Here is a 56,844-nt window from a genome sequence, read left to right as displayed (position 1 = left end):
CTCAGCGAGCCGAAGCCGGCGTCGCCCGCGCTGCCGAGCGTCATGGCCCCCGAGTTCGGCGACTGGGTGTAGAACGAGCCGCCGGCCTTCTGCAGACCTCCGGGGTTCGTGAAGTTCGCGATCGAGATGCGCGCGATGGCCTGCATGGCGCCGTTGCTGTACGAGCCCGTGATGGTGCCGTCGTTGCCGATCGAGTAGCCGGTGAGCGTGCCGGCGCCGTGGCCGTTCTGGCCGTCGAGCGCGAGCGTCGACAGGTCGCTGTAGCCGGTGACCTTCGAGACGTCGAGCGTGATGGGGCCGTCGGCCAGCGTCGCGCCGCTCGTGAGCGTTCCGTTCGAGAACGTCAGCGTGCCGAGGTCGGCGGCGCCGCTCTTCACATCCCAGTTGCCTGCGCCGTCGCTCGTGAAGGTCAGGCTCTGCGTCGTCTTGTGGCCGGCCGCGTCGTAGACGTCGAGGTCGCGGCTGACGACCGTGCCCGCCGCGGCGTTCGAGGGCAGGTTGCCCGAGAACTGCGCCTTCGTGGTGGTCGCGGCGGGGGCGACCGAGTTGGTCGGAAGGACGATGTTTCCGATCGCGCCGCCCGTGTTGATGTTGCCGGCCGCGTCGGCCGTCCAGCCCTGCACGAGGCCGCCCGAGAGCGAGACCAGCTGGCCGCTCGAGTCGAAGTCGAAGTCGCCCGCGCGGGTGTACTCGTTCGTGCCGCCGACGTTGACGACGAAGAACCCGTCGCCGTTGAGCATCAGGTCGGTGGGCTTGCCGGTGGACTCGGCCGACCCTTGCGTGAAGTTGGTCGAGATGCCCGCGACCTTGACACCGAGGCCGATCTGCGCGGGGTTCGAGCCGCCGAGCTGCGCGCCGGGCGCGGTCGCGCCGCCGACGACCTGCGAGAGCGTGTCCTCGAATTCGACCGCGGAGGACTTGAAGCCGACCGTGTTGACGTTGGCGATGTTGTTGCCGGTGACGTCGAGCATGGTCTGGTGGGCCTGCAGGCCCGAGATGCCGGAGTAGAGCGAACGCAGCATGATGTCGTCCTTTCGGTGGGTTAAGCGGTGGGCTGAGCGACGCCGGTGAGGTCGTCGAGCGAGATGTGATCGGAGCCGACCGTCACGGTCGGGATCTGGCCGGCGAAGCTGACCGAGCCGACGGTGCCGGAAACCGTGTCGCCTGCGGAGTTCGTGTACGAGACCTGCTTGCCGATGAGCTCTGAGGCGGCGGCGCGCATCTGCAGCGCGAATCCCTCGGTCGTCGTCGACGAGAGCGTCGTGAGCTGCTCCATCATGGCGAGCTGGGTGGTCTGGCTGATCATCTGATCGGTGTCCATGGGGCTCGACGGGTCCTGGTTCTGCAGCTGGGTCACGAGAAGCTGCAGGAACATCGAGCCGTCCATGGCCTGGCTGGGCGTGCTCGTCGCGGCCGGCGAGTAGATCGACGGCGTGGTGGCGGCTGCCGCTGCGCCGCTCGTCGCGGAGATGGGGTCTGTCACGGTGCTCCTTATGCCAGGACGTCGAGAAGGGAGTCGGGGGAGAGGGCGGCGGCACGGGCCTGGGTCGCAGACACGGCGGCCGCCTGCGTCACCGGCCGGCCCGAGCGGTTCTCCTCGAGCAGCTCGAAGAGCGCCTGCTGCGCACCGGCCTGCGCCTGCCCGTCGCCCGCGGTGCCGGTCTGGGTCTCGCCGAGCGAGAGGCTCGCGCTGATGCCGCCGGCGGCGAGGTCGCGGCGCAGGTCGCCGAGCACGCCGTTCAGCGCGTCGCGGCCCGCGTCAGTGGGCGCCGAGAGCTCGATGCGCAGGCCGTGCTCTGTCAGGTGCGCGTCGACCGTGACCGGGCCGAGCTGCTCGGGGACGACCCGCACGACGACGGTGTGGCTGCCGTCGGGCTGGGTCACGAGCTGCGTGATCGGGCCGGTGAGCTGGCTCGAGTAGTCGGCGGGAGGGGGCACCGGCGCTGTAGACGCGGCGGGCGCGGCGGCACTCGCAGCGGCTGCCGCAGCTGAGGCATCCCCGGCCCCCGGCATGCCGGGAAGCAGGGCGGCCGCGAGCGACGCGACTGCCGATGCAGACGACGAGGTCGCGGTGACGGATGCCGCCGCGGCGCCCCCTTCGCCCGCGTCGGTGCCGAGCGCCGCGCTCAACGCGGTGGCCTGTGCCACGACCGGTGCGAGCAGGGCAGCCAGCTGCGCGCCCGCATCGGCGGCGCCGGGCTGTGCGGACTGCGCGGCCTGCGCCTTCTGCGCAGGCTGCGCCACACGGCGGATCGTGCCGATCTGGTCGGCGCTCAGCCATTCCTTGCGCTTGACGACGTTCTCACCGGGGCGTGGGGCCTCGATGATCATGCCGTCGCCCGCATAGATCTGGATGTGGCCGTTGCCCTTCTCGACGATCAGGTCGCCGGGCTGGGCGTCGGCGAGCGAGGCGACCGGCGTGCCGATCTTCGCCTGGTCCTGCACGACGCGCGGGGCCGAGATGCCGAGGTCGCCGAGCACGGTCTGCACGAGGCCCGAGCAGTCCATGCCGCTCGTCGACTCGCCGCCGAAGACGTACGGCACGCCGAGGTACTTCTCGGCGTCCTGCACGATCTGCTGGCCGGTGACCGAGCCGCCGGCCTGGCCGGAAGCGGTGCTCTGCGCGGCGGTTGCGGGCGACGCATCCGTCGCCTGCCCGAGCAGCGCGGCGAACGCGCTCGCGCCCGCGCTCTGCGTGCTCTGGCTGCTCTGCGCTCCTGCGCCGCGCAGAGCGGCGATCTCGCTCTGCAGCTGAGCGACCCGCGCGACGGCATCGACCACGCTCATGCGCCCGCCCCCGTTCGGCGCTGCGCGATCTCGTCGAGCACGGCCTGCTCGCGGGCGAGCTCTGCCTCACGGGCTTCGGCGGCGGCGCGGTCGTGCAGCTTCTCGACGGCGCGCAGGCGCATGCTCGCGCTGGTATATGTCGCGGATGCCTCGTCCAGAGCGCCCTGGGCGGCAGCCTCTTGCGCCCCGAGCTCGTCGAGCATGTTGGCGGCGGCGAGGCGCGCCGCGGCGATCGCGCGCAGCTGGTGCACGTCGGCGGCGGCCGGGGCGAGGTGATCGAGCGCCGCGCGGGTGCGCGCGGTGACGGCCTCGGTGTCACGCTGCCGCTGCGAGGCGGTGGCGAGATCTGCTGCGGCTTGGTCGTGCTCGGTGCGCCGAAGCGTGAGCAGGGCCGCGAGGCGGGCGCGGGGACTCATGCGGGCTCCTTCACTGCGGTGGCGGGCGAGGTCTTCTCGAGTGCCTCGACGAGGTCGTGCAGCTGACGCCACGAGCGCTCGGCGGGGACGGTCTCGCCGAGGTCCTGCCCGAGGAACGCCGAGATCTCGGCCTCGTGGGCGAGCGCGCGGTCGACGAGTGCGTTGGCTCCCGGGCGGTAGGCGCCGACGTCGACGAGGTCGCGGGCCTGCTCGCGGGCGGCGAGCACTGCGCGCAGCGCGGCGGCCGCGGCTCGGTCGTGGCTGTTCGACACCTTGCCGGCGAGACGGCTGATCGAGGCGAGTGCGTCGACGGCGGGGTAGCGACCGGCGATCGCGATCTCGCGGCGCAGCACCACGTGCCCGTCGAGCAGCGAGCGGGCGGAGTCGGCGATCGGCTCGTTGTGGTCGTCGCCGTCGACGAGCACGGTGTAGATGCCGGTGATCGTGCCGTGGTCGTCGGCGCCGGCGCGCTCGAGCAGCTCGGCGAGCACCGCGAAGGTCGACGGCGGGTAGCCGCGGGTGGCCGGCGGCTCGCCCGCCGACAGGCCGATCTCGCGCTGGGCCATCGCGACGCGGGTGAGCGAGTCCATCATCAGCACGACGTGGCGGTCCGCCGCGCGCTCGGCCTCGGCGATGCGGGTGGCGAGGAACGCGGCGCGGCGGCGCATGAGCGCGGGCTCGTCGGCGGTCGCGACGACGACGATCGAGCGGGCGAGCCCGTCGTCGCCGAGGTCGTCCTCGAGGAACTCGCGCACCTCGCGGCCGCGTTCGCCGACGAGGGCGATGACCGTGACATCGGCATCGGTGCCGTGCGCGATCATCGACAGCAGGCTCGACTTGCCGACGCCGGATCCCGCGAAGAGGCCCATGCGCTGGCCGCGCGCGAGCGTGGTGAGCGTGTCGAGCACGCGCACGCCGGTCTGCAGCGGCTCGGTGACGCGGGCGCGCAGCATGGCGGACGGGCTGGGGTTCGCGAGCGGCACCCGGGCGGATGCCGCGAGCGGGCCCTTCCCGTCGATGGGCCGCCCGAGTCCGTCGAGCACCCGGCCGCGCAGGCCGGGGCCGACCGGCACGGCGGCGGGGCGCAGAGCGGTGGTCGCCGCGGCACCCGCCTGTACCCCGGCCACGCGGGTGAGCGGCATGAGCGTCAGGCGCCCTTCGGCGAGGGCAACGACCTCGGCTGCCACGGGGCCGGCGGGGCCGGCGATCTCGATCACGTCGCCGACGGCGGCACGCAGACCCACGACCTCGAGGCCGAGGCCACGCACCGCGGTCACGCGGCCGACCACCTCCGGTGCGGCGGGGGCGAGCAGCTCGGCGGGGAAACTCACAGCGCACCGTCCTCGGCGAGCGCGCGCCGCACACGTGCGATGGCAGTCGTGATGCGCGCGTCGAGCAGGCCGTCGGGCAGCTCGGCGATCGCGTCGCCGCGGGCGAGCTCGGGGTCGCCGACGACGTCGACCGAGCGGCCGGTGAGCATGAGGGCGACGTCGGATGCCTCGGCGGGGTTCACCCGCACCCGGGTCACCGCGCGCTCCGGGTCGGCGGCGATCACGCGCTGCGCGATCGCGCGGGCCGAGAGCTCGTCGTCGGCGAGCTCGCGCCCGAGCAGCGCCTCGGCCAGCTCGACGGCGCCGGCGAGCAGGGCGCCCCGCACCGACTCGATCGTCGGCTCGAGGCGCGCCTCGAGGGCGGCGATGACCTGCTCGAGGCGGGCGTCGCGGGCCCGCTGGGCCGCCGCGGCGGCCTCGCGCAGCTTCCGGTCGGCTGCCTCCATGGCGGCACGGCGCTCCTCAAGCATCCGCTCGGCCCTGCGCGCACCTGCGGCGTAGCCCGCCGCGTACCCGCGCAGCTCGGCGTCGCGGCGCACGGCGGCGGCGGCGCTTCCGCCCGCGGCCGTGGTGCTCACCGCATCGGCGAACGCGACCGAGGCGAACGACAGCTCTTCGACCTGCTCAGTCGACATAGACGTCCTCCTCCGTCGCGCGGTGCAGCGTGATGCCGCCGCTCGCCTCGAGCTCGCGGATCGCGCGCACGACGGTGGCGCGGGCCTCGTCGACCTGCGATGCGCGCACCGGCGGCAGCAGGCGGACCTCTTCGTCGAGCAGCGAGCGGTTGTGCTCCGAGAGGTTGCTGCGCACGGTCTGGGTGACCGCCTCGCTCGCGCCCTTGAGCGCGACGGCGAGAACGGCGGGGTCGGTGCCGCGCAGCACCTGCTGCACGTCGCGCGGGTCGAAGCGCACCAGGTCGGCGAAGGTGAGCATGCGCGAGCGCACCTCTTCGGCGAGCTCCGGGTCGCGCTCGTCGAGGCCGCTGAGCATGGCGCGCTCGGTCTTGGCATCCGAGCGGTTGATGATCTCGACGAGCGGCTGCACGCCCCCGATCGCGTCGGCTCCGGCGCGCGGGGCGACGACCGCCACCGAACGGGACTTGAGCGACGCGGCGACGATCGAGACCGCCTCGGGCAGCGCCGGTGACATGGTCGCGATGCGGCGCGCGATCTCGATGCGGTCCTCTTCGTCGAACAGCGCCAGCACGCGGGCCGCGGCGGCCGGCGCCAGGTGCGCGAGCACGAGCGCGACGGTCTGGGGCAGCTCGCCGTCGAGCAGCGTCACGATCTGCGAGGGGTCGACGTCGTCGAGGAACTCGAAGGCCTTGCCGGCCACCTGCGAGGTGACGCGCCCCATGAGCCCCGCGGCGCCGTCGTCGCCGAAGGCGGCGGTGAGCATGCCGGTCGCGACGTCGCGGCCGCCGCGCACCGCGAGCGGCCCGCTCGAGGAGATGCGGCGGAACTCGTCGAAGGCGCGCGCCACGGTGTCGGCGTCGACGCGGCGCAGGCGCACGATCTCGGCGGCAATGTCCTCGGCCTCCGCCTCGGTGAGCTGCTTGAGCACGGTGGCGGCCGTCTGCTCCGGCAGGTTCATGAGCACGACGGCGGCCTTCTGGGTGCCCGAGAGCGGGGGAGTCATCAGATCTGCACCTCCTGCTCCATGAGCGCGCGCAGCACAGAGGCGGTGTGGGCCGGGTCGGCGCCGGCGAGGGCGGTGACCTCGCGCTTGCGCGCCTCGAGCGACGCGGCCTCGACGGTCGGCATGACGAGGGTCTCCGGCAGCGCGCCCGGGCCCGGCGCCGGGTCGGGCAGCGGCGCGGTCTGCGGGCCGAGGCCCGGCAGCAGCTCGGCCATCTCGTCGGCGTCGAGCACCTCGTCGACGAGCACGGGCGAGCTCGCGGGCCGCCGACGGCGGGTGACGACCAGGGCGACGATCGCGGCGATCAGCACGAGCACGATGCCGCCGATGAGCCCGAGATTCATCATGAGCTTCTGCTGCGCCTGCGCCTTCTGCTGCGCGGCGGCGTCATCGAGGGCGTTCTGGGCGTTCGCGGCGGCGCTCGTCGAGAACGGCACGGCCTGCACGGTGACGATGTCGCCGCGCTGCGCGTTGTAGCCCGCCGCCGACTCGACGAGCTGCGTCAGGCCGTTCAGATCCACGTCCTTCGCGGCCTTCTGGCTGACCGCCACGGAGACGGTCTGGCGGGTGACGGCGCCGGGCGGCGTCGTCGTCTTGGTCGTGGTCTGGTTGAGCGCGTTGGTCTTCGACGAGCCGGTGTTCGTGTAGGAGCCGTTGCCCGAGGCATCCGTCGGCCCCGCGATGTTGTCGGGCCCGAGAACGCCGGCCGACGTCGCGCCCGCACCCGAGCCGCTGTACTGCTCGCTCTGCGCCGACTCGGTCGCCGCGGGCGACCCGGTGGGAACGCTGTACTCGGTCGAGGTCTGCTGCGCGGTGCTCGAGTTCACGTCGGTCGAGACGGCGACGGTCGAGTTGCCGGGGCCGACGATGGTGTCGAGCATCGCCTGCAGCGACTGCTGAGTCTTCGCCTCGTAGGCGGTCTGGCTCTTGCCCGCGGCGTCGGTCGTCGTGCCGCCGACCGCCGAGAGCACCTTTCCCGAGGCGTCGACCACGCTGACATCCGTTGGCTTCATGTCGGGAATCGACGCGCTCGTCAGGTGCACGATCGCGTCCACCTGGTCGTCGGTGAGGTCCTGCTTGCCGGTCGTCGCGACGAACACGGATGCCGTGGGGTCGCTCTTCTCGTCGGTGAAGACCGTCTGCTCGGGGATCGCGAGCTTCACCGACGCCGTCTTCACGCCGTCCATCGCCTGGATGGTCGACGCGAGCTCCTCCTCCATCGCCTGCTTGTAGGTGACGTCCTGCTGGAACTGGCTCGTCGTCACGCCCATGTTGTCGAGCAGCGCGTAGCCGCTCGTGGTGTCCGACGGCAGGCTGTTCGAGGCGGCCTTGAGACGCTCGGCGTAGACCTTGTCCTGCGGCACGAGCACGCTCGAGCCGCCGTCTTCGAGCTGGTACGGCACGCCGTCGCTCGTCAGCTGGTCGACGATCGCCGAGGCGTCAGAGGCCTGCAGGCCGGTGAACAGCGGTGCGTAGTCCGGCTTCCCGAGCCAGCTCGCGAGCGCGATGCCGCCGAGCACGACCGCCGCGACGCCGATGATCGCGACGGTGCGCTGCGCGGCGCTGAAGCCGCGGAAGTACGCGCCGAGACGGCGGAAGACGGAGGACAGGGCGGCGGGCATGCGATCAGGCCTGCATGTTCATGATCTGGTTGAACGCGTCGACGCCCTTGTTGCGCACGGTGCTCGCGAGCTCCATGGTCACCTGGGCGCGGGTCGCCGCGATGGTGGCGTCGGCGATGTCGTCGAGGTTGCCGGTGACCGCCTGCACGGCGAGCGTGTTCGCGGTCTCCTGCGTTCCCTGCACGGCGTCGACCGCGCTGGTGAGCGCGGTGGCGAAGTTCCCTGAGCCGCCTGCCGCGGGCGTGCCGGATGTCTCGGGGGTCTCCGTCGCAGAGAGGGGCGTCATCGCCGACAGGCCGGACAGACTCGACAGCCCCGACACCGCCCCGATGCCGCTCATCAGTTCGCCCCGATCTTGAGCGCGGCCTCATAGGCGTCCTGCGCCCGGTCGACGACCGCAGCATTCGCCTGGTAGCCGCGCTGGGCCATGATGAGGGCGCCCATCTGGCTGCCGAGGTCGATGTCAGGCATCCGCACGTACCCGTCCGCGTTGGCCTCGGGGTTCTCGGGGTCGTACGTGACGCGCCCCTCCGCCGAGCCGTACGCGGCGCCCGAGACATACACGCCCGACGTGCCCGGCCCGGCCTGCACGTCGACGTAGCGCGCCTGGAACGCCGGGCCGTTCATCGGCTCGGCGGTGTTGATGTTGGCGATGTTGTCCGAGATGGCGTCGAGCCACTTGCGGTGCACCGTGAGGCCGGTGCCGGCGATTCCGATCGCGTCGGCCATCAGACGGTCTTCATCGCGGCGGTCAGCGACTGGAACTGCTGGCTCATCGCCTGGGTCGCGAACTGATAGCGCAGCCCGGTCTCGACGTTGTCCAGCGTCTCCTCGTCGAGGTTGACGTTGTTGCCGTTGAGCTGCGTCGGCTCGAGCGAGACCTGCGTCTGCGGGGCCACCACCCCGCTGCCCTGCGCGACCGACTGCGCGAGCGCGTCCTCGAAGGTCACGCGCTGGGCCTGGTAGTTCGGGGTGTTGATGTTCGCGATGTTGTTCGCGATCGCGCGCTGCCGGGTCGAGAGGCCGGTGATGGCGCTCGAAAGCGCCGCCTGGGTCACGGATTCGATCATGCTGATCCCCACAAGGACGACTGACTGGTCGGTTGAAGTCCGGCCGATCCGTGGCCGCTCGCGGGAGCGAATCCGTGCTCTCCGCGAGTGCCTATCGGGGCGCAGTCGGGGCTCGTTAGCCCCTTGCCCCGTTGTGGGGGTCTTTGGGTTTTCTTGAGGTTCCTTACCCCACGGCGTCGAGGTAGACCGGCCCGCGCCCGCCGGCGGCCGCCGCGCGCCGTGTCCGCGCGAGGGCGCGCCTGATCTCGTCGCGCTGCGCCGTCACGGCTGCTCGGAGCTCGGCCTGCGCTTCGAGCAGCGCCAGGGCGCGAGTGAGCAGGGATGCCGGCAGCGGCGGCATCTGGGCAGGGGGCTGCCACGGCTCGAGCTGCTCGCCGGCGCGAGCCGTGCGCACCTCGGCCTCGAGGCTCGAGAGCAGCTCGCGCCAGGCCTGCTCGTCAGCCTCAGGCGACACCGAGCGCACCCTGCTGGTCGATGCCGTGCTGCGCGGACTGCTGCTGCCCCACCTGCTCCGCTGCGCCGCGCCAGGCGGCGGCCAGCGGCGCGATCAGCCGTGCGGCCTCGCGCGTGCGCTCGATGTCGTGGCTGACGTTCGCCGCGACCAAGGCGTTGCGCACATAGGTGTAGATCGCGAAGAGCTTCTCGGCGTCGTCCCACACGTCGAGGCGCAGCGAGAGCTGCAGCTCGGTGATGATGTCCTGCGCGTGGCGCAGCGGTGCGCTCGCGTCAGCCCAGCGTTCCTCGGCCTGGGCGAGCTCGGCCCGACGCAGGTCGAGCTCGAGGCGGTCGTAGAGCATCACGACGAGCTGCGCCGGCGTGGCATTGAGCACGGCGTCGCGGGCGTACGCGCTGCGCGCCTGGAAGGCGGTGGTGGTCATTTCTGCCTCCTGGTCACTTCGACTTCGACGACGACGAGCTCGTGAGCGCATCGATGTAGGACTGGACGTACGACCCCTGCGACTGGATCTGGCTCATCATCGTCTCCATGTAGGCGAACTGCTGCTGCAGCGTCGCCTGCTGCTGGTCGAGCAGGGTCTGCATGTCGTCGGATTTCTGCTGCATCGCCGTGATCGAGCTGTTGTCGCTCGTGATCTCGCTGGTCAGCGTGCCGCTGTAGGGGTCCGAGAGCTGCGTCGCGACGGCGTTCACGCGCGCGGCGATGGCGTTGTAGAGCTGGGTCGTGCCCTGCGGGTCATCAGCCATCGCCGCCTCGAACGTGTCCTGGTCGAAGCTGATCGTGCCGTCCTTGGCGAGGTTGAAGCCGATCGACGACGGCGAGACGCCGTTCACGTCGAGGGTCATGGCGTCGGTCAGGTCGCGGGCGGCGCCGCGCACGGTTCCGTCTGCGGTGAACGAGCCGAAGGTGACCGTGGTGTTGCCGCTCGCGTCGGTCGTCGAGGTGACCGCCGTGCCCTGGGCGATGCCGGAGAGGATGCTCTGCACCGACGACACGAGGGTCGACGCGGTCTGCGACTCTGCGTCGAGGTCCTGCCCGACGGTGAGCGTGACCGCGTCGGTGCTCGTCTGCGCCACGGTCACGTCGACGCCGGGCATCAGATCGGTGAACGCGTTGGTCGCGCTCGTCACCGTCTGCGCCGCGGCCGTGCCCGGCCACAGCGTGAGCTGCGCGTCCTGCGCGGTGCTGACGACGGCGCTTCCCGGCTGGCCCATGATGTCGGCACCCGTGCCGTCGAGCACCGTGAAGGCGGCGTTCGCCCCGGTCTGGCTGCTCGAGAGCTGCAGGCGATAGAGGGCGTTTCCCGAGGCATCCGTGCCCGCCTGCACTTTGAGCGCGGTGATGCCGGCGCTCGCCGCGTTGATCGCCTGGACGACGCTGTCGAGGCTGTTCGAGCTGGGGGTGATCGAGGTCTGTGTGCCGTCCGCCGCGACCAGCGTGAGCGTGGGCGGATTCGTCGGCCACGACGACAGCGCGCCGGTGACCTCGACCTGGCGCGTGGCGAGCTGGTCGACGGTGAAGCTGAGCTGGCCGGGTGCGGCTGTGGGTTCCGCCGTGCCGGTGGCGAGGGATGCCTGGCTCGACGACACGGAGAAGGCGGCGAGCTTCGTTCCGGTGAACTGGTCGGTCAGCTGGGCGAGGCTCGCGAGAGCGGAGTTGAGCTTCTGCAGGTCGCCGACCGTGGCCTGCTGCGTGGAGATCTGCTGGTCGAGAAGCGTCTTCGGCTGCGAGGCCGCCGCCATCATCGACTGGATCAGGCTCGTGGTGTCCAGGCCGGAGGACAGGCCCGTGAGCGGGGTAGTCATGTCACCTGTCCTTTCCTGGTTGTTGAAGAGCGGGGGCGCTCGCGCGCCCCCGCTCCGGTGGCTCTTAGCCGAGGAGCTTCAGGATGCCCTGGCTCGAGGCGTTGGCCTGGGCGAGCATCGAGACGCCCGCCTGCTGCAGGATCGACTGCTGCGAGTAGTTGACCATCTCGCTCGCCATGTCGGTGTCCTGGATGCGGCTGTTCGCGGCCGACAGGTTCTGGCCGGTCACGGCCAGGGTCTGCACTGCGTCCGCGAAGCGGTTCTCGGTCGCGCCGATGGTCGCCTGCGCGGTCGAAACCGACTTGATCTGAGCATCGACGGCCGCAATGGATGCACTGGCGTTGGCGGCGCTGTTGAAGGTGAGACCGGCGATCGCGGTGCCGACGGCGTTGACGTTGGCACCGGAGAGGTCGACGACAACCTGGTCGGAGGCGGGGTCCGAGCCGGCGCCCACCTGGAAGGTCAGGGCGGTGCCCGAACCGTCGAGGAGCTTGATCCCGTTGAAGTTGGTGTCGCCGCCCATACGGGTCAGCTCGCTGGCGAGTTGCGTCACCTCGGTCTGGATCGCCGTACGCGAGTCGTCGTTGTTCGAGTCGTTCGCGGCCTGCACGGCGAGGTCACGGACGCGGTGCAGGATCGACTGCACCTGGGTCAGCGCCCCGTCGGTGGTCTGGAGCAGCGAGATGCCGTCCTGGGCGTTGCGGCTCGCGACCTGGTTGCCGGAGATCTGCGCCTGCAGGCCCTCGGAGATCGACAGGCCGGCGGCGTCGTCGCCGGCGTTGTTGATGCGGTAGCCGCTCGACAGGCGCGAGAGCGAGGTCTGCAGTTTGTTCTGCGTGTTGTTCAGGTTGTTGTACGCCTGAAGTGCCGACACGTTCGTGTTGACGGAGAATCCCATGATCGTCTCTTCCTTGATGTGGGTGACCGCACCCATCCGTGGGTGCGGGGTGTTACGCCGACGACTATCGGCCGGCTCGTCGGATCCGTTACCGCGGTTACGCGATGTTCCCCGTTTTGGGGGCACGGCCCGCGCTCATGCGGAATGCATCCAGGTACGCGAGCGCACGGGGCGACGTCGGCATGGGGCGGGCGCCGCTCTCGTAGACGGAGTCGAGCGCGCCGCGCAGCAGAGCGATCGCGTGGCTGCGCTGCTGCGAGATGGCGCCGTGCGTCACCCCGAGCTCTGCGGCGACCTCGGTGACGGGGCGGTCCTTGAGATAGACCTCTTCGATGATCAGGCGCAACCGCTCGGGCAGCGCGTCGATCGCCTGGCGCAGCAGTTCGAGCCGCTCGCGCATGATCGCGACGTCGGCGGGGGAGAGCTGCGGGCTCACGACCTCGACCATGGTGTCTTCGAGGCTCGCGACGGTGCGGTGTGCAAAGCCGAGGCCCTGCGCCGCGGTCGCGTGGTCGACGCCGAGGGTGTCGGCGAGCTCGGCGGTGGTCGGGGTGCGGCCGAGGGCTGCGGTCAGCTGCTCCTCGGCGTGCAGGGTCTCGGTGATCTGGCGGCGGGCCGCGCGGCCGGCCCAGTCGGCTCGGCGCATCTCATCGCGCACGGCGCCGGCGATGCGCTCGCGGGCGTACGCACCGAACGGCACCCCGCGGCTCGCGTCGAATGCGCGCGCAGCCTCGACCAGCGCAACGGCGCCCGCGGCCGCCAGGTCGTCGCGGCTCAGGTGGTCGGCGCGTCCGGCGACGTCCGAGACGACGTACCCCACCAGCGGCAGGTGATCGACGATGAGCTTCTCGTCCTGCTGTCTAGCTGTCCCCACGGCGCCGAAACTATCGAGCCGTTCGGGCCCGGGAAAGGCCCCATCCGGGCTTGCGCCCGGTGGGGGATAGACGGACCTGTACCCGTCAAGTCCTGAGAGGAGAAATCGTCACTTTCGCGGGGGTGCCGCGTTGCCAGTCGCCGTCAGGGAAGTTGTGCCGTGCGACGCTGGCAACTTCGGTTGCTTTGTGCAACCCCTGGGCGTCAGTGGCGGCCGTGCCCCACTTGTGGTGCCCCCCGCGATTTCACTGCGGGTTTGCCTCACTCTGCGCCACGCATTGCCGCAAGACTGCCGCAGTTTTTCCGCAGGTTTCGCACCGACGCTCGGGTCTAGGCGTGCAGCGCCGAGTTCAGCTCGATGCCCTTGCCCTGCCGCTGGACGGCCTCGATCGCACCGGTCAGCGAGTTGCGCCGGAACAGCAGGTTCGGAACCCCCGACAGCTCCACGGCCTTGACCGACACGGGCTGCCCGTTCTCGTCGCGCTCGCCCACGAGCTGCACCTTCGACCCGGCCGTGACATACAGGCCGGCCTCGACCACCGAGTCGTCGCCGAGCGAGATGCCCACGCCGGCGTTCGCGCCGAGCAGCGCGCCCGACCCGATGACGACCCGCTGCGTTCCGCCGCCCGAGAGCGTGCCCATGATCGACGCACCGCCGCCGATGTCGGCCCCGTCACCGACGACCACGCCCTGCGAGATGCGGCCCTCGACCATCGACGTTCCGAGCGTTCCCGCGTTGAAGTTGACGAAGCCTTCGTGCATGACGACGGTCCCCGGCGCGAGATGCGCGCCGAGGCGCACACGCGAGGCATCCGCGATTCGCACGCGATCGGGCACGACATAGTCGAGCAGACGCGGGAACTTGTCGACCGCGTAGGCCTGGATGCCCGCCCGCTTGAGCGTCGGCAGCAGCGCCGGGTAGTCGGCGGCCGACACGGGCCCCGCCGAGGTGAACACCACGTTCGGCAGGTGCGCGAAGATGCCGTCGAGGTTCAGCGTGTTCGGCGCGGTCAGCAGGTGCGAGAGCAGGTGCAGGCGCAGATACGCGTCGGAGGTGCCGGCGACGGCGGCATCCAGATCGATCGCGACCACAACCGCCTCGAGGCGCACGTTGCGTCGCTCGTCCGGCCCGGCGAGTGCGGCGAGCTCCGCGGGGATCTCGGCATCCTCCGGCAGCGGTCCGAGCTGCGGCTCGGGGTACCAGGTGTCGAGCACGGTGTCGTCGACGGCAACGGTCGCGAGGCCGTAGCCCCAGGCAAGGCGGGAGTCAGTCACCCCTCTAGATTAGAGATCGTGGCCCCTCTCGATCTGTCCGCGTCCTCGATCGAACTGACCCGCCGGCTGTGCGATCTCGAGTCGGTCAGCGGCAACGAGAAGGCGATCGCCGACGAGATCGAGCAGGCATTGAATCGGATGCCTCACCTCGACGTCCTCCGCGACGGCGACCTCATCGTCGCGCGCACCCAGCTCGGTCGCGCGCGCCGGGTCGTCATCGCGGGCCACATCGACACCGTGCCGGTCAACGGCAACCTGCCGACCCGCTTCGAGACCGTCGACGGCGTCGAGTACCTCTGGGGCCGCGGCACCGTCGACATGAAGCCGGGGGTGGCCGTCGCTCTGAAGCTTGCCGCAGAGCTCAGCAGCCCGAGCGTCGACGTGACCTGGCTCTTCTACGACAACGAAGAGGTCACGAGCGACCTCAACGGGCTCGCCCGGCTCGCGCGCACCCGCCCCGAGCTCTTGGCCGGCGACTTCGCGATCCTGGGCGAACCGAGCAACGGGGCCGTCGAAGGCGGCTGCAACGGCACGATGCGCTTCGACGTCATCACGCGCGGCAAGCGCGCCCACAGCGCCCGCGCCTGGATGGGCGAGAACGCCATTCACAAGGCCGCGCCGATCCTGCAGCTGCTCGCCGATTTCGAGCCGGAGACGCTCACCGTCGACGGGCTGGACTACCGCGAAAGCCTCAACGCGGTGCTCGTGAGCGGGGGAGTGGCGGGCAACGTCATCCCTGACGAGTGCCGCGTCCATGTGAACTACCGGTTCGCGCCGTCGCGCAGCGCCGAGCAGGCCGAGGCGAAGATGCGCGCGCTGTTCGAGCCGCTCGGGGAGTTCGAGCTGAAGGACATGTCGCCCGGCGCCCGTCCGGGCCTCGACGACCCGCTCGCCCGCGAGTTCCTCGACGCCGTCGGCCTCGAGGCGAAGCCCAAGTACGGCTGGACGGACGTCGCGCGCTTCAGCGCCCTCGGCATCCCCGCGGTGAACTTCGGCCCCGGCGACCCGAGCCTCGCGCACGCCGATGACGAGCGGGTGCCCGTGGAGCAGATCACCGCCTGCGAAGAAGCCCTGCGCGCCTGGCTGAGCTGACCGCATGCGAGAGATGAGCTCGCTGAGCTGGCGCCGCCTGCCGTGGTGGTCGCGCGTCACGGTCGTCTTCATCCTGGGGCGCGCCCTCGACACGGTGCTGCTGCTGTGGCAGGCATCCATCGAGGGCCCCAATGCGTGGACGGGCGCCCGCCCGCGCTACCTCGACTTCGCGAACATCTGGGACGGCCGCTGGTACGAGATCATCGCCCAGGTCGGCTACCCGAGCACCCTGCAGGTCGACACGACCGGCCACCTCGCGCAGAACCAGTGGGCCTTCCTGCCGGTCTACCCCTACGTCGTGAAGGGGCTGATGCTCTTCACGGGGATGTCGTGGGAGGCATCCGCGGTGCTCGTCACGGTGCTGTGCGCCTGGGGCGCGACGCTCGTGTTCTACAAGCTGATGCGCGCGCGTCTGCGCCCGTCGACGGCGATGTACGCGACCGTGCTGTTCTCGGTCGCGCCCGTCGCCGCGCTGTTCCAGGTCGCGTATGCGGAGGCGATGTTCACGCTGCTGCTGGCGGGCATCCTCTATCTCTGGGTGAAACGCCGCTTCTGGTGGATGCTTCCCCTCATCGTCATCGCCGCGTTCACGCGCCCCGGCGAGGTCGCGCTCGCCCTGGCACTCGGCCTGTGGGTCGTGTGGCGGCTTTGGCGCGCCTGGCGGGGGGCTGAAGAGTTCCGGATGCCTGAGCTGGTGGCATCCGTCATCGCGACGCTCGTCGCCCTCGTCTCAGGCCTGGCCTGGCCCGTGATCGCCGACCACGTGACGGGCTACCCGGGGGCGTACACCGAGACGGAGCTGTCGTGGCGCGTCTCGTACACGGGGTGGCAGCCGCTCGTGCCGTTCACGCCGTGGATCCAGGGCGCGAAGTGGTGGTTCACGCTGTGGCTGCACCTGCCCGCGTGGGTCGGCTATCTCGCGCTCGCGGCGCTCGTGGCGCTCGGGGTGCTGTTCCTGGTCGTGCCGGCTGCGCGGCGCCTCGGCATGGAGCTGCGGTTGTGGATCGCGTCGTACGGCCTCTACGTTCTCGCGGTGTTCTTCCCCCAGTCGAGCACGTTCCGTATCCTGCTTCCGCTGTTCCCGGCGCTCGGCGTCGTGGCCGCCCCGAGGGCCAGGTGGCACCGCATCGGCATGGTCGTGGTGTTCATCGCGGCGCAGGTCGGCTGGTTGCTGCTCGCCTGGACGATCGGCGACTACGACTGGTCACCCCCCTAACGAGGCGGACGCTGTCGGGTGGTGCCTGGCGCAGCCGGGCGTGCGGGATAATGAGTACAAACCAGGAAAGGGGAGCTACATGGCGGCCATGAAGCCGAGAACCGGAGACGGACCCATGGAAGCTGTGAAGGAGGGGCGGCTCATCATCGTGCGCGTTCCTCTGGAAGGCGGCGGCCGGCTGGTCGTTTCTGTCAACGACGACGAGGCCAAGGAGCTTCACGACGCACTGGCGGCTGCCATCGGAGCCAACTGACCAACGCGTCCAAAAAATGCCGCCCCTCGGGGCGGCATTTTTGGTTTGACGAAGTGTTACGCGGCGAGTTTCGTGATCTGCAGCAGGCCGTCGCCGACGACGGACAGGGCGCTCACGACCGCGCCCGACTGCGAGATCTCGCCGATGAGGGTGCGGAAGGCGGTCGCGACATCGTCGCGGTTCGCCGGGTTGCCGACCTTGCCTTGCCAGAGCGCGTGCGGCACGAGCACGGTCCCGCCCGGGCGGGCGAGGCGCAGGCCGTGCTCGACGTATTCGATGACGTGGCCGGGGTCGGCGTCGACGAGCACCACGTCGTAGGCGTTCTCGTTCATGCGCGGCAGCACGTCGAGCGCGCGGCCGGCGATGAGGCGCAGCTTGGCGGGCAGCGCACCGGACTCGAGGAAGAACTGGCGGGCGTGCTGCTGGTGGTCGACCTCGGTGTCGATGCTGGTCAGCTCGGCATCCCTGGCGCCCCGCAGTAGCCACAGCCCCGAGACGCCGAGACCCGTGCCGATCTCGATCAGCTTGGTCGCGCCCGTCGCAGCGACGATGACGGATGCCTGCGCGCCCACGGCCGGCGAGAGGGGAGTCACCCCGAGCTCCAGCGAATGCTGGCGGGCGCGGGCGATGACCTCGCTCTCGACGACCACATCGTTCGCGAACTTCCAGTTGATGTCGTTGTCCGACATGGGCCTCCGTACTTCCTCGCTCAGAATATCGGCCCAGGCGGCTGAGAGCTGGTCAGACGCACGGCCGCGAGCGATTACGATGAGCGGGTGCTCAGTGGGATCTCGTTCGACAAGTTGCTGGTGCTCGCCGGCATCGCGGTCATCTTGATCGGTCCCACGCGCCTGCCCGGGTATGCAGAGAAGCTGGGGCAGTTCGTGCGCAGCCTGCGCCGCTTCGCCGACGACGCGCGCGACAAGGTGCGCGAAGAGGTCGGGTCGGATGTCTTCGATGAGATCGACTGGAAGAAGCTCGACCCCCGCCAGTACGACCCGCGCCGCATCATCGCCGATGCGCTGCTGTCGGACGACCCCGAGGAAGAGCCCGAGAAGGTCGTCGGCATCGCGTCGGTCGCGACGAAGGCCGCCACCCCGGCCCTCGCGGCAGGAGCCCTTCCCCCCTTCGACGCCGAGGCGACGTAGGCCCGATCCCAGCTCAGCGGGGGGCCACCCCGAGTCGGCGGCCCGCCAGGTTCCTCGGGCGTGACGCCATCTGCGCGGCGATGGCACCCATGACCTGCGCCGCGGGGTCGTCCGGGGCCGACAGCACGATGGGCGAGCCCTCGTCGCCCCCGACGCGCAGCGGCACCGACAGCGGCACGGATCCCAGCAGGGGCGCACCCAGCTCGGCCGAGACCTGAGCGCCGCCACCCGAGCCGAACAGCTCGCCCGACATGTTCTCGATCACTCCGTAGACCCGCTGCCCGGTCTGCGCGGCGAGCGCCCCCGAGCGCACCGCCACCTCGGCGGCCGCGGTCTGCGGGGTCGTGACGACGAGCACCTCGGCGTTCGGCAGCAGCTGCCCGACCGAGATCGCCACGTCGCCGGTGCCCGGGGGAAGGTCGAGCAGCAGCACGTCGAGGTCGCCGAAGTACACGTCGGTCAGGAACTGCTGGATGGTCCGGTGCAACATCGGGCCGCGCCACGCCACGGCCGACGACGGGCCCTGCCCGCGCGCGGGATCCAGGAACATGCCGATCGAGACCACTTTCACGCCGAACGCAACCGGCGGCAGGATCATCTCGCCGACCCTCGTGGGGCGCGCACCGGCGACTCCGAGGATGCCCGGGATGGAGAATCCGTGCACATCCGCATCGACCAGCCCCACGCGCAGGCCGCGCGCCGCGAGTGCGACCGCGAGGTTGGCGGTCAGCGTCGACTTGCCGACGCCGCCCTTTCCGGAGGTCACGGCGTAGACCCGCGTGAGCGAGTCGGGGCCGAACGGCATCGCCCGCTTCCCGCCGCGCAGCCGCTCGGTCAGCGCCTGGCGCTGCTCGGGCGTCATGACCGAGACGCTCACCTCGGCACCGGTGACGCCCGGCACGCCCATCACGGCGGCGCGCACGTCGCTTTCGATGCGGTCGGCAGCGGGGCATCCCACGATCGTCAATTTGATGGCGACGGATGCCTGCCCCGCGTCATCCACCGCCACGGAGTCGACCATGTCGAGTTCGGTGATCGGCTTGCGGATCTCAGGGTCGATGACGGATGCCAGCGCGGCCGTCACCTGGTCGGCGAGGCTCACGGCGCGGCATCCGCCACGGGCTCGTCGGCCGGGCCCAGCTCGTCGAGCAGCGCGCGCAGCTCCTGCCGGATGAAGTCCTTCGTCGGCACGTCGCGCAGCGCGAGCCGCAGGGCGACGACCTCGCGCGCGAGGTACTCGGTGTCGGCGAGGTTGCGCTCGGCCCGCTGCCGGTCCTGTTCGATCTGCACGCGGTCGCGGTCATCCTGGCGGTTCTGCGCGAGCAGGATCAGGGGCGCGGCGTACGAGGCCTGCAGCGAGAGCACGAGCGTGAGCGCCGTGAACCCGTTCTCGACAGAGTCGAAGTGCAGCCACGACGGCATGAGCGAGTTCCACGCGATCCACACGACGCAGAACGCCGTGAGGGCGAGCAGGAAGAACGGGGTGCCCATCGCGCGGGCGATCCACTCGGTGAACCGGCCGAAGCGGTCGGAGTCACGGCGTGTGCGACCCCTGCCAGAGAGGCCCTTCGGGGCGTCGAGCCCGAGGGACTTGTTGTCGACCCGTGCCATGGGTCACCTCCTTGCTGGACCGTTTCCGACAATTCCGATGCTTCCGGTGCGCGCCGCGGCCGTGCGTTTCAGCGCGGCGTCCTCGCCGTCGCGACGGCGCCAGTCGTCGGGCAGCAGATGGTCGAGGATGTCGTCGATCGTGACGACGCCGACGAGCCGGTCGGTCTCGTCGACGACGGGCACGGCGACGAGGTTGTAGCTCGCGAGCGTGCGCGAGACCTCGGCGATGCTCGCGTCGACGAGCACCGGCTCGAGGCCCTGGTCGACGAGGCCGCCGAGGCGCTCGTGGGGCGGGTGGCGCAGCATCCGCTGATAGTGCACGGTGCCGAGGAAGCGGCCGGTCGGCGGCTCATACGGCGGCAGGGTGAGGAAGACCGAAGCCGCGAGCGCGGGCGGCAGCTCTTCGCGGCGGATCGAGGCCAGCGCCTCGGCGACCGTCGCGTCGGCCGACATGATCACGGGCTCGGTGGTCATGAGACCGCCCGCCGAGTTCGGTGCGTAGTTCAGCAGGCGCCTGACGTCCTCGGCCTCTTCGGGCTCCATGAGCTCGAGCAGGTGCTCGCGCTCGGCCTTGGGCAGCTGGGCGAACAGGTCGGCCGCGTCGTCGGGCTGCATCTGGTCGAGCACGTCGGCGACGCGCTCGTCGTCGAGGGCCCGCAGCAGCTCGACCTGGTCCTGCTCGCCCATCTCTTCGAGGGCGTCGGCGAGGCGCTCGTCGGGCAGCTCTGAGGCCACTTCGACGCGGCGCTCTGCGGGCAGCTCGAGCAGGCTCGTCGCAAGGTCGGCGGGCTTCAGGTCCGTATAGGTCGCGATGAGCTGCTCGGCCGACTGAGGCGCGTCGGCCGGGGCATCCGGTTCGCGCATCTCGTCCCACGCGACGAACTGCGTCGCGCCCTTCGCGAAGGGAGAGGACGAGGTCTTGGGGCGGCGCACGAAGAGCTGCGTCACGTCCCACAGGCCGCTGGGCGCCTGGGTGATCGCGACGTCTTCGATGGTGGCGGTGCCGCTGCCGTCGCGGAATGCCATCTGGCGCCCGAGGATCTCGGCGATCACGCGCACCTCGCCGCCGCGCGGCTCGAAGCGGCGCACGTTGATGAGACCCGTGGTGATGACCTGGCCGGCGCCGATGGATGTCACGCGGGTGATCGACACGAAGACGCGGCGCTTGCCCGGAATCTCGACCACGAGGCCGACGACGCGCGGCGCCCCGTCGCTGCGGAAGACGACGACGACATCGCGCACCTTGCCGACCCGGTCGCCGACGGGGTCGAAGACGAGGCAACCGGCCAGGCGCGCGACGAAGACCCGCTGTGCACTCACGGAAACAGCCTAGTCGGCGGCCCCTTTCGCGACCCCGCGTGCCACTATGGGGGACATGACCAACGCAGGCCCCGTGGGTGGGCGTCGTGGACTTCCGCTTCCGAGCATCCCGAAGGGCGATGTCATCGCCTCGTACGAGACGTATGCCGAGGCGCAGCAGAGCGTCGACGTGCTCGCCAGGGCGGACTTCCCCGTCAACCTCGTGTCGATCGTCGGCAACGACCTCAAGTCGGTCGAGCACATCACCGGCCGGCTCAGCTGGGGCCGGGTCGCGCTCGCCGGCGCTGCGAGCGGTGCCTGGTTCGGCATCTTCCTGGCGATCGTGCTGCTGATCTTCTCGCAGCGCAACGACCTGAGCTTCGAGATCGCGGCGGTGCTGCTGGGCGCCGGCTTCGGCATGCTCTTCAGCCTGGTGTCCTACGCGCTGACGCGCAGCCGCCGCGACTTCACCTCGCAGAGCGCGGTGCTCGCCTCGTCCTACGCCGTCGTCGTCGACCCCGAGCAGGCCAACCGCGCCCGCAACGTGCTCGCGAACGCGGGCCGCGGCACCGGCACGGTGCTCTAGCGCGCACGAGAGCGCACCACGTCGAAGCCTGCTCGCAGGCATCCCGTGGCATGCTCGCGGTGTGACGTCATCGCCGAGCACACACCCCGGTCGCGCGCGAGCCATCGCGCACTTCCGGCTGCGGCTGCGCCGGCACCCGGCACTGCACCTCAGCTATCGCGTGGCGATCGCGATCGTCGGCACGGCGATCATCATCGGCGGCCTGATCCTCGTGCCGCTGCCGGGGCCCGGGTGGCTCATCGTTTTCATCGGCATCGCCGTGCTCGGCACGGAGTTCCGCTGGGCGCGCAGCGTCGGCCGGTGGGTGCGTGCCCAGCTGCAGCGGTTCTGGGCGTGGTGGCGCGCTCGGCGCCGCGGCACCGTGTGACGAACCCTACGAGCGCCTAGGCGCGCAGGCGCGCGATCCAGGCCTCGACCTCGTCGGCGGTGCGCGGGATGCCTGCCGAGAGGCTCTCGACGCCCGACTCGGTCACCACGACGTCGTCCTCGATGCGCACGCCGATGCCGCGCAGGTGCTCGGGCACCGTGAGATCGTCGGGCTGGAAGTAGAGGCCGGGCTCGATCGTGAAGACCATGCCGGGCTCGAGCACGCCGTCCTGGTACATCTCGCGGCGGGCTGCAGCGCAGTCGTGCACGTCGAGGCCGAGGTGGTGGCTCGTGCCGTGCACCATGTAGCGGCGGTGCTGCTGGCCGTCGGCCTCGAGGGCCTCTTCAGCCGTGACCGGAAGCAGACCCCACTCGGCGGTCCGCTTCGCGATCACGCCCATGGCCGCTGCGTGCACCTCGCGGAAGCGGATTCCCGGGCGCGCGACCGCGAACGCGGCATCCGCGGCCTCACGCACCGTCTCGTAGACGAGGCGCTGCGCGTCGGTGAAGGTGCCGCTCACGGGCAGCGTGCGGGTGATGTCGGCGGTGTACAGGCTCTCGCGCTCGACGCCCGCGTCGATCAGGATCAGATCGCCGGGCACGACGGGGCCGTCGTTGCGCGTCCAGTGCAGGATACAGGCGTGCGGGCCGGCCGCCGCGATGGTGTCGTAGCCGACGGCGTTGCCCTCGCCCCGTGCCCGCGTGTAGAAGACGCCCTCGACGACGCGCTCGCCGCGCTCGTGGGCGGTGATCTGCGGCAGGGCGCGAATGACGTCTTCGAAGCCGCGCTGCGTCGAGGCGACCGCGGCACGCAGCTCGGCGAGCTCGAACTCGTCCTTCACGAGGCGCAGCTCGGACAGATCGCGGGCGAGCTGGGCGTCTGCATCGAGATCGGATGCGTCGCCCCGCGCCGCGTCGACGGCGGCGGTCACCTCGGGATCCGCCTCGCGCAGCACGAGCGTGTTCGCGTCGGACGTCGCGACGACCTCAGCGGCCCCCGCAATGCCGGCGGTCGCGATGTCGAGGTCGGCGGCGACCTGCGCGAGAGAGGGTCGCGCGCCGATCCAGAACTCGCCGATCTGCGGGTTCGAGTAGAACTCGTCGGAGTCGCGGCCTGCGCGCTCCCGGAAGAACAGCGCGGCGTGGTGGCCGTCGTCGGTCGGCTCGAGCACGAGCACAGAGTCGGGCTCTGCGTCGGCGCCCCACCCGGTCAACCACGAGAACGCCGAGTGCGCGCGGAACGGGAAGTCGGTGTCGTTGCTGCGCACCTTGGCGCCGCCCGCCGGCACGATCAGCCGCTTGCCGGGGTAGAGCGCCGAGAGCTTCGCCCGGCGCGCGGCTGCATAGGCGGCCTGCTCGCGCGCGGGCGGCACGACGTCGGTGCGCTCGGCCCAGTTCGAGCCGATATACGCGGCGAACGAGGCCGCAGCCGGAAGCGTCGAGCGGTTGGAAGTCGCACGGGGGGTCTTGGTCGTGGTCAGCGCGTCGCTCGTGTCCATACTTCGATTGTCTAGCATTGTGACGTGCCGCACCGGGTTCCCATCGATCTGCACACGCATTCGAGCGTGTCCGACGGCACGGAGACGCCGGCCGAGCTCGTGCGCTCGGCCGCAGCGGCCGGCCTCGGCACCGTCGCCCTGACCGACCACGACTCGACCGCAGGGTGGGCGGATGCTTCGGCCGAAGCATCCGCACAGGGAATCGACTTCGTGCCGGGCATGGAGCTCTCGACGCGTTACGGCTGGAAGAGCGTGCACATGCTCGCGTACTTCTTCGACCCGACGAACGAGGCGCTGGTCGCCGAGTGCGAGCGGATCCGCTCTGCCCGCCGCACGCGCGCCGAGGCGATGGTCGCCCGGATCGCCGAGGACTACGACCTGACGTGGGACGACGTTCTCGCTCACACCGCCCCTGGGGCATCCGTCGGCCGCCCGCACATCGCCGACGCGCTCGTGACGCGCGGCCACGTGCTCGACCGCAACGAGGCGTTCGAGACGCTGCTGCACCCGCGGGGTGGCTACTTCGAGCCGCTCTATGCGCCGACGCCGCTCGAAGGCGTGCGGCTGATCCGCGACGCCGGGGGAGCGCCCGTGCTCGCGCACCCCGCCACCCACGGCCGCGACAACGTGCTCGACCTGCAGTACCTCACCTCGCTCGTCGATGCGGGCCTAGCCGGCCTCGAGGTCGAGCACCGCGAGAACACCCGCGACGGCAAGGCCTATCTGCTCGCGTTCGCGCGCGAGCACGACCTCGTCGTCACCGGCTCGAGCGACTACCACGGGGCCGGAAAGCCCAACCTGCTCGGCGAGAACACGACCTCGCCCGAGGCGCTCGAGCGGCTGGCCGCCGCGGCGGTCTGAGCTGCGGTCCGAGTGCCGGTCCGACTCGCTTTGAAATCGTTATCGGTGAGCCGCACTCAGGTGCCCCTCAAACTGGTACCGTTGCTCAGCCAATAGCGCGCCGGTCCCAACAAATCCCTGCGGGATCGCGCGGTGGCGGCATCGCACACGCACCACACCTGTTGACGCAAAGGAGCGTTCATGAAGGCAGTCCTGCGACGGCGCACGCCGCTCGCGAAGCTGAGCTGGGGGGTGGTCGTCGCCGCGGTGATCGCGGCGCCCCTCGCCGCCGCCCAGACCGCCGCTGCAGCTGACAGCGGCACGACCGTGCTGTCGAGCACGTTCGACGACGGCACCATCGCACCGTGGACCGGCAACGGGGGCGCGAAGCTCAGCGTCGTCGCCGACCCCGACGGCACGGGCAAGTCGCTCGAGGCCACGGGCATCACCGCGGGCTACATGGGGCCCGCCGTCGACCTGACGAAGCTGCTCACGCCCGGCACCGCATACACGGTCTCGTTCGAGGCGCGCCTCGCCGATGCCGCGCAGCCGGCCGACAGCGTGCACTTCACCGTCGATGACGGCAACTACACCTGGATCGCGAGCCCCACGGCGATCACCGCCGACTCGTGGACGACCATCACGGGCAGCTACACGCTGGCCGCGAGCGCCACCAAGGCGAACATGTACCTCGATTCGACCGTCGCCTCAGGAGCGGCGTACCCGAACGTGCTGATCGACAACGTGACGATCACCGGGCCCGCGGGTTCGGGCGGCACGGGCGGCACCGGCTCGACGTGCACCTACCCGACCGGCGACACGATCGTCAGCTCCGACTTCGAGTCGGGCGACGCCGACGGCTGGGTGGCGCGCGCCGACGGCAAGGGCTCTGCCACGGTCTCGGTCACGGACACCCTGGCGCATGGCGGGACGCACTCGCTCGAGGCATCCGGTCGCACTGATCAGGGGCAGGGCGTCGGGCACGACGTGACGTGCCTGCTCGAGCCCGGTCAGACCTACGAGTTCAGCGGCTGGGTGCGGTTCGCCGCGGGCGCGCCGACCGACGACGTGTGGCTCAGCCTCGCGAACACGGCGGGCGGCTCGACGAGCTACACGACGCTGGGGCAGTTCACGAACGTCACGAACACCGGCTGGGCGCAGCTCGACCAGAAGTTCACGATGCCGGCGTCGAGCGACTCCGCTCTGCTGTACGTCGAGACGAAGTACTACAGCGACGGGTCGGCCGGAAACGTCTCGGACCTGTACTTCGACGACCTGTCGATCTCCAAGCCGTCCGCGCTGTCGATTCAGGACATCACGCCGATCAAGGACACCCTGCCGTTCCCGGTGGGCGCCGCGGTCTCCGACCCGCAGATCACCGGCGCGCCCGGACAGCTGCTCGTGAAGCACTTCGACCAGGTCACGCCTGAGAACACCATGAAGCCCGAGGCCTGGTACAACGCCGACCACAGCTTCAAGACGACCAACGCCGATGCCGACCAGCTGATGACCTTCGCGCAGCAGAACGACCTGCGCGTCTACGGCCACAACCTGGTCTGGTACCAGCAGACGCCCGACTGGTTCTTCCAGGACGACCAGGGCAACTGGCTGACCAACAGCGACGCCGACAAGGCGATCATGCGGGCGCGGCTCGACACCCACATCAAGGATGTGGCGCAGTACCTCTCGAAGTTCGGCGCCTTCGGCAGCTCGGGCAACCCGCTCGTCTCGTTCGACGTCGTCAACGAGGCCGTCTCCGACAACGTGGGCGACCCCGACGACCTGCGCCAGAGCCACTGGTACCAGATCCTCGGCCCCGAGTACATTGAGGACGCGTTCAACGACGCGAACAAGTACTTCAACGAGGATGCCGCGCACGGCGGTTTCGCCGCAGACGGCGCGGTGCACCCGATCACCCTCTTCTACAACGACTACAACACCGAGCAGGCCGGCAAGCTCGCTCGCGTGCAGGAGCTCGTGAAGAAGCTGATCGCCGACGGGGTGCCGATCGACGGCATCGGCCACCAGTTCCACGTCACGCTGTCGACGCCGCTGTCGAGCCTGAAGGACGCGATCGACGGGTTCAACGGCATCACGACCGCGAGCGGCAAGCCGCTGCAGCAGGCCGTGACGGAGCTCGACGTGCCGACCGGGACCCCGGTGACGACCGCCAATCAGATCGACCAGGGCTACTACTACCAGGGCGTCTTCGACATGCTGCGCAGTGAGGCAGCCTCGGGTGCGTCGATCTTCTCGGCGACCGTCTGGGGCCTGACCGACGGGCAGAGCTGGCGTGCCAGCTCGGGGGCACCGCTGCTGTTCGACGACGACCTGCAGGCGAAGCCCGCCTACTACGGCGTCACCGACCAGAAGCTGCCCGCGAAGCAGCTCTCGGCGATCGTGTTCCAGCAGTCGGCGACGGATGCCTGGGACCAGCTGCCCCTTCACCCGATCGCGCAGGACGGCTCCTCCGGGTTCCAGCTGCGCTGGGCATCCGATCACCTCACCGCGTACGTGTCCGTGACGGACGGGACGACGGATGCCGCAGACCAGGCGGCCTTCGCCTGGGGTGACGGCACCCAGACCGCGACCGTGAAGCGCGACGGCACCGTGACCGGCACGGGCGTCACCGCGACCGTGACGTCGACGTCGACGGGCTGGAACGCCGTCGTGACCCTGCCGCTCAGCGGGCTCACCACGGCCAGCACCCCGAAGTTCGACGTCACCGTCACGAACGGCACGCACACCGACGACTGGAACACGCCAGGCACGCTCGGCTCGCTGCAGCTCGTCGAGCCGCTGTCGTTCACGACGATTCCCGAGGCGTCTGTCGCCCCGAGCATCGACGGCACGAAGGACCCGGTGTGGTCAGAGGCCTCGAAGGTCACGACGAGCAAGCTGATCTCGGGCTCTGCCGACGGCGCGAAGGCCACGGTGTCGCAGCTGTGGAAGGACGACTACCTCTACGTGTTCGCAGAGGTGACCGACCCGACGATCGACACCACGTCAGGCAATGCCTACGAGCAGGACTCGGTCGAGATCTTCACCGACCTCGGCAACGCGAAGAACGGCTCGTACCGTGCGGACGACGCGCAGATGCGCATCAGCGCCGACAACGCGGTCTCGTTCGGCGCGGGCGACTCGGAGGCCGCGCAGCAGGCGCGGCTGACGAGTGCGACGGCGCGCACGGCGACGGGGTACGTCGTCGAGGCCCGCATCGACCTGAAGGACACCACCGGTGTCGGGAAGTTCGAGGGCGTCGACTACGAGGTGAACGACGGCACCGCCGGTGCCCGCACGGCCAACTTCGGCTGGGCGGAGCAGACGGGCACGGCCTATCAGACGACGTCGCGCTGGGGCGTGGCCGAGCTCGAGGGCCCGGCGCAGTATGCGCCGAAGGTGTCCGTGCAGCCGCACGCGGCCTCCGGCCACCCGGGCGACACGGTCACGTTCACCGCCACGGCCGACGCCAAGCCCGCTGCGACCGTCGTGTGGCAGAGCAAGGCGCCGAAGGCCTCGGCGTGGACCACGATCTCGGGTGCGAAGGCGACGACGCTCTCGGTGAAGGTCAACGCCTCGCTCGACGGCACCAGCTATCGGGCAGTGTTCACCAATTCGGTGGGCAGCACCGCGACGGATGCCGCGACCCTCACCGTCGTGACGGGGAAGCCCGTGAAGTAGGCGGAACCACTGCCCATAACGCAACGTAGGGAGGAGCTTTCTTGAGAAAGCTCCTCCCTACCGTTCGTCTTGGGAGTTTGCGTGCGCCGCCTACGCCGCGGGCGTCGTATCCGTGGGGCGCGAGCCGCCACGGCGACGGCGACGGCGGCGAGGGGCCGCGTTGCCGTCGTGGTGCTCGGCGCCCTGGCCGTCGTGGGTGCCGGCGGCGACGGGCTTCTCTTCTGAGGCGGGTGCGGCCGAGGCATCCGTCGTCGCCTCATTCGTCGTGCGGCGACGCGAGCGCGTGCGGGTGCGCGGCGAGCCGCCTTCACGACCCTGCTTCGCGACCTCGGACTCGACCTTCGGCTTCGGCGTCGTCTTGAGGCGCCCCTTGGTGCCCTCCGGGATGTCGAGGTCGGTGTAGAGGTGCGGCGACGACGAGTAGGTCTCGACCGGCTCGGGCTGGCCGAACTCGAGCGCGCGGTTGATGAGGGCCCACTTGTGCAGGTCCTCCCAGTCGACGAACGTCACGGCGATGCCGGTCTTGCCCGCACGGCCCGTGCGGCCGGCGCGGTGCAGATAGGTCTTCTCGTCGTCGGGGATCGTGTGGTTGATGACGTGGGTGACGTCGTCGACGTCGATGCCGCGGGCTGCGACATCCGTTGCGATCAGAATGTCCTTCTTGCCCGCGCGGAACGCGGCCATGTTGCGCTCGCGCTGCTCTTGGTTGAGATCGCCGTGCACGCTGACGGCCGGGAAGCCGCGGTCGGCGAGCTCGTCCTGCAGCTTGGCGGCGGCGCGCTTGGTGCGCGTGAAGATGACGGTCTTGCCGCGGCCGTTGGCCTGCAGGATGCGGGCGATGACCTCGTCCTTGTCGAGCGAGTGCGCGCGGTAGATGACGTGCTTGATGTTCGCCTGCGTCAGGCCCTCGTCGGGGTCGTTCGCGCGGATGTGGATCGGCTTGCTCATGAAGCGCCGCGCGAGCGCGACGATCGGGCCGGGCATCGTGGCAGAGAACAGCATGGTGTGCCGCACGGCGGGCAGCTGCTGGAAGATCTTCTCGATGTCGGGCAGGAAGCCGAGGTCGAGCATCTTGTCGGCCTCGTCGAGCACGACCTCGGTGACCTGCGAGAGGTCGAGCAGGCGCTGGCCCGCGAGGTCGAGCAGGCGGCCAGGAGTGCCGACGGCGATCTGCGCGCCGTCCTTGATGGCCGCGATCTGGCCCTCGTAGGCCTTGCCGCCGTAGATGGCGACGACCTTCGTGTCGCGGCCGGAGGTGGCGAGCTCCATGTCTTCGCTGACCTGCACGGCGAGCTCGCGCGTCGGCGCGACGATGAGCGCCTTGACGCCCGGCGTCGGGTTCAGCCCGAGGCGCTGGATGACGGGAAGCCCGAAGCCGAAGGTCTTGCCCGTTCCGGTCTTGGCCTGGCCGATGATGTCCTGCCCGGCGAGGGCGAGGGGGATCGTCTGCTGCTGGATCGGGAAGGGCTCGGTGATGCCCTTGGCCGCAAGCACCTCGACGATGTCGTTGTCGATGTTGAGATCTGCGAAAGTCACGAAGTGGATACCTGTTCGGTGTCGGTTCGGCGAGGGAGAATCCTCAAGCCTCCCGCCAGTCTACCTGGGGGATTCTTCTAGACTTCTGGCCGTGCCCTTCTCGTGGTTCCGCCGCCGTCGTCTCAACCTCGAGGCGCCACGCCTCAGGCCGCGCCGCGAGAGGAAGCACACGGTCGCAGCCGACCTCGCCGAGATCGCGCCCGAGCTGCGGCAGTTCCTCGGCCAGGCGGCGTGCGTGCAGCTGGGTTCGTTCGAGCGGCTCTCGGGGCTTGTGGCGGATGTCCCGGGCTTCGGCGCCAAAGAGGCGATCGGCCGCTCGGCGGCGCGCGCTTTCGCACGCCACCAGAGCCTGGTCGCCGAGCTGCGCCGCCTCGGGGCCGATCCCGAGCGCGAGATGACGCCCTATGTCGCGGCGGTCGAGCGCTTCGCCGAGGTCACCAGGGGCCACGACTGGGCCGAGCGGCTGCTCGGCGCGCACATCTGCGGCGGCCTGCTGAACGACTTCTTCGCCGCCCTGTCTCGCGGTGTCGACGCCGACGGCATCAAGGACCTGCCCGCGCTGTTCGCGGTCGAGAAGGACGAGGGCCGTGCCCTAGAGGCGCTGCTGCGCGAGCGGCTGGCGAGTGACCCCCAGCTCGCGGCGCGGCTGGCGATGTGGGGGCGCAGGCTGGTCGGCGATACGTTGCTGATCGCGCGCTCTGCCTTGCGATTGACGGGGGATGCCGACACCGACGACCCTCACACGGAGCCGCTCTTCGCCGTCGTCATCGCAGCGCACACCCGGCGCATGGATGCGCTCGGGCTGACCGCCTGAGGACCGGCTGACGGTCAGGCCGGGAGGCCGTGCCGCGTGACGGAGTCGAGCAGCGCGGCATCCGATCGTGTGCGCAGCCGGCCGACGAGCAGGTCGACGACCGCGACGACCACACCTGTGCCGATCAGCGCGATCCACCAGATCACGCCGCCGTCCCACTTGAGGCCGGCCCAGGTGAGGGCGACCCAGAGCACCATCGCGGCGACGCCGCCGACGACGGGCATGAGAGCCGCGCCGTGGGTGCGGCGCCACGGCAGCGCGTAGCGGCCGACGGCGCCGATGATGAGCCCGGCGAGGGCGATGAACATCAGCTCCACTGGGGGCCTTAGGCGACGAAGCCGACGCGGCGGGTCTCTTCCGCGCCGATCTGCACGTAGGCGAGGCCGGCGACGGGCACGAGGTACTGCGCGCCCTTGTTGTCGGTGAGCTCGAGCACGGGGCTGCCACCGGTGATGGCGGCGCTCACCTTGCTGCCCACCTCGGACGCCGAGTCGTCGGTCTCGAAGCTGAGCTCGCGGGGGGCGTTCAGGATGCCGATGCGGATCTCCACCGTGGTGCCTTTCGTCGTTGACTGCTGACGAGCCTATCGAGTGCGCGCGCGGCGGCGATCGCGTGTTCGCTCAGGGGGAATCGGCCTGTGCGGCGGTCGATGTCGGCGGTGGCCGATACGTTGGCCAGCGTGCAACTCGACGTGTCTCAGCAAGCCGTGCTCGATCTTCCCGTCGAGCGCTCTGCCGTCGTGCTCGGGGCACCCGGAACGGGCAAGACGTCGACCCTGGTCGAGCTGGTCGCGGCCCGCGTGGCCGGCGGTGCCGTGGGCGCCGACGAGGTGCTGGCGCTCTGCGCGAGCCGCACGGCGGCGACCGCGCTACGAGATCGACTGTCGCTGCGGCTCGGGGTCGCGACGCAGGGGCCGCGCGCGCGCACGGCGAACTCCCTGGCGTTCAGCGTCGTCGGCGAGCACGCCGCGGCGACGGGTGCGCCCGAGCCGCGCCTGCTGACGGGCGCCGAGCAGGACCAGCTGCTGGCCGAGCAGCTCGCCGGCGACATCGAAGACGGTCTCGTGAACTGGCCTGAGCACCTGGCCGTCGACGTGCGGCGGCTGGCCGGCTTCCGCGCCGAGCTGCGCGAGCTGATGGAGCGCATGGTCGAGAACCGCATCTCGCCGGCGCGGCTCATCGAGCTCGGCCACCAGCGCGAACTGCCGGAATGGGTCGCGGCCGGCACCTTCATCGCCCGCTACCAGGACACGCTCGACACGTTGCGGCCCGGCTTCGTCACCGCGGCCGAGTTGCTGGCGGATGCCGCGCGGCTGGTCTCCTCAGGCGAGGTCGCCCCGGGCATCCGCCTGCTCGTCGTCGACGACCTGCAGGAATTCACGCGCGCCGGCCTCGACTTCCTCGCCGCGCTCGCGCGCCGCGGGGTGCCCGTCGTGGCGTTCGGCGACCCCGACGTCGCGACGACGACGTTCCGCGGCGCCGACCCTGCCGCCGTGGCGGGCTTCGGGGTGCGGGTCGGTGTCGACGTCGAGCGTCTCGTGCTCACGACGGCGCATCGTCAGCCCGCAGCGCTGCGCGCCGTCACCCGCGGTGTCACCGAGCGCATCGGCACCGCACTCGCCGGTGAGCAGCGGCGGGCCGAGCCTGCCGCAGACGGCGGGGCGCCCGCGGGCGGTGTCGTGCAGAACATCGTCGCGCCGAGCGATGCCGAGCAGTACGCCACGCTCGCGCGACGGCTGCGCGAACTGCACCTGCTCGAGCCGACGACGCCGTGGAGCCGAATGGCCGTGATCGTGCGCTCCGGGCGGCAGGTGCCCGAGCTCGCACGCGCACTCGCCGTGGCCGAGGTACCGACGCGCACGACGGCGGCCGGTGGTGCGCTGCGGGACGACTACGCGGCGAAGCAGCTTCTGACTGCGGTGGGGGTCGTGCTGGGCATCACGCCGCTCGACGGGGCGGTGGCGACCGAGCTGCTGCTCGGTCCGCTCGGCGGCCTCGACGTCGTACAGCTGCGCAAGCTGCGGCTCGCGCTGCGGCATGAGGAGCTCGCCGGCGACGGCAACCGCCCCGGCGACGTGCTGCTTGCCGAGGCCCTGTCCGACCCGGGCTTCCTGGTCACCGTCGAAGACATGGCCCCCGGCCGTGCCGCCCGTCGGCTCGCAGCCACCCTGCAGACGGCCCGCGGGCAGGCCGCGCGCGGCGCCACGATCGAAGAGCTGCTGTGGACCCTGTGGGACCGCAGCGGTCTCGCAGCCACCTGGTCGAAGCAGGCGGCGCGCGGGGGAGTGGTCGGCGACGAGGCGAACCGCGACCTCGACGGGGTCGTCGCGCTGTTCGCCGCCGCCAAGCGCTTCGTCGAGCGCTCGCCGGGGCGGCCCGCGGCCGACTTCGTGACCGAGCTGCTCGAGGCGGCCGTGCCGGAAGACACACTCGCCCCGCGGTCGCTCGCCGACGCGGTGCTCGTGTGCACGCCGGCGGCCGCAGTCGGTCAGGAGTTCGACGTGGTCGCGGTCGCGGCTGTGCAAGAGGGCACGTGGCCGAATGTGCGTCTGCGCGGCTCGCTGCTGCGCCCGCAGCTCCTCGCGGGCGACGAGCCGAACGTCGACGAGCGCACCACCGTGCTGCACGACGAGCTGCGCATGTTCGCGCTCGCAGTGTCACGCGCGAGCCGACTGCTCATCGTCGCGGCCAGCGAAGGCGAAGACCAGCAGGCGTCGCCGTTCCTGCGGCTCGCTGAGGGCGAGCAGGTGCCGGTGGCGGGGCATCCGTTCACCCTGCGCGGGCTGGTCGGCCAGCTGCGTCGTCGGCTGACGAGCGTTCCGACGGATGCCGCGGCCGCGGCGTCGCTCGCGACGCTCGCCGAGGCGGGCGTCGCAGGGGCGGACCCCGACAGCTGGTACGGCGTGCTCGACCCCTCCGTCGAGGGGCCGCTCGTCGATCTCGACGCCGACCCTGAGGCGAGGGTGGCCGTCTCGCCCTCGCGGGTCGCGTCGTTCGAGCAGTCGCCGCTGAAGTGGTTCGTCGACGTCATGTCGGGGTCGTCCGGCGGCCTCGCGACGGGCGTCGGCACGATCATGCACGCCATCATGGAGACCGCAGCGGGCGAGCCGGAGGGCGACATCAGCGTCGACCGCATCTGGGGCGATGTCGAACGGCGCTGGGGCGAGTTGAACCTCGAGCCAGGGTGGGTCGAGCAGCGCGAGAAGCGCCGGGTGCAGAAGATGGCGCAGGGTCTGCACGACTACCTGGCCGACTTCGAGCGCTCCGGCGCGACACTGCTCGAGGCCGAGGGGAAGTTCACGCTGCAGCTCGGGCAGACCGTCATCAACGGTGCGATCGACCGCATCGAGCGACGCGCAGACGGCACGGTCGTCATCGTCGACCTCAAGACCGGCCGGCAGTACCCGACCGGGGCAGAGGTGCCCGAGCATCCGCAGCTCGGCACCTATCAGCTCGCCTATCGCGACGGCGCCCTGCCGAACGACGGCCCGCTCGGCGGCGCGAAGCTCGTCTTCATCGCCCCCGAGACCACGACGACGAAGAAGAGATATCGCGAGGTGCCCCAGCAGGCGAAGACCGACGAGCAGTTCGAGCAGTTCCGGGTGCGCGTGCAGGCGGCTGGGCGCGGCATGGCCGGCGCCGAGTTCGTCGGTGTGCGCACCGATCGCGACAAGTACGACTACCGCATCCACCTCGTGCCTGAGGTGTCGGAGGCAGCAGAGTGATCGATTTCAGCAGCTTTGAACACAGCGCCGACGAGGTCGCGCGGCTGCTCGGCCAGTCCTATTCGCCGACGCCGCAGCAGCGCCGCGTGATCGAGGCGGGCGCCGAGCCGGCGCTCGTCGTCGCCGGTGCCGGCAGCGGCAAGACCGAGACCATGGCCGCCCGTGTGGTGTGGCTGATCGCGAACGGGCTCGTCGCGCCTGGCGAAGTGCTCGGCCTGACCTTCACCCGCAAGGCGGCGGGCGAGCTCGCGGCACGCGTCCGCGGTCACCTCGACCGGCTGCGGGCCTCCGGCGCGATCCCGGGTGCACACGACCCGCTCGACGCGCCCACCGTCTCGACCTACAACTCCTTCGCCAACGCGCTCTTCCGCGAGAACGCGCTCGCGATCGGCCGCGAGGCCGACGGCGTGCTGCTCGGCGAGGCCGCGGCCTGGCGGCTCGCCCGCACGGTGGTCGGCCGCAGCGAGGACCCGCGCCTGCTCGAGACCGAGCACTCCCTCGACAAGCTGACGACGGCGGTGCTCGATCTCGCGCACGCGCTGAGCGACAACGACGTCGCAGACCCCGGGGCGGTGCTGCGCCTCGCCGGCGAGTTCCAGGATCTGCTCGAGCTGCCATCGGGCGGCCGAAACTCGTCCATGGCCGAGGCTGTGAAGGCGGTCGCACTCATCGACGAGCTGCCGCTGCTGATCGACCTCGCCGTCGAATACGCGGCCGAGAAACGGCGGCGCGGGCTCATCGAATACAGCGACCAGGTGGCGTTCGCGCTGCAGGCCGTGAAGCGCCGCGGCCCGGACATCGCCGCGGAGTACCAGAGCCGCTTCAAGGTCGTGCTGCTCGACGAATACCAGGACACGTCGTTCATCCAGACCGACCTGCTCGCCGGGCTGTTCGCGGGGCATCCGGTCATGGCGGTCGGGGATCCCAACCAGTCGATCTACGGCTGGCGCGGCGCGAGCGCCGACAACCTCGACGACTTCTCGCGCGCGTTCGCGGGGGCGCCGGGAGTGGCGCCGACGTATCCGCTGACGACCAGTTGGCGGAATCCGGTCAGCGTGCTCGGCGCGGCCAACCTGATCGCCGCGCCGCTCAACGCGAAGGCACGGGTCGACGTCGAGAAGCTCGACCCCCGCGCCGACGCGCCGCAGGGCGACATCGAGGTGCGCTTCGAGCAGACGATCCTCGACGAGGCGGCTGCGGTCGCCGATTGGTTCGGCACGCAGTTCGCGGCGGCAGGCGCCGAGAAGCCCACGGCGGCGCTGCTGATGCGGTCGTGGAGCAGAACGGATGTCTTCACGAGGGCGCTGCGCGAGGCAGGCATCCGCTATCACGTCCTCGGCCTGGGCGGCCTGCTCGAGCAGGCCGCGGTCGTCGATCTCGTCTGCGCGCTCAAGGTGCTCGTCGACCCCGACGCGGGAAGTGAGCTGCTGCGCCTGCTCGCGGGCGCACGCTGGCGCATCGGGGTGCGCGACATCCAGGCCCTGCGGGGGCTCGCGGGCTGGCTCGAGAAGCGCGACTTCCGTCAGCAGCTGCTCGACGGCGAGGTGCGGCAGCAGCTGCGGGGCTCCGTGGCGGAAGACGAAGGGGCCTCGATCATCGAGGCGCTCGACTTCATCGGCACGGCACGGCCCGACCACGGCGCTCTCGCCGATTTCTCGCCCGTCGGCCTCGGGCGGCTGCGCGCGGCCGCGAAGCAGTTCGACGAGCTGCGCGGCCGCCTCGGCCTCGAACTGCTCGATCTCGTGACTCTCGTGATCCAAGAGCTCAACCTCGACATCGAGGTGCGCGCCAACGAGTCGGCGACCGGCGGCCAGGCCGGGCTCGACGCCTTCCTCGACCTCGCCCGCGGCTTCACCGCGAGCGACGACACGGGCGCAGGAGTGCTCGCCTTCCTCGACTGGCTCTACGAGGCCGAAGGGCGCGAGCGGTTCAGCCCGCGCACCGACCCACCCGAGCCGGGCTCGGTGCAGGTGCTCACGATCCACGGCTCGAAGGGGCTCGAGTGGGACCTCGTCGCCGTGCCGCGCATGGTCGACGACGAGCTGCCCGGCTCGTACCGCGACGGCGCCGGCTGGGTGCGCTTCGGCAAGCTGCCCTTCGACTTCCGCGGCGACCGCGCGGCGCTGCCGGTGCTCGGCTGGCGCGCGGCCACGACCCAGAAGGAGTTCCTCGCCCACCTCGACCAGTTCAAGGCAGAGCTGCGCGAGCGGCACCTCGACGAAGAGCGCCGCCTCGCCTACGTCGCCGTCACGCGCGCCCGCGAGCGGCTGCTGCTCTCCGGCGCGTACTGGGGCGGCCAGACCAAGCCGCGGCAGCCGAGCACGTACCTCACCGAGCTGCGCGATGCCGGATTGATTCGAGCGGATGCCGTGCCTGAGCTCGCCTCGGACGAGAACCCGCTCGACGCCGAGCTCGCCGACCCGGTGCTGTGGCCGAAGAACCCGCTGCGGGGGCGCGAGGCCGCGGTGCGCGCCGCGGCGGAGGCCGTGCGGCACCGCCTAGAGCTCGGCCCCGGCGACCCGGCGCGCGACGTCGGCCCGTGGCGCGACGATCTCGAGCTGCTGCTGCGCGAACTCGAGCAGCGTCGCAGCGGCACCGCCGAGCTCGAGCAGCCGCCGGTGCGCATCCCGGCCTCGCGCTACAAGGACTTCGTCAGCGACCCGGCCGCCACCTTGCAGAGCCTCAAGCGGCCGATGCCCGAGCGGCCGTATAAGGCGACGCGCATCGGCACCCTGTTCCACGCCTGGGTCGAGCGCCGCGCCGGCGTGTTCGGGCAGACCGAGGTCATCGACGCCGCCGAGTTCGAGCGCGACGACCTGACCCCGGAGAACGAGGCCGACGCCGACCGCCTCGCCGAGCTCAAGGCGACTTTCGAGCGCAGCGAGTGGGCCGGCCGCGCGCCCGTCGAGGTCGAGATCGAGATCCACGCGCCGCTCGCGGGGCACGTGTTCGTCTGCAAGCTCGACGCGGTCTACCGCCTCGACGACGGGCGCACGCAGATCGTCGACTGGAAGACCGGCAAGGCGCCGACCGACGACGACGACCTCGAGCGCAAGCAGTTCCAGCTCGCGCTGTACCGGCACGCCTACGCCACGTGGACGGGTGCGGACCCGGAGACGATCGACGCGGTGTTCTACTTCGTAGCCGACGACCGGGTCATCCGCCCCGAGCGCATCTACTCGTCGTCGGAGCTGGAGGAGCGCTGGCTGTCGACGTTCTCGTCAGAGGCGCTGTCCTCTTCGACCGGCGCTAGCCCCTCGGCGTGACCGGGCCGGTCTGACAGCAGCTGCTCGACCTCGGCGGCGTCGAGCACGGGGCTCGTCGCCTGCTCGAGCGGGTCGACGCCGTTTTGGTGCACCCGCTCGACGAGCGTGTCGAGCATCGCCTCGGCATCGGCGATGATCGCCTGGTCGTGCAGCTCGTGGCCGTGCATCAGCCAGCGCGCGAGGTCGAGCTCGGCGTGCAGCAGAGCACGGTGCTGCAGGCGGGGGTCCGGGGCGACCTGGCGGCCCATCTCGTACCACGAGAACACCGCCTCTGCGGCATCCGGCTGCGCCCCCATCACCCAGGCGAGGTCGCGCGCCGGGTCGCCGATCGACAGCGCCGACCAGCCGATCACGGCACGCACCGAGGTGTCGTCGACAAGCAGCGAATCGGCGGAGAGCGCCCCGTTGATGACGGTCGGCAGGAACCGCCACAGCGACTGATCCGCGGCGGCCTGATACCACCGGCTGCGCAGCGCGGCCGGAAGCGAGCCGGTCTGCTGGGCGCGGTCGATCACGGTCATGACGGCGCGCTGCGCGTCTTCGGCGGTCTGCTGCGGCAGGCCGGCTTCGAGCACGAACCCGCTCGGCAGCGAGTGGATCGCCGCCACGGCCTGCCCGGCGGCCACGGCGATCTCGCCGTGCACCCGCTCGAGCTCGAGCGGCTTCCCCGGCAAGAAGTCGTAGACGACGGCCCGCGAGCCGTCGAAGGGCGCCTGACCGAGCGCCGTCGGCACTTCGAAGGGCAGGCGAGAGCGGATGCCTCCGCTGAGCGCGCCGAGCGCGATCAGGTCCGCCGCCTGCTCGGTCTCGGCCGCCTGGGTGCGCGGCACCCGGATGATGAGCTGGCGCCCCTCCGCCGTCTTCAGCAGCGCTGCGTCGTAGTCGCCGTGTTCCCCCGTCGTGTGCTCGCGCGTGGCGACCACCTCAAGGCCGGGAACCGCCGCCGTGGAGAGCGCGGCTAGAGTGAGTGGGGTTCTGGCCATGCCCTTCAGGGTAGGCCCGCGCGGTCGAAGGGACACGGATGACACGTCGCACGGCGCTCGAGCCGCTTCCGGGGCTCGTCGTCGATCGCGACGGTGAGCGCCGCGCCCGACCCGAGCTGTTCGACGAGCTGCTGGCAGACCCCGCCACGCGGATCCTGCCGCTGTGGCGCGGGAAGTCTCTCGTGACGGTCACCGAAGGCGAAACATCCCTCGACCTCATCGAACCGGACCGCCAGACCACTGCGCTGGTGCGTGTCTATCTGGGCCGCACGACGGACGGCGACGTGCCGGTGATCGCGGTGACGCTGACGGATGCCGCGGCCGCAGAGCTCGAGCCCGACGAGTCCCGCTGGGTGACTCTGCGCGAGGCGGGAACGACCCTCGGCGAGGTCGACTACGCGCTCTTCGTCGAGGCGGTCGCGATCACGAACTGGCACGAGTCGCACACGCACTGTCCGCGCTGCGGCACCCCGACGGTGGTCGAGCAGGGCGGCTGGGTGCGGCGCTGCTTCGTCGACGGGAACGAGGTGTTCCCGCGCACCGACCCGGCGATCATCGTGCGCGTGCTGGACGGCGCCGACCGGATCCTGCTCGGCAGCAACGCCATGTGGGAGAACAACCGGTGGTCGATCCTCGCGGGCTTCGTCGAGCCGGGGGAGTCGTTCGAGGCGGCCGTGATCCGCGAGGTGCAGGAGGAATCCGGTGTCGTCTGCACCGCCCCGCGCTACCTCGGCTCGCAGCCGTGGCCGTTCCCTGCGTCTGTCATGATCGGCTTCGAAGCGCGCGCCGTCGCCCAGGGCGATGTGCCGACCACGCCCGACGGCGACGAGATCCTCGCGCTGCGCTGGTTCAGCCGCGACGAGCTGTGGGCAGAGCGCGACGACCTGAAGCTGCCGGGCGGCGCCTCGATCGCGCACGCGATCATCACCGAGTGGTACGGCGGCCCCCTCGATCAGCCGCCGCCAGGGGCCGCCGCAGCATGACGCCCGACGAGCTGCTGAACGGCCTCGACGCCGAGCAGCGGGTCGCCGCCGAGGCGCTGCTCGGCCCGGTGTGCATCCTCGCCGGGGCGGGCACCGGCAAGACCCGCGCGATCACGCACCGTATCGCCTACGGCGTGGCGACCGGCGCCTACGCGCCGAACCGCGTCATGGCGCTCACCTTCACGACCCGTGCCGCCGCCGAGCTGCGGGGCCGCCTGCGCTCTCTCGGCGCCGGCGGCGTGCAGGCCCGCACCTTCCACGCCGCGGCGCTCGCGCAGCTGAACCACTTCTGGCCCGTGGTCGCGGGCGGCCGCATGCCAGAGCTCGCGCCGGGGAAGGCGCGCATCCTCGGGCACGCCGCGCAGGTGCTGAAGCTCAAGCTCGACACCGCGACGCTGCGCGACGCCGCCTCGGAAATCGAGTTCCGCAAGGTCAGCGGCTTGAGCATCGACGCCTACGGCAAGGCCGGCCGGCCGACGCCCGGAAACCTCCGGCCCGACCAGCTCGCCGACCTGATGGCCGCCTACGAGACCCTCAAAGACGAGCGCAAGCTCATCGACTTCGAAGACGTACTGCTCGTCACCGCGGGCATGATCGAGTCGGAGCCCCAGGTCGCGATGCAGGTGCGCGAGCAGTACCGCTTCTTCGTGGTCGACGAGTACCAAGACGTCTCGCCGCTGCAGCAGCAGCTGCTCGAGCTGTGGCTCGGCGACCGCCGCGATGTCTGCGTCGTCGGCGACGCGAGCCAGACCATCTATTCCTTCGCGGGGGCGTCGAGTGGATTCCTGCTCGGCTTCGAGCGCCGCTGGGAAGACGCCACCGTCGTGCGCCTCGAGCAGAACTACCGCTCGCAGCCACCCATCGTGGCCGCCGCGAACGAGCTGATGCGTGGGCGCCAGGGCAGCCTGGTGCTGCACTCCGCGCACGCCGACGACGAAGCGCCCGCACCGACGCCGACCGTCACGAGCCACCCGAACGACCCCGCAGAGGCGGCCGCGGTCGCGGCATCCGTCGCCGCATCGATCGCCGCGGGCGTCGCACCCGAGACGATCGCCATCCTCTACCGCGTCAACGTGCAATCGGGCGCGCTCGAAACCGCGCTCGCGCAGGCGGGCGTGCCGTATCGCATCCATGGCGCCCAGCGCTTCTTCGACCAGCCCGAGGTGAAGCAGGCCGTGCTCGCGCTGCGCGCGGCCTCGGTCACGGTCAGCGGCGAGCCGCTCTTCAAGTCGGTCTCGGACGTGCTGAGGTCTCTCGGCTGGAGCCAGAACCCGCCGGAGGCCGCAGGCGCCGTGCGCGACCGGTGGGAGAGCCTCAACGCTCTGATGACGCTCGCCGACCAGGCCGCCCCCGGCACGAGCTTCCGCCGGTTCACCGACGAGCTGCTCGAGCGCCAGGCCGGCCAGCACGAGCCGACCGTGCGCGCCGTCACTCTCGCGACGCTGCACAGCGCGAAGGGCCTCGAGTGGGACGAGGTGCACATCATCGGCCTCAGCGAGGGTCTCGTGCCGATCTCGTACGCGAAGACCTTCGAGCAGGTCGACGAGGAGCGCCGCCTGCTCTACGTCGGCATCACGCGGGCGAAGCGGCGGCTGCGGCTGAGCTGGTCAGAGAGCGGCGCCGGGCGAGCAGGGGCACGTCAGCCGTCGCGCTTCCTGGCAGAGCTCGGCACCCGCATCGAGCGTGCGGGGCGTGCCTGACCCGCAGCTCCGTCCCGTCTGGGGCGAGCTCGACCGTGCCGTCGACCAGTTCCCGAGACCCGTCGAGCAGGTGCGCGAGCAGTTCGCCGACGATGCGAAGCGAGACGGATGCCTGAAACCGGCCGGCCTCGACAGGGGAGCGCTTCTGCGCGAGCTGCGCCACGATGATCGGCCACGCGGGGTCGAGGTCGGCGCGAGCCAGGTCGAGGCACGCGAGGCAGGGGCCCACGCCGGGCTCGACGAACGGCCCGATGCGGGCGCTGCGCTCGCCGAAGACCACCCCGAGGTGCGGCAGGTCGCGCCGCAGCCACGCCCCGTGCCTGGCCGTCGGGATGCCGTAGCTGCCGAAGACGATGGCGGCGTCGAGGCCCTGCGCGGTGTCCGGCTCCGGCAGCCGATCGGCGAGCTGCACCCCGAGCCCGCGCAGCATCGCCGCCACCTGGCGAGCGGCCGGGCCGTCGCCGTCGACGGCCACACGCAGGCTCGCGGGCGAGCGAGGCGGAGCGGCCCGCACGGGTTCGTCGGCGAGCAGCGCCGGCCGCACTGCCGCGAGCAGCGCGGCCGCGTAGTCCTCGCCGACCCCGGCCGCCTCGGCCACGACCGCCAGGCCGGTCTCGGGGACGCCGACTGCGAGCGCCGCGAGCAGGCGCTCAGTGGCGTAGCTCGCTCCGTCGAACACGCACACCACCGGGTCGACCCCGAGCTGCACCGCGGTGGGCGAGCGCCACACCACGGGAACCGTGGGGTCGAGTCGGAGGATCACGCTGCAAGCATCCGCCAAGCGACGCGCGCCCCGCTCGGACTGTCCACAGGGGCAGTCCGAGACCCGGTCAGTCTTCGGTCGGGCGGTCGCCGGAATCGTCGTTCAGCAGATCCTCGATGGCCTGGTCGAGCGCATCCATCTCGGCGTCGGCCGGGGCCGTGCCGCTGAGCTTCGCGATCAGCCGCTGCGGGTCGTCGATGTCGGCGGCCTCCGGCTGCAGGTCGGGGTGCGACCACAGCTCGTCGCGCTTCGCGGCGCCGACGGCATCCGTCACCTGCTGCCACATGGCGGCGGCCTCGCGCAGGCGGCGCGGGCGCAGCTCGAGGCCGACGAGGGTCGCGAACGCCGACTCGGCCGGGCCGCCCGCGGCGCGCCTGCGGCGCACCGTCTCCGCCACGGCATCCGCCTTCGGCAGCCGCGTCGTCGCCGACGCGGTGACCACGTCGACCCAGCCCTCGATGAGCGCGAGCTGCGTCTCGAGACGCGCGAGCGCCGCTTCTTGCGTCTCGGTCTTCGGCGGGATCAGCGCGCCGCTCGCCAGCACCTCGCGCAGCTCCTCGGGGTTCGCCGGGTCGAACGACGACGCCACGTCCTCGAGCCGCTCGGTGTCGATGCGGATGCCGCGGGCGAACTCAGTGATCGCCGTGATCACCTGCAGCCGCAGCCACTTCGCGTGGCGGAACAGCCGCGCATGCGCGAGCTCGCGCACCGCGAGATACAGCGCGACCTGGTCGTCGGGGATGTCGAGGCCGTCGCCGAACGCCGCGACGTTCTGCGGCAGCAGCGCAGCCTGCCCGTCGTCGAGCAGCGGGATGCCGACGTCGCCGCCCGAGACCACCTCGGTCGAGAGCTGCCCGACCACCTGGCCGAGCTGCATCGCGAACAGGGTGCCGCCGACGGCGCGCACCATCTGACCCGCATTCGCAAGCATCCCCTGGAGCTCCTCAGGCGCCTGCTCTCGCATGACCTTCGTCAGCGAGTCGGCGATCGAGTTGGCAACGGGCTCCGCCAGCTGCGTCCACAGCGGCATCGTGCGCTTCACCCACTCGCCGCGCGACAGCAGCGCGGGCGTCGAGGTGAGCGCGCCGACAGCAGTGGCCTCGTCGAGCCACAGCTCGGCCACGTGGAAGGCCTGCTCGAGGGCGGACACCTTCGCCGGGGGAGTGTCGACCGACCCCGACATCGCGAGCTGCCGCCCCTGCTGCAGCGCGAGGTCCCAGTTGATCGAGCCGTCGGCGTTGCCGCGCAGCGCACCCTGCAGCTGGGCGATGAGCTGTTGGATGCTCGCCGGGTCGCTCGGCAGGCCTGCAGCGCCCGCGAGCTTCTGCGGGTCGAGCTCGGCGTTCCCCGCCAGCATGTCGCGCAGCATGTCGCGCAGGGCGTCCTCTGGAGACTTGTCGTCTTCGTCCGACATCGGGGGTCAACCTCCACAGCTAGAGCGCGCAGGTACGATCAGACGGCCTGCGCAGGCAGAATTCCACGCTAGCCCGGAAAGAATCACGATGACCTTGTACCGCGAGGAGCCCGAGAACGCTGAGCGCGAACAGGAGCGCGAGCGCGGGCGGATGCCCCGCGGGAAGCGCATCGGATACGTGCTTCTCGTGGCCGCCGTCGCCGCGATCCTGATCCTCGGCTTCGCGCCCAGCCCCTACGTCATCGAGCAGCCCGGCCCGGTCTTCAACACGATCGGTGTCGATACGGCGGTCGGACAGCCGAAGCAGAAGGACGCGAAGCCGGTTCTGTCGATCCGCGACCGGAAGACCTATCCCACGAGCGGCTCGCTCGATCTGCTGACCGTGAGCGTCATCGGCAACCCCCAGCAGCTGCCGAACTGGTTCCAGGTCGCGAGCGCCTGGTTCCAGCGCTCGAAGTCGGTCGTGCCGGTCGAGGTCGAGTTCCCGCGTGGCCAGACCGCGGACCAGGCGAATCAGCAGAACGCGCAGCTGATGTCGACGTCGCAGCAGGATGCCACGGCCGCGGCTCTCACGAAGCTCGGCTATGACATCGAGCAGCACGTCGTGGTCGCGACCGTCGAGAAGGGCTCGGCGGCGGACGGCAAGCTCAAGGCGAACGACCGCATCGTCGCCGCAGACGGCAAGAAGCTGCAAACCGTGCAGGACCTGCGCGACGCGGTGCAGGCCGACCACGGCGGTCAGGTCACCGTGACGATCGAGCGCGACGGGAAGACGCAGGACATCGCGATCAAGCCGAAGAAGCACCAGGGCGCCTGGATCCTCGGCGTGACGGCCGGCCAGCAGTACGGCACGATGCCCGTCACGGTCGACTTCCAGCTCGCCAACATCGGCGGCCCGAGCGCCGGCCAGATGTTCGCACTCGGCATCATCGACAAGCTGACCCCCGGGTACCTGAACGGCGGAAAGCGTGTCGCGGGCACCGGCACGGTCGACGCGCAGGGCACGATCGGCGTCATCGGCGGCATCCGTCAGAAGATGTTCGCCGCGCGCGACGCAGGGGCGACCGTGTTCCTCGCCCCGCAGGGCAACTGCGACGAAGTCGTCGGGCACATCCCGAGCGGTCTGCACGTCTACGCGGTGAAGACCTTGTCGGACTCCCTGAACGTGCTGAAAACCGTCTCTGACCACGGGGATACCAGCAAGCTCGCAACGTGCCACAGCTAGGCTGAAAAGGTGAGTTCCGCCGCTGCCTCCGGCCCCGCGTCCCGCTCTGCACGGCCCCCGGTCGACCGTCGCAGGCGCGCCGCCGTGTGGATCACCATCGGGGTCGTCGTGGTGCTCATCATCGCGTTCTTCATCTTCGCGAGCCTGTTCACCGACGTGCTCTGGTTCCAGCAGCTCGGCTATCTCGGCGTGCTCACCACGCAGTGGTGGTGGGGGCTCGGCATGTTCGCGCTGGGTTTCCTCGGCATGGCGTTCCCGCTGTGGCTGTCGATCCAGCTGGCCTACCGACTGCGGCCCGTCTACGCGAAGCTCAATACCCAGCTCGACCGCTATCAGCAGGTCGTCGAGCCGCTGCGGCGCCTGGCGATGTGGGGCGTTCCGATCGTCTTCGGCCTGTTCGCCGGCATCGCGGGCTCGAGCCACTGGCAGCTCGCCGCGCAGTGGCTGCACTCGACGCCGTTCGGCACACGCGACCCGCAGTTCCACCTCGACGACTCGTTCTACATCTTCCGGCTGCCCTTCTATCACTCCGTCGTGAGCTTCGCGTTGGCCACGCTGATCATCGCCTTCCTCGCGACCATCGCCACGGCCTACCTCTACGGCTCGATCCGCATCAGCGGCCGCGAGGTGCGCATCTCGCGCTCGGCTCGCGTGCAGATCGCCGTGATCGGCGCCGTGTATCTCGGCGTGCAGGCGCTCAGCATCTGGCTCAGCCGCTTCGACACCCTGACCGACTCCAACGTCAAGGACATGATCAACGGCGCCGCGTACACCGACGTGCACGCGACCATCCCGGCGCGCACGATCCTCTCGGGCATCGCCGTGATCGTCGCGCTCGTGTTCGTGCTCACGGCCGTGACGGGCCGCTGGCGCTACCCGCTGGTCGGGCTCGCGCTGCTCATCGTCAGCGCCATCGTGATCGGCACCGTCTACCCCTGGGGTGTCCAGAAGTTCACCGTCGTCCCGAGCGAGAAGCCGAAAGAGACGAGCTATGTCTCGAAGGCGATCGACGCGACCCAGGCGGCCTACGGGCTGTCGAACATCACGACCCGCCAGTATGACGCGACCTCCGACACCCCGGCGGGCGCGCTGCGCGAAGACGCCGACACGACGGCGAGCGTCCGCCTGCTCGATCCCGCCGTCGTGAGCCCTGCGTTCCAACAGCTGCAGCAGTACCGGCAGTACTACTCGTTCCCCAACGACCTCGACGTCGACCGCTACGACATCAACGGGAAGACGCAGGACACCGTGGTCGCGGTGCGCGAGCTCGACCAGAGCGGCCTCGGCTCGTCGACGCAGAGCTGGTACAACGACACCTTCGTCTACACGCACGGTTACGGCATCGTCGCCGCCAACGGCAACCAGCGGCAGGATGACGGCGCCCCGCAGTTCCTCGAATCAGGCATCCCCACCTCGTCGAATCTCGGAAATTACGAGCCGCGCGTCTACTTCGATCACAAGTCGCCGACGTACTCGATCGTCGGCGCGCCGAAGGGCGGCAAGCCGGTCGAGCTCGACTACCCGGCCGGCAAGAACGGCGAGCAGGCGACCTACAACACCTATGACGCGAACGGCGGCCCCAAGCTGTCGAACGTTTTCGTGCGCCTGCTCTACGCGCTCAAGTTCCAGGACGAGCAGATCGTGCTCTCGTCGCAGGTGAACCCCGACTCGCAGATCCTCTACAACCGCGACCCCGCCCAGCGCGTGCAAGAGGTCGCGCCGTTCCTGAAGCTCGACTCGAACCCGTACCCGTCGGTCGTCGACGGCCACATCGAGTGGATCATCGACGGCTACACGACGAGCGACCAGTATCCGTACTCGAAGCAGCAGTCGTTCTCCGACGCGATCGCCGATTCCGACAACGAGCGCCAGCCGTTCGCGATGGACGACGTCAATTACATCCGCAACTCGGTGAAGGCGACGGTCGACGCGTATACGGGCAAGGTCACGCTGTACGCGTGGGATGCCAAGGATCCGGTGCTGAAGACGTGGCAGAAGATCCTTCCTCTCGACATCAAGCCGGTTTCCGACATGAGCGCGCAGCTGATGAGCCACGTGCGCTACCCGGAGGACCTGTTCAAGGTGCAGCGCCAGGTGCTCGGCTCGTACCACGTCACCGATGCGGGCTCGTTCTTCTCGAGCGAGGACGTCTGGAAGTCGCCCTCGGACCCGTCGAAGGACACCACGACGGTGCAGCCGCCGTACTACCTGACGATGAAGCTGCCCGGGCAGAAATCCGCCGCCTACACGCTGTACACGACCTACATCCCGAACTCGGGCCAGAGCAGCAGCCGCAGCATGCTCAAGGGCTATCTTGCCGTCGACTCCGACGCGGGCGAGGTCAAGGGAAAGGTGTCGAAGGACTACGGCAAGCTCACCCTGCTGACGATTCCCTCTGACGACAACGTCTGGGGCCCCGGCCAGGTGCAGGCGACCGTCGAGTCAGACCCCGACGTCTCGACCAAGCTGAACCAGCTGCGCTTCGGCGGCTCGACGCAGGTCGAGTACGGCAATCTGCTGACGATTCCGGTCGGCGGCGGCATGCTCTACGTCGAGCCCGTCTACGTGAAGTCGACCGGGTCGACGAGCTACCCGCTGCTGCAGGAGGTCATCGTCTCGTTCGGCACGAAGGTGATCATGGAGCCCACGTTGGATGCCGCGCTGGACGAGCTCTTCGGCGGGAACTCCGGGGCGCCGACGCCTGACCAGAACGTGAACCCGACGACGCCGGTTCCGACCGGCACCCCGTCGCCCACCCCGACGCCCGAGGCCACCGGAACGCCGACGCCTACGCCGTCCGCGACGCCGGCGGCAGGCAACTCGGCGGCGCTGCAGAAGGCGATCTCCGACGCGCAGCAGGCCTACGACGACTCGCAGACCGCGCTCAAGAACGGCGACTGGGCGGCCTACGGCGAGGCGCAGTCGCGCCTGAAGGACGCGCTGCAGCGCGCCGCCGACGCCGAGGGCAAGTAGAGGGCGGCTCGTTAGACTCGAGGGATGCAGAGCGTTCCTCCCGTCCTTCGCCCAGAGCACCCGACGCCCCGGCCGCTGACGGAGTTCGCGGCGCACTTCGGCCTGGAGGTCGACGGGGCGCTCGAGGGCCTCACGGCCACGGGAATCACGCTCGCGACCGCCGATCTGCGCGCAGGCGAGATCTTCGTCGGCATCCACGGCGTGCGCGCGCATGGCGCGTCGTTCGCGCCAGAGGCGGTCGACAAAGGCGCCGTGGCGATCGTGACGGATGCCGACGGGCTGAAGCTCGTGCGTGACGCGGGTCTCACCGTGCCGGTGCTCGTGACGGACGACCCCCGCGGCCACCTCGCCGACTACTCGGCGTGGGTCTATGGCACGGCGGACTCACCGCTCAAGATCCTCGGAGTCACCGGCACCAACGGCAAGACCTCGACGGTGCACCTGCAGGATGCGCTGCTGACCCAGCTCGGCGTCGTCTCGGGCATGTCGTCTTCTGCGCAGCGGCATATCGCCGGCGAATCCATCACCGCTCGCCTCACCACGCCGGAATCCAGCGAACTGCACGCGCTGCTCGCGCTCATGGTCGAGCGCGGCGTCGAGACGTTCGCGCTCGAGGTCAGCGTGCAGGGCATCGTGCGCCACCGCGTCGACGGCTTCAAGTTCGACGTCGCCGGGTTCACCAACCTGCAGTACGACCACATGGACGACTTCAAGGACATGGACGAGTACCTCGAGGGGAAGCTGCCCATGTTCCGCGCCGACCGTGCCAAGCGGGCGGTCGTCTCGCTCGACACCCCCGCCGGCGCCAGGGTCGTCGAGACCGCGCGCGGCGAAGGCGTTCCGGTGACCACGATCGCGACCCCGCAGATCGCCGTCGACCAGGATCTCGCCGCCACCGCCGACTGGATCGTCACCGCGGGCGAGAGCACCGCCGACGTGCACACGCAGTTCACGCTGCGCTCGGCCGACGGCTCGAAGTCGCTGACCAGCACCACGCCGGTCATCGGCGCGCACATGGTCGCCAACACCGGCATCGCGATCGTGATGCTGCTCGAGGCGGGCTACGCCTGGGACGACATCGTCGCCGTGCTCGAGCGTGACGGCGGAATCCAGACCGTGCTGCCCGGCCGCACCGAGGTCGTCACGACCGGCCGCGGCCCCGTTGTCTACCTCGACTTCGGGCACACGCCCGACGGCTTCGAGCGCACCACACAGGAGGTGCGCAAGGTCACGAAGGGCCGCCTGATCACCATGATCGGCGCCGACGGCTCGCGCGACACCACGAAGCGCCCCGCCATGGGCGCCGCCGCCGCGCTCAACAGCGACGCGACCATCGTCACCGACCACCACCCGCGGTGGGAGGACGCCGCCGTGATCCGCGCGGGGCTGCTCAAGGGCGCGCGCGAGGCGCGTCCCGACGGCGACATCCGCGAGATCTTCCCGCCGGAGGAAGCCATCAAGGCCGCCGTCGCGATGCTCGGGCCGGACGACGCGCTGCTCTGGTTCGGCCCGGGCCACCAGACGCACCGTGAGATCCAGGGCGTGCGCTACCCCTATGACCCGCGCGGCATGGCGACCGCGGCGCTCATCGAGTCGGGCTGGGGCCCCGTCAGCGAGAAGTAGCCGGGGCCGGCTGCTGCTGGGTGATGCAGTGGATGCCGCCGCCGCGGGCGAACAGCGGCCGCGCGTCGAGCGAGACCACGCGGCGCCCCGGGTAGGCCTCGGCAAGGATCGCCGCCGCCCGCTCGTCGGCGGCCTTGTCGCCGAAGGCGCACGCGATCACGCCGCCGTTCACCACGACGTGGTTGACGTAGTTGTAGTCGACGGGGCCCTCGCCGTCTTCGAGGATGCCGGGCGCAGGCAGCTCCACGATGTCGAAGCTGCGGCCTGAGGCATCCGTCTGCCCCTCGAAGAACGTGCGCAAGGCGCGCGTGACCTCGAAATCGGGATGGGCGGAATCCTGCTGCGCGTGCAGCAGTAGCATGCCAGGGCTCGGAATCGTGGCCACCATGTCCACGTGGCCGCGCGTGCCGAACTCCTCGTAGTCGCGCGTGAGCCCGCGCGGCACCCAGATCACCTTGCGGGCGCCCAGCGTGCGCGCGAGCTCGGCCTCGACGCGTTCCTTTGAGGCATACGGATTCCTGCCCCGATCGAGCTGCACCGTCTCGGTCACGAGCACCGTGCCCTCGCCGTCGGTGTGGATCGCGCCGCCCTCGTTGACGAGGAGCGAACTGACGACCGGCGTTCCCGCGGCGTCGGCGACCGTGCGCGCGATCCTGGAGTCCTTGCCCCACCTCGCCCAGGCCGGGGCACCCCAGCCGTTGAACACCCAGTCGACGGCGTTGAGTTCGCCGCGTTGGCCGTGCACCCACGTGGGCCCGATGTCGCGCATCCAAGCGTCGTCGAGCGGGGCGACCAGGGTGTCGATGTCGTCGCGCAGGTATCGAGCGGCGACCTCGACCTGGCTCGGGTCGACGACGACTGTGACCGGTTCGAAGTCGGCGGCCGCGGCGGCGACATCCGCCCACATCTGCCGCGCCTCGTGCGCGTCGGCGGCGGTGTCGCCGAGCGTGTAGCCGCCGGTCGGGAACGCGAGCCAGAGGCGCGCGTGCTCTGAGGTCTCGGCGGGCCAGTGCGGGGCGTCGTTCACGAGCGGGCGAGCCCCGCGTAGGTGTCGGGCCGGCGTGTGGTGAAGAACGGGAACAGCTCGAGCCATTCGCCGCGGCTGGTGAGGTCGAGATCGGCGACGAGCACGACGGATTCGTCGCGCGGCGCCTCGACGAGCACGCGGCCGAAGGGGTCAGAGATGAAGCTGGTGCCGTAGAACGTCAGCGTGCCCTCGTCGCCCCAGCGGTTCGGGACGATCATGTAGAGCCCGCTCGTGATGCCGTTGGCGACGATCACCTTTTGCCACAGGGGAGCGGTGTCGAAGTTCGGGAAGTCGGGCTCAGAGCCGATGGCGGTGGGGTAGGCGAGGATGTCTGCGCCGGCCAACCCGTAGCTGCGACTCACCTCGGGGAACCACTCGTCCCAGCAGGTCGGCAGGCCGAGCTTCGCACCGCCGAGCTGCGGCACGTCGTAGACCGGGTAGGGGTCGAGGTTCGGGCCGGGCCGGAAGTAGGTGTCTTCGTAATAGCCCGCCGTCACGGGGATGTGCGTCTTGCGCGTGCGGCCGATCAGCTCGCCCTCAGGGCTCACGACGATCGCGGTGTTGTACCCGCGCGGGTCGTCGGGCTGGTCGTCGTCGGTGCCGTCGGTGCCGGGGCGCTCGTAGAGGCTCGCGTGCACGACGAGGTTGTGCGTGGTCGCCTGCTCGGCCGCGAAGGCGAAGGTCGGGCCGGCCAGCAGCGGCTCGGCGGTCTCTTTCACGTTGCCCGTCGCGCGGACATCCGCCGGGTACTTCGAGAACGTCAGCTCAGGCAGGAACACGGCCTGCGCACCGGCCTCGGCGGCGAGCGCGATGCCCTCCGCGAGCTGCGCTCTGAGCGCGTCGGCATCGGGCAGCCAGCGGTGCTGCACGAGGGCGACGCGCACCATGCGGCGCGGGGCGTCGTCGGTCATGAGGTACGGCTCGGGCGTTTCGCCGGTGATCACGCGCATGCGCCGATTGTGTCAGAGGGTCTGTGACGCGCGCGTTTCCTCATTCGAGATTCCTGTCTGTGGATAAATATTTGAATGTCTGGCTTCAATGTCAGTGGTCGCTGCTTGACTGTGGTCATGAACCACCCCACCGGCATCGAGCCCTCTGACGGCTCCGCGAGCGCGGCCGAGCGCACGCGCGAGCGTCTGCTTGATGAGGCGCGCGGGCTGCAGGTCGCGCAGGCGCGCGCCGAGGCGGGGCTGATCGAGGTCGTCGTGCGCGCGGTCGACAACGCGGTCGCGCACCCCGAGATCGAGCTGATTGCGGCCGACCCGAAGGCGACGGATGCCGATTATGCGGCCCGCTCGGCTGTGCTGGGGCTCTCGCTCGAGCTCGCGGTGAGCCAGGACCAAGTGCGTGCCTTGCTTGACGAGGGGCGCGTGCTGACGAAGCTGCTGCCGGCGACCTGGGCGGCCTTCCGTTCCGGGGCGGTCACGCATCAGAAGACGCGGGTGATCCTGAAGCACTTCCGCACGCTGCCGGTGGACGAGGAGATCCAGCTCTACTTCGACCGGGTGATGGCAGAGGCCGCCGCGGTCGTGAATGTGAACCGGCTGGGGCGGAAGGCCTCGCGCCTGGCGCAGCGGCTGACGGACCGGCCGCTGGAGGTGGTTCACGCCGAGGCGGCGAAGGCGCGCCGGGTGTGGGTCGACATCGAAGAGGGCACCGGCATGGCCTACTTCACCGCCTACCTGCACGCCGACGAGGCACTCCTCGCGAAGGGGCGGCTCGATGCGATCGCGAAGACCCTCGATGACTCCGGCCGCCCCGAGGCAGAGCGCCGCACTGCCGACCAGAAGCGCGCTGACGTCACCGCCGACATCTTGATCGGCAAGGGCGAGCCGAGCCAGGCGCGTCCGCGTGTGAACGTCTACGTGCCGCTGATGAACCTGGCGCACTGCCCGGAAGAGGTCAAGCCCGCCTCCATCAACGGCGTGGTGCCAATCTCGGCCGAACGCGCTCGTGAGCTCGTCGGGGCTTCCCCGACGCTGACGCGCATCTTCACCGACCCGGTCGACGGCGCGGTGCTCGGCGTCGGCCGGAAGAAGTACCTGCCCAGTGCCGATCTGAAGCGCTTCGTGCTGGCCCGCGACGAGCTCTGCGGTACCCCGGGGTGCATGCGCCCCGGCGACGAGTGCGACCTCGACCACCGCATCGACTTCGCTCGCGGCGGCGAGACCAGCGCCGAGAACCTGACCCCGCGCTGCCCCAAGGACCACACCGTCAAGCACGCCACACGCTGGCAGGTCGACACCCGCGAAACCGCGGCGGGCGCCACTGAGGTGTGGACCTCGCCCGGCGGCAGGCGCTACTGGGACCGCAGCCTCGACCCCCCGCCCCGCCCCAAACGCCGCAAATACGACGTCCTCCCCGACGAGGCGCCGTTCTGACGTCACATTTCGGGCGGCGGCTCAGGAACCCCGAGATCGGCCAAGATCTTCTGGGCCACTTCGCGCGCCGACCGTGGGCTCAGGCGCGTCCGCGGCGCGATTTCGACCTTTCGTTCGCTGCCGTCGGCTGTTGTGACTGTGAGGATCACCCCCGGCGTGCCGATGGTGCCGACGTCTTCGGAGACGCCGGCGATGATCTGCGCGCGTGGAATCGAAACCGACTTCCAGAACTTGCCGTGTGACGGCACCCACACCGTGAGATCGCGTTCCGTCAGCGTGAGGAAGGTGCGCCTGCGCGGTGGTGTCGGAGAGTCGGGATTCGCGAGTCGCGCGTAGAGCTTGAGCGTCGTCATCGTGAAGTTTCCCCAGGCTGACGCTCCGGGCAGCTGCGCCTCCAACGACCGCCGGCGGGCGGTGAGGCTCACGAGATCTTCGCCCCCGACGAGACCCAGGGTTGCCAGGAGGAACGTGGCCGCCCAAGACAGGGATGCTGCCGTGAACTGACCATCCGTGAGCCGCAACCAGTTCCACATGATGGCAGTCAGCACGACGACCGTGAGACACCCGCACGCAGTCGCGGAAGCCCACGAGATGACTCCGACGAGAATGCGGAGGCAGCGCACGCGCCTGACGTCCTTGGGAAGCAACTCGTCCAGAATCGTCGCCGCTGTCGCGGCAGCCGAGAGCGTTGGACGTTGGTTCTGGTAGGTCTTCACATTTTCGTTGTGCGCGGCGACGACCCCAAGCGTCCAGATGAGCAGGATGGTTGGCACGAACACTTCGACGATTGCGATCCCGCCGTTGTCGTCGCGCCACCATGCGGTGTTCCTGAGCAGAGTGGGGCCAAGGATGAACGTCAGCACCAAGGCAGCGAGCGCGGTGAGGACGAGCACGACGAGTGTCCGCACGACGAATGCGGGAACTGGCTTCGGCACCCAACCGCCTGTCTCGAATCAGCGTCGGGTCGACGCAGGTTGGAGTGATCGTACCGACCCATGCCTCTCTGACGAGTGCCGATAGCGGACCCCAATACGGGCGTCGCCCGGCCTCACCGCCCGCTCTCGACCGAGACGCCGGGCACATCGCGCAGTGTCTCGACGAGCTTCGCGCGCACCCGCACCTCGATGTCGTGCCGCGGGGCGCTGCCTCGCGCGAGCTCAGCCGCCGTGCTGATCGCGTCGTCGAGGGCGCCGACGACGGTGTGCCGCGCACCAGAGGCCGGCGACTCGGACTCACGGATGACCCGGTCGAGGGTGGCGCTCGCCTGGTCGAGCTTGCGCTGCGCAGGCATCCCCGGGTCCGTGACGATGCCGACGAGCTTGTTCACCAGCTCGCGCGAGAGGTGCGCGACTCCGCGGGAAGAGGCCATGCCTCAATTCTGAGGCACGCTAGTGCGGTGCTTCAGACCGCGAGCGCGCATGCGCCCGCGCCGTCTCCTGCGCCTCTTCGGCGTGCGTGCGCACCGTCGCATACTCGGTGTACATGTACGGGTTGTCGAGCACCTTCGACTCGGGGATCTCGGGGTTCATTCCCGCGTTCCACACCTCGCTTCCGAGCTCGGACTCGAGATACGACACCGTCTCTTCGACCAGCCGCTTCGCCCGCGCCACATCGATGCCGACGAGGTGGTGGTCGAGCTTCACGACCTGCCCGTCGACCAGAACGGTGTGCACGTCGCCGCGGCCGGCCTGCAGCGCGATGTGCCCGTACGGGTTCACGATCGGGAACATCGTCGGGTCGTCGCTCTTGAGCAGCACGACGTCGGCCTTCTTCCCCGGCTCGAGCGACCCGACCACGTGATCGAGGCCGAGCGCGCGTGCGCCGCCGCGCGTGGCCATGTCGACGACCTGCTCGGCACGCAGTGCGTGATGCGTGATCGTCTGGCCCGCCGCGTGCGCGATCATGTGCTCGTGCGCGCGATCCGCGCCGAGGGTCGAGCGCATGGCGCTGAACAGGTCGGACGAGAACCACACGCTGGTGTCCACCGACAGCGACATGGGGATGCCGAAGCTGCGCAGCGCCCACGAGGGCGGGAACCCCTGCCCGCAACTCTCCTCGCTCTCCGTCGAGAGCGACACCGAGCCGCCGGTCGCGGCGATGCGCTGATAGGAGTCATCCGTCAGCGTCGCCGCGTGCACGTAGATCGTGCCGGGCGTCATGAAGCCGTTGTCGTACATGAGGCGGATGCCGTCGTCGTTGGTCGCGCCCCACACGCCGGCATGCGTCGTGACGGTCAGGCCGAGGTCCCGTGCCACTTCGAAAGCCGCGCGCTCGGGGAACTCAGGGTCACCGGTCACGTCGAAGGCGAGCTGGAAGCCGAGCCGGTCGCCGCCGGTGTTGTGGTCGCGGATGAACTTCTGCACGTCCTCGCGCACCGACCACTCCCACGGCCCGGCGAAGATGTTGCCGTAGGCGAAGACCCACCGCCCGTTCGTCTCGGTCAGCGCCGACAGCGCCGCCTCGGCGTGGTCGACGGTGCGCAGCCCGTGCGACCAGTCGACCGAGGTCGTGACCCCCGCGTCGAGCGCGTCGATCGCTGAGACGAGGTTGCCCGCGTAGTGATCCTCCGGCCGGAACTTCATGCCGTGCTCGAGGTAGTACCAGACGAAGTACTGCGTCAGAGTCCAGTCGGCGCCGTAGCCGCGCATCGCCGTCTGCCACATGTGCCGGTGGGTGTCGATCATTCCCGGCATGACGATGCCGTCGCTCGCGTCGATCTCGAAGGTGCCCTCCGGCACGTCGAGGTTGTGCCCGACTGCGGCGATGCGGCCGCCGGCGACGAGCACGTCGCCACCGCGCAGCAGCGTGTGCCGGTCGTCCATGGTCAGCACGGTGCCGCCGCGGAACACGATGGGTTGGCCGGATGCCGGCACGGGACGGTCTGACATGAGTGCTCCTTTGCGCTCGGGTTCGGGTGGAGGTTCGGCTTCAGACTTCGACGGAGGGGTAGTCGCGCCCGAGCCAGTGGCTCAGGTTCGCGGCCATCTCGCGCTGGAACGAGAGGGGGCCGAGACGCCCCGCGTACTCCTCGTCGTAGAGCGCGATCATGATCGTGAGATTCAGGAAGAAGTGCGCGCCCATCTCGAACAGGGCGACGTAGTCGTGGTCGATGAGGGCCGCGCGCTCGGCCGCCTCGAGCTTCAGCCACGAGGTGCGCTCCACGGTGTGCGAGACGCCGAGCAGGGTGCCCTGCCCGTTCTCCCACTCGGCGACCAGTCGCGCGGCATCCGTTCGATACCGCTCGAGCAGCTCGGGGTCGCGGTCGATCTCGTAGAGGAACTTGTCGACGAAGTAGAGGCTCATGAGCGCGGGTCTCCATTCGGATACCAGGTGACGTACATTTCGCGCGTGTGGAAGAGGTCGAGCTGGTCGACATACGCCGCCTTCTCGGGGCCGGCGATGCCGAGCATGAGCACCAGGTCGAGGAATCCGGGGGTCGCGTTGCCCGACTGCGACAGCTTCTCGAACGTGACGTCCTCGAGCACCGCGTCGACGTCACCGCGGGCGAGCCAGTCGATCGCCTTGAGGTCCCACTCGGGGTCGGGGCCGTGCTCGCCGAACTGGCGCGGGCCGCCGAGCTCGAGCGACAGGTGCCCGGTGCCGATCGCGGCGATGCGGATGTCACGCGGGTACTCGTCGATGATCTGGCGGATGGCTCGGCCGAGGTCATAGAAGCGGCGAGCGCTCGGCAGCGGCGGCGCGAAGATGTTCGTGTAGATCGGCACCACCGGCAGGTCGGCCTGCGGCCGCGTCGTGATGATCGGGCAGATGATCGAATGGTCGAGCTTCAGCTCATGGCTGATCGAGAAGTCGAAGCCGCGGTCGAGCAGCCCTTGGAACATGTAGCCGGAGAGGTCTTCGTCGCCGGCGAGCGTGTACTTCGGGATCGAGAACTCGCGCTCCTCGTTGTAGAACGTCGCGTCGTAGACGGGCTGCTTCCCGATCAGGAACGTCGGGTAGTTGTCGAGGAAGAACTGGTGGAAGTGGTCGCTGCCGACCATCACGAGCAGCTCGGGCTCGGCCGCCGTCAGCGTCTCGCGGTAGGCCTCGACCTTCGCCTTCCACTCGGCCGCCTGCGGCATGCGCTCGGCCTCGGGCGTCAGCTCGGTCGCCTTCAGATAGAACGGGTGGTGCGTCGATGCCAGCACGGCGCTCAGGGTTGCCATGGGGTCACTCCTCGGGTGGGGTGTGCTCTGTCGGTGGGGAATACCGGGCGTTCCGGTCGACCTCGTCGTAGACCGCGGGTGCGATGGGGTTCTCGAGCTCCTCGGCGAGCTGGCCGATCAGCCCCGCCGTGCGGGCGAGCAGTGCGAAGCCCCGCAGCATGGAGAGCGGCAGGCCGGCGTCGGCGAGCGCGGCCCCCGCGACGCCCGCGCCGTTGAGCGGCAGCGCGCGGCCGAGCACCTCGGGGGCGACGCGGCCGATGGCGCGGAAGAGCGTGAGGTGCGGGCCGAGCACGCCCTCGTCCTCGGCGATCTGGAAGATGACGGGGGTGCGCGGGTCGCCATCTTTGTGATTGGGATGTCCGAGGCCCGGCACCTTGAGGCGTGCGGCTTTGGCCGCGAGCAGCGCAGAGCGCGCCGCCTCGTCCCAGTCGGCGTCGGTGAAGGCATCCGTCTCGCCCAACGACGCGAGCACCTCGTGCAGGTAACGCCCGGTGTCCTCGGTG

52 protein-coding genes (2 of these 52 only partly in view) are annotated in these 56,844 nt (G+C 70.4%); 17 read left to right on the top strand and 35 right to left on the bottom strand.

All coding sequences use genetic code 11. The features are described 5' to 3' along the window. From ABD736_RS05725 to dapD, 17 genes are all read right to left on the bottom strand, one after another. Positions 1-1,022, bottom strand: partial view of a flagellar hook protein FlgE gene (locus tag ABD736_RS05725; protein WP_344790777.1) — the 5' portion only. The gene continues 148 nt to the left of window position 1, outside the view; the window shows 1,022 of its 1,170 coding nt (coding positions 1-1,022); the start codon lies at positions 1,020-1,022; the stop codon falls past the left edge of the window. A 20-nt stretch (positions 1,023-1,042) separates the two neighbouring features. Next, entirely contained in the window at positions 1,043-1,483 is a 441-nt protein-coding gene (locus tag ABD736_RS05720) for a flagellar hook capping FlgD N-terminal domain-containing protein (RefSeq protein WP_344790776.1), read from the bottom strand. Between the two features lie 8 nt (positions 1,484-1,491). Then, positions 1,492-2,787 carry an NlpC/P60 family protein gene (locus ABD736_RS05715; protein WP_344790775.1) on the bottom strand — a complete coding sequence of 432 codons (1,296 nt, stop codon included), beginning with the start codon at positions 2,785-2,787 and terminating at the stop codon, positions 1,492-1,494. Beyond that, entirely contained in the window at positions 2,784-3,203 is a 420-nt protein-coding gene (locus ABD736_RS05710) for a flagellar FliJ family protein (RefSeq protein WP_344790774.1), read from the bottom strand. Before ABD736_RS05710 ends, ABD736_RS05715 begins: the two co-directional genes overlap by 4 nt. Next, positions 3,200-4,534 (bottom strand): FliI/YscN family ATPase, encoded by a 1,335-nt coding sequence (locus ABD736_RS05705; protein ID WP_344790773.1) that lies wholly within the window; start codon positions 4,532-4,534, stop codon positions 3,200-3,202. The genes ABD736_RS05710 and ABD736_RS05705 overlap by 4 nt, the downstream gene beginning before the upstream one ends. Further along, positions 4,531-5,169 (bottom strand): FliH/SctL family protein, encoded by a 639-nt coding sequence (locus tag ABD736_RS05700; protein ID WP_344790772.1) that lies wholly within the window; start codon positions 5,167-5,169, stop codon positions 4,531-4,533. Before ABD736_RS05700 ends, ABD736_RS05705 begins: the two co-directional genes overlap by 4 nt. Next, on the bottom strand, positions 5,159-6,172 hold the full coding sequence (gene fliG / locus ABD736_RS05695) for a flagellar motor switch protein FliG (RefSeq protein ID WP_344790771.1): 1,014 nt from the start codon (positions 6,170-6,172) through the stop codon (positions 5,159-5,161). The genes ABD736_RS05700 and fliG overlap by 11 nt, the downstream gene beginning before the upstream one ends. Then, positions 6,172-7,794: a flagellar basal-body MS-ring/collar protein FliF gene (fliF, locus tag ABD736_RS05690; RefSeq protein WP_344790770.1), complete on the bottom strand. Its 1,623-nt coding sequence runs from the start codon at positions 7,792-7,794 to the stop codon at positions 6,172-6,174. The genes fliG and fliF overlap by 1 nt, the downstream gene beginning before the upstream one ends. 4 nt (positions 7,795-7,798) lie before the next feature. Next, on the bottom strand, positions 7,799-8,080 hold the full coding sequence (fliE, locus tag ABD736_RS05685; RefSeq protein ID WP_486326977.1) for a flagellar hook-basal body complex protein FliE: 282 nt from the start codon (positions 8,078-8,080) through the stop codon (positions 7,799-7,801). A gap of 53 nt (positions 8,081-8,133) precedes the next feature. After that, positions 8,134-8,526, bottom strand: a complete 393-nt coding sequence (locus ABD736_RS05680) for a flagellar basal body rod protein FlgC (protein ID WP_344792214.1) — start codon at positions 8,524-8,526, stop codon at positions 8,134-8,136. Then, entirely contained in the window at positions 8,523-8,864 is a 342-nt protein-coding gene (locus tag ABD736_RS05675) for a flagellar basal body rod protein FlgB (RefSeq protein WP_344790768.1), read from the bottom strand. Before ABD736_RS05675 ends, ABD736_RS05680 begins: the two co-directional genes overlap by 4 nt. Positions 8,865-9,027: 163 nt before the next feature. Beyond that, a complete protein-coding gene (locus ABD736_RS05670; protein WP_344790767.1) occupies positions 9,028-9,318 on the bottom strand; it encodes a hypothetical protein in 291 nt (96 codons plus the stop codon). After that, the gene (gene fliS, locus ABD736_RS05665; protein WP_344790766.1) at positions 9,308-9,742 is read right to left on the bottom strand and encodes a flagellar export chaperone FliS; all 435 of its coding nucleotides are present in this window, start codon (positions 9,740-9,742) and stop codon (positions 9,308-9,310) included. The genes ABD736_RS05670 and fliS overlap by 11 nt, the downstream gene beginning before the upstream one ends. A 13-nt stretch (positions 9,743-9,755) precedes the next feature. Then, on the bottom strand, positions 9,756-11,126 hold the full coding sequence (gene fliD / locus ABD736_RS05660) for a flagellar filament capping protein FliD (protein ID WP_344790765.1): 1,371 nt from the start codon (positions 11,124-11,126) through the stop codon (positions 9,756-9,758). 64 nt (positions 11,127-11,190) lie between these two features. Further along, positions 11,191-12,024, bottom strand: a complete 834-nt coding sequence (locus tag ABD736_RS05655; RefSeq protein ID WP_344792213.1) for a flagellin N-terminal helical domain-containing protein — start codon at positions 12,022-12,024, stop codon at positions 11,191-11,193. A 97-nt stretch (positions 12,025-12,121) separates the two neighbouring features. Then, positions 12,122-12,898 carry a sigma-70 family RNA polymerase sigma factor gene (locus ABD736_RS05650; protein WP_344790764.1) on the bottom strand — a complete coding sequence of 259 codons (777 nt, stop codon included), beginning with the start codon at positions 12,896-12,898 and terminating at the stop codon, positions 12,122-12,124. A gap of 329 nt (positions 12,899-13,227) precedes the next feature. Further along, positions 13,228-14,172: a 2,3,4,5-tetrahydropyridine-2,6-dicarboxylate N-succinyltransferase gene (gene dapD / locus ABD736_RS05645; protein ID WP_344790763.1), complete on the bottom strand. Its 945-nt coding sequence runs from the start codon at positions 14,170-14,172 to the stop codon at positions 13,228-13,230. 18 nt (positions 14,173-14,190) lie between these two features. Here dapD and dapE point away from each other — a divergent pair, with 18 nt between their 5' ends. From dapE to ABD736_RS05630, 3 genes are all read left to right on the top strand, one after another. After that, complete coding sequence (gene dapE / locus ABD736_RS05640; protein WP_344790762.1) at positions 14,191-15,264, top strand: succinyl-diaminopimelate desuccinylase; 1,074 nt, start codon at positions 14,191-14,193, stop codon at positions 15,262-15,264. A 13-nt stretch (positions 15,265-15,277) separates the two neighbouring features. Further along, positions 15,278-16,480 (top strand): hypothetical protein, encoded by a 1,203-nt coding sequence (locus ABD736_RS05635; RefSeq protein WP_344790761.1) that lies wholly within the window; start codon positions 15,278-15,280, stop codon positions 16,478-16,480. 79 nt (positions 16,481-16,559) lie between these two features. Beyond that, positions 16,560-16,733 (top strand): DUF3117 domain-containing protein, encoded by a 174-nt coding sequence (locus ABD736_RS05630; RefSeq protein ID WP_120788076.1) that lies wholly within the window; start codon positions 16,560-16,562, stop codon positions 16,731-16,733. A 56-nt stretch (positions 16,734-16,789) separates the two neighbouring features. On the opposite strand, the gene ABD736_RS05625 is transcribed toward ABD736_RS05630, so the two are convergent. Next, complete coding sequence (locus ABD736_RS05625; RefSeq protein ID WP_344790760.1) at positions 16,790-17,422, bottom strand: O-methyltransferase; 633 nt, start codon at positions 17,420-17,422, stop codon at positions 16,790-16,792. Between the two features lie 87 nt (positions 17,423-17,509). Between ABD736_RS05625 and ABD736_RS05620 the strand changes: the two genes are divergently transcribed. Next, entirely contained in the window at positions 17,510-17,881 is a 372-nt protein-coding gene (locus ABD736_RS05620) for a twin-arginine translocase TatA/TatE family subunit (protein WP_344790759.1), read from the top strand. 13 nt (positions 17,882-17,894) lie between these two features. Here the strand turns inward: ABD736_RS05620 and ABD736_RS05615 are convergent, their stop codons facing one another. The 3 genes from ABD736_RS05615 to ABD736_RS05605 are packed head-to-tail and all read right to left on the bottom strand — an operon-like array spanning position 17,895 to position 20,812. Then, positions 17,895-18,983: an Mrp/NBP35 family ATP-binding protein gene (locus ABD736_RS05615; protein WP_344790758.1), complete on the bottom strand. Its 1,089-nt coding sequence runs from the start codon at positions 18,981-18,983 to the stop codon at positions 17,895-17,897. Further along, complete coding sequence (locus ABD736_RS05610) at positions 18,980-19,492, bottom strand: DUF1003 domain-containing protein (RefSeq protein WP_344790757.1); 513 nt, start codon at positions 19,490-19,492, stop codon at positions 18,980-18,982. The genes ABD736_RS05615 and ABD736_RS05610 overlap by 4 nt, the downstream gene beginning before the upstream one ends. Before the next feature lie 3 nt (positions 19,493-19,495). Further along, positions 19,496-20,812 (bottom strand): magnesium transporter MgtE N-terminal domain-containing protein, encoded by a 1,317-nt coding sequence (locus ABD736_RS05605; RefSeq protein WP_344790756.1) that lies wholly within the window; start codon positions 20,810-20,812, stop codon positions 19,496-19,498. A gap of 55 nt (positions 20,813-20,867) precedes the next feature. Between ABD736_RS05605 and ABD736_RS05600 the strand changes: the two genes are divergently transcribed. Both ABD736_RS05600 and ABD736_RS05595 read left to right on the top strand, forming a co-directional pair. After that, positions 20,868-21,377 (top strand): YflT domain-containing protein, encoded by a 510-nt coding sequence (locus ABD736_RS05600; RefSeq protein ID WP_344790755.1) that lies wholly within the window; start codon positions 20,868-20,870, stop codon positions 21,375-21,377. A gap of 61 nt (positions 21,378-21,438) precedes the next feature. Then, complete coding sequence (locus tag ABD736_RS05595; protein WP_344790754.1) at positions 21,439-21,744, top strand: TIGR02611 family protein; 306 nt, start codon at positions 21,439-21,441, stop codon at positions 21,742-21,744. Between the two features lie 16 nt (positions 21,745-21,760). Here the strand turns inward: ABD736_RS05595 and ABD736_RS05590 are convergent, their stop codons facing one another. After that, complete coding sequence (locus ABD736_RS05590; RefSeq protein WP_344790753.1) at positions 21,761-23,242, bottom strand: aminopeptidase P family protein; 1,482 nt, start codon at positions 23,240-23,242, stop codon at positions 21,761-21,763. 24 nt (positions 23,243-23,266) lie between these two features. Between ABD736_RS05590 and ABD736_RS05585 the strand changes: the two genes are divergently transcribed. After that, a complete protein-coding gene (locus tag ABD736_RS05585) occupies positions 23,267-24,103 on the top strand; it encodes a PHP domain-containing protein (RefSeq protein WP_344790752.1) in 837 nt (278 codons plus the stop codon). Positions 24,104-24,283: 180 nt separating this feature from the next. Continuing rightward, positions 24,284-27,763 (top strand): endo-1,4-beta-xylanase, encoded by a 3,480-nt coding sequence (locus ABD736_RS05580; RefSeq protein WP_344790751.1) that lies wholly within the window; start codon positions 24,284-24,286, stop codon positions 27,761-27,763. 90 nt (positions 27,764-27,853) lie between these two features. On the opposite strand, the gene ABD736_RS05575 is transcribed toward ABD736_RS05580, so the two are convergent. Next, on the bottom strand, positions 27,854-29,299 hold the full coding sequence (locus tag ABD736_RS05575) for a DEAD/DEAH box helicase (protein WP_344790750.1): 1,446 nt from the start codon (positions 29,297-29,299) through the stop codon (positions 27,854-27,856). A gap of 91 nt (positions 29,300-29,390) precedes the next feature. Between ABD736_RS05575 and ABD736_RS05570 the strand changes: the two genes are divergently transcribed. After that, positions 29,391-30,113: a ferritin-like fold-containing protein gene (locus ABD736_RS05570; protein ID WP_344790749.1), complete on the top strand. Its 723-nt coding sequence runs from the start codon at positions 29,391-29,393 to the stop codon at positions 30,111-30,113. A gap of 14 nt (positions 30,114-30,127) precedes the next feature. Here ABD736_RS05570 and ABD736_RS05565 read toward each other — a convergent pair whose 3' ends face one another. Both ABD736_RS05565 and ABD736_RS05560 read right to left on the bottom strand, forming a co-directional pair. Further along, a complete protein-coding gene (locus tag ABD736_RS05565; RefSeq protein ID WP_344792212.1) occupies positions 30,128-30,421 on the bottom strand; it encodes a hypothetical protein in 294 nt (97 codons plus the stop codon). Between the two features lie 17 nt (positions 30,422-30,438). Then, the gene (locus tag ABD736_RS05560) at positions 30,439-30,663 is read right to left on the bottom strand and encodes a DUF3107 domain-containing protein (RefSeq protein ID WP_344790748.1); all 225 of its coding nucleotides are present in this window, start codon (positions 30,661-30,663) and stop codon (positions 30,439-30,441) included. Positions 30,664-30,792: 129 nt separating this feature from the next. Between ABD736_RS05560 and ABD736_RS05555 the strand changes: the two genes are divergently transcribed. Both ABD736_RS05555 and ABD736_RS05550 read left to right on the top strand, forming a co-directional pair. Then, positions 30,793-33,837: an ATP-dependent helicase gene (locus ABD736_RS05555; RefSeq protein ID WP_344790747.1), complete on the top strand. Its 3,045-nt coding sequence runs from the start codon at positions 30,793-30,795 to the stop codon at positions 33,835-33,837. Beyond that, positions 33,834-37,103 carry an ATP-dependent helicase gene (locus ABD736_RS05550; RefSeq protein WP_344790746.1) on the top strand — a complete coding sequence of 1,090 codons (3,270 nt, stop codon included), beginning with the start codon at positions 33,834-33,836 and terminating at the stop codon, positions 37,101-37,103. Before ABD736_RS05555 ends, ABD736_RS05550 begins: the two co-directional genes overlap by 4 nt. Here the strand turns inward: ABD736_RS05550 and ABD736_RS05545 are convergent. Then, entirely contained in the window at positions 37,013-38,086 is a 1,074-nt protein-coding gene (locus ABD736_RS05545; RefSeq protein WP_344790745.1) for a phosphotransferase, read from the bottom strand. The genes ABD736_RS05550 and ABD736_RS05545 overlap by 91 nt on opposite strands. A gap of 38 nt (positions 38,087-38,124) precedes the next feature. Between ABD736_RS05545 and nudC the strand changes: the two genes are divergently transcribed. Then, positions 38,125-39,069 carry an NAD(+) diphosphatase gene (gene nudC / locus ABD736_RS05540; protein WP_344790744.1) on the top strand — a complete coding sequence of 315 codons (945 nt, stop codon included), beginning with the start codon at positions 38,125-38,127 and terminating at the stop codon, positions 39,067-39,069. Further along, a complete protein-coding gene (locus ABD736_RS05535; protein WP_344790743.1) occupies positions 39,066-40,769 on the top strand; it encodes an ATP-dependent helicase in 1,704 nt (567 codons plus the stop codon). Before nudC ends, ABD736_RS05535 begins: the two co-directional genes overlap by 4 nt. A gap of 830 nt (positions 40,770-41,599) precedes the next feature. Here the strand turns inward: ABD736_RS05535 and ABD736_RS05530 are convergent. Beyond that, entirely contained in the window at positions 41,600-42,946 is a 1,347-nt protein-coding gene (locus tag ABD736_RS05530; protein WP_344790742.1) for a zinc-dependent metalloprotease, read from the bottom strand. Between the two features lie 88 nt (positions 42,947-43,034). Between ABD736_RS05530 and ABD736_RS05525 the strand changes: the two genes are divergently transcribed. Genes ABD736_RS05525 through ABD736_RS05515 form a run of 3 tightly spaced genes read left to right on the top strand, consistent with a single transcriptional unit; the run spans position 43,035 to position 48,767 of the window. Then, complete coding sequence (locus tag ABD736_RS05525) at positions 43,035-44,171, top strand: YlbL family protein (protein ID WP_344790741.1); 1,137 nt, start codon at positions 43,035-43,037, stop codon at positions 44,169-44,171. Positions 44,172-44,180: 9 nt separating this feature from the next. Further along, positions 44,181-47,144 (top strand): UPF0182 family membrane protein, encoded by a 2,964-nt coding sequence (locus ABD736_RS05520; RefSeq protein WP_344790740.1) that lies wholly within the window; start codon positions 44,181-44,183, stop codon positions 47,142-47,144. Between the two features lie 24 nt (positions 47,145-47,168). Next, positions 47,169-48,767 carry a Mur ligase family protein gene (locus ABD736_RS05515; RefSeq protein ID WP_344790739.1) on the top strand — a complete coding sequence of 533 codons (1,599 nt, stop codon included), beginning with the start codon at positions 47,169-47,171 and terminating at the stop codon, positions 48,765-48,767. Here ABD736_RS05515 and ABD736_RS05510 read toward each other — a convergent pair. Continuing rightward, entirely contained in the window at positions 48,754-49,794 is a 1,041-nt protein-coding gene (locus ABD736_RS05510; protein WP_344790738.1) for an agmatine deiminase family protein, read from the bottom strand. The two genes, ABD736_RS05515 and ABD736_RS05510, sit on opposite strands and share 14 nt — an antisense overlap. Continuing rightward, on the bottom strand, positions 49,791-50,744 hold the full coding sequence (locus tag ABD736_RS05505; protein WP_344790737.1) for a nitrilase-related carbon-nitrogen hydrolase: 954 nt from the start codon (positions 50,742-50,744) through the stop codon (positions 49,791-49,793). Before ABD736_RS05505 ends, ABD736_RS05510 begins: the two co-directional genes overlap by 4 nt. Before the next feature lie 117 nt (positions 50,745-50,861). Between ABD736_RS05505 and ABD736_RS05500 the strand changes: the two genes are divergently transcribed. After that, positions 50,862-52,175, top strand: coding sequence for an HNH endonuclease signature motif containing protein (locus ABD736_RS05500; RefSeq protein WP_344790736.1), 1,314 nt, complete (start codon positions 50,862-50,864; stop codon positions 52,173-52,175). A gap of 2 nt (positions 52,176-52,177) precedes the next feature. Here the strand turns inward: ABD736_RS05500 and ABD736_RS05495 are convergent, their stop codons facing one another. The 6 genes from ABD736_RS05495 to ABD736_RS05470 all read right to left on the bottom strand — a co-directional run. Next, a complete protein-coding gene (locus ABD736_RS05495; RefSeq protein WP_344790735.1) occupies positions 52,178-53,110 on the bottom strand; it encodes a hypothetical protein in 933 nt (310 codons plus the stop codon). A 113-nt stretch (positions 53,111-53,223) separates the two neighbouring features. After that, on the bottom strand, positions 53,224-53,544 hold the full coding sequence (locus ABD736_RS05490; RefSeq protein WP_344790734.1) for a hypothetical protein: 321 nt from the start codon (positions 53,542-53,544) through the stop codon (positions 53,224-53,226). 19 nt (positions 53,545-53,563) lie between these two features. After that, complete coding sequence (locus ABD736_RS05485) at positions 53,564-55,063, bottom strand: amidohydrolase family protein (protein ID WP_344790733.1); 1,500 nt, start codon at positions 55,061-55,063, stop codon at positions 53,564-53,566. Positions 55,064-55,103: 40 nt separating this feature from the next. Further along, positions 55,104-55,478: a hypothetical protein gene (locus tag ABD736_RS05480; RefSeq protein ID WP_344790732.1), complete on the bottom strand. Its 375-nt coding sequence runs from the start codon at positions 55,476-55,478 to the stop codon at positions 55,104-55,106. Continuing rightward, on the bottom strand, positions 55,475-56,341 hold the full coding sequence (locus tag ABD736_RS05475) for a DODA-type extradiol aromatic ring-opening family dioxygenase (RefSeq protein ID WP_344790731.1): 867 nt from the start codon (positions 56,339-56,341) through the stop codon (positions 55,475-55,477). Before ABD736_RS05475 ends, ABD736_RS05480 begins: the two co-directional genes overlap by 4 nt. A 4-nt stretch (positions 56,342-56,345) precedes the next feature. Further along, positions 56,346-56,844, bottom strand: partial view of a citryl-CoA lyase gene (locus ABD736_RS05470; protein ID WP_344790730.1) — the 3' portion only. 323 nt of this gene lie beyond the right edge of the window; 499 of the gene's 822 nt are visible here — the last part of the coding sequence; the start codon falls outside the window, past its right edge — the gene reads right to left on this strand; its stop codon occupies positions 56,346-56,348.

Source organism: Gryllotalpicola daejeonensis (assembly GCF_039538145.1).
Lineage (GTDB): Bacteria > Actinomycetota > Actinomycetes > Actinomycetales > Microbacteriaceae > Gryllotalpicola > Gryllotalpicola daejeonensis.
The sequence above is the reverse complement of the archived record's forward strand: the minus strand, read 5'-3'. Positions and strand labels throughout refer to the sequence as shown.

Coding starts and splice junctions, on each gene's coding strand:
- ABD736_RS05600 (WP_344790755.1), top strand. CDS start 20,868: ATGACCAACGCAGGCCCCGTGGGTGGGCGTCGTGGACTTCCGCTTCCG.
- ABD736_RS05525 (WP_344790741.1), top strand. CDS start 43,035: ATGACCTTGTACCGCGAGGAGCCCGAGAACGCTGAGCGCGAACAGGAG.
- ABD736_RS05675 (WP_344790768.1), bottom strand. CDS start 8,864: ATGATCGAATCCGTGACCCAGGCGGCGCTTTCGAGCGCCATCACCGGC.
- ABD736_RS05630 (WP_120788076.1), top strand. CDS start 16,560: ATGGCGGCCATGAAGCCGAGAACCGGAGACGGACCCATGGAAGCTGTG.
- ABD736_RS05505 (WP_344790737.1), bottom strand. CDS start 50,744: ATGCGCGTGATCACCGGCGAAACGCCCGAGCCGTACCTCATGACCGAC.
- nudC (WP_344790744.1), top strand. CDS start 38,125: ATGACACGTCGCACGGCGCTCGAGCCGCTTCCGGGGCTCGTCGTCGAT.
- ABD736_RS05530 (WP_344790742.1), bottom strand. CDS start 42,946: ATGTCGGACGAAGACGACAAGTCTCCAGAGGACGCCCTGCGCGACATG.
- ABD736_RS05710 (WP_344790774.1), bottom strand. CDS start 3,203: ATGAGTCCCCGCGCCCGCCTCGCGGCCCTGCTCACGCTTCGGCGCACC.
- ABD736_RS05580 (WP_344790751.1), top strand. CDS start 24,284: ATGAAGGCAGTCCTGCGACGGCGCACGCCGCTCGCGAAGCTGAGCTGG.
- ABD736_RS05475 (WP_344790731.1), bottom strand. CDS start 56,341: ATGGCAACCCTGAGCGCCGTGCTGGCATCGACGCACCACCCGTTCTAT.
- fliE (WP_486326977.1), bottom strand. CDS start 8,080: ATGACGCCCCTCTCTGCGACGGAGACCCCCGAGACATCCGGCACGCCC.
- ABD736_RS05500 (WP_344790736.1), top strand. CDS start 50,862: ATGAACCACCCCACCGGCATCGAGCCCTCTGACGGCTCCGCGAGCGCG.
- ABD736_RS05545 (WP_344790745.1), bottom strand. CDS start 38,086: ATGGCCAGAACCCCACTCACTCTAGCCGCGCTCTCCACGGCGGCGGTT.
- ABD736_RS05610 (WP_344790757.1), bottom strand. CDS start 19,492: ATGGCACGGGTCGACAACAAGTCCCTCGGGCTCGACGCCCCGAAGGGC.
- fliF (WP_344790770.1), bottom strand. CDS start 7,794: ATGCCCGCCGCCCTGTCCTCCGTCTTCCGCCGTCTCGGCGCGTACTTC.
- ABD736_RS05655 (WP_344792213.1), bottom strand. CDS start 12,024: ATGGGATTCTCCGTCAACACGAACGTGTCGGCACTTCAGGCGTACAAC.
- ABD736_RS05480 (WP_344790732.1), bottom strand. CDS start 55,478: ATGAGCCTCTACTTCGTCGACAAGTTCCTCTACGAGATCGACCGCGAC.
- ABD736_RS05565 (WP_344792212.1), bottom strand. CDS start 30,421: ATGTTCATCGCCCTCGCCGGGCTCATCATCGGCGCCGTCGGCCGCTAC.
- ABD736_RS05515 (WP_344790739.1), top strand. CDS start 47,169: ATGCAGAGCGTTCCTCCCGTCCTTCGCCCAGAGCACCCGACGCCCCGG.
- fliG (WP_344790771.1), bottom strand. CDS start 6,172: ATGACTCCCCCGCTCTCGGGCACCCAGAAGGCCGCCGTCGTGCTCATG.
- ABD736_RS05490 (WP_344790734.1), bottom strand. CDS start 53,544: ATGGCCTCTTCCCGCGGAGTCGCGCACCTCTCGCGCGAGCTGGTGAAC.
- ABD736_RS05485 (WP_344790733.1), bottom strand. CDS start 55,063: ATGTCAGACCGTCCCGTGCCGGCATCCGGCCAACCCATCGTGTTCCGC.
- ABD736_RS05715 (WP_344790775.1), bottom strand. CDS start 2,787: ATGAGCGTGGTCGATGCCGTCGCGCGGGTCGCTCAGCTGCAGAGCGAG.
- ABD736_RS05700 (WP_344790772.1), bottom strand. CDS start 5,169: ATGTCGACTGAGCAGGTCGAAGAGCTGTCGTTCGCCTCGGTCGCGTTC.
- ABD736_RS05535 (WP_344790743.1), top strand. CDS start 39,066: ATGACGCCCGACGAGCTGCTGAACGGCCTCGACGCCGAGCAGCGGGTC.
- ABD736_RS05625 (WP_344790760.1), bottom strand. CDS start 17,422: ATGTCGGACAACGACATCAACTGGAAGTTCGCGAACGATGTGGTCGTC.
- fliD (WP_344790765.1), bottom strand. CDS start 11,126: ATGACTACCCCGCTCACGGGCCTGTCCTCCGGCCTGGACACCACGAGC.
- ABD736_RS05590 (WP_344790753.1), bottom strand. CDS start 23,242: ATGGACACGAGCGACGCGCTGACCACGACCAAGACCCCCCGTGCGACT.
- ABD736_RS05635 (WP_344790761.1), top strand. CDS start 15,278: ATGAGCTCGCTGAGCTGGCGCCGCCTGCCGTGGTGGTCGCGCGTCACG.
- fliS (WP_344790766.1), bottom strand. CDS start 9,742: ATGACCACCACCGCCTTCCAGGCGCGCAGCGCGTACGCCCGCGACGCC.